This window comes from Paenibacillus sp. FSL R7-0333 (assembly GCF_038000365.1).
In the GTDB taxonomy this organism is placed as follows: Bacteria; Bacillota; Bacilli; order Paenibacillales; family Paenibacillaceae; genus Paenibacillus_AQ; species Paenibacillus_AQ silagei.
Map to the genome: position 1 here is coordinate 115,344 of NZ_JBBOBZ010000001.1, position 57,671 is coordinate 173,014.

51 protein-coding genes, 2 pseudogenes and 1 riboswitch (2 of these 54 cut by a window edge) are annotated in these 57,671 nt (G+C 55.6%); of the genes and pseudogenes, 35 read left to right on the forward strand and 18 right to left on the reverse strand.

Features of this window, described 5'->3' with window-relative positions; all coding sequences use genetic code 11:
• The 3 genes and pseudogenes from MKY86_RS00465 to MKY86_RS00475 all read left to right on the forward strand — a co-directional run.
• Positions 1 to 305 carry the final stretch of an ABC transporter permease gene (locus MKY86_RS00465; protein WP_076083510.1) on the forward strand. It extends 433 nt beyond the left edge of the window, so 305 of the gene's 738 nt are visible here — the last part of the coding sequence; its start codon lies off the left edge, out of view; its stop codon occupies positions 303 to 305.
• Between the two features lie 3 nt (positions 306 to 308).
• Positions 309 to 1,466, forward strand: a complete 1,158-nt coding sequence (locus tag MKY86_RS00470; protein WP_076083473.1) for a sensor histidine kinase — start codon at positions 309 to 311, stop codon at positions 1,464 to 1,466.
• A pseudogene (locus MKY86_RS00475) lies at positions 1,463 to 2,065 on the forward strand (response regulator transcription factor). Before MKY86_RS00470 ends, MKY86_RS00475 begins: the two are co-directional and overlap by 4 nt.
• Positions 2,066 to 2,802: 737 nt before the next feature.
• On the opposite strand, the gene MKY86_RS00480 reads toward MKY86_RS00475, so the two are convergent.
• The 6 genes from MKY86_RS00480 to MKY86_RS00505 form a co-directional block, all read right to left on the reverse strand.
• Entirely contained in the window at positions 2,803 to 3,627 is an 825-nt protein-coding gene (locus MKY86_RS00480) for an ATP-binding cassette domain-containing protein (RefSeq protein WP_143803852.1), read from the reverse strand.
• A gap of 80 nt (positions 3,628 to 3,707) precedes the next feature.
• Positions 3,708 to 4,469 (reverse strand): ABC transporter permease, encoded by a 762-nt coding sequence (locus MKY86_RS00485; protein WP_076083469.1) that lies wholly within the window; start codon positions 4,467 to 4,469, stop codon positions 3,708 to 3,710.
• Positions 4,466 to 4,759, reverse strand: coding sequence for a thiamine-binding protein (locus tag MKY86_RS00490; protein WP_076083465.1), 294 nt, complete (start codon positions 4,757 to 4,759; stop codon positions 4,466 to 4,468). Before MKY86_RS00490 ends, MKY86_RS00485 begins: the two co-directional genes overlap by 4 nt.
• 52 nt (positions 4,760 to 4,811) lie before the next feature.
• Complete coding sequence (locus tag MKY86_RS00495; protein ID WP_076083462.1) at positions 4,812 to 5,885, reverse strand: ABC transporter substrate-binding protein; 1,074 nt, start codon at positions 5,883 to 5,885, stop codon at positions 4,812 to 4,814.
• A gap of 148 nt (positions 5,886 to 6,033) precedes the next feature.
• Positions 6,034 to 6,144, reverse strand: a riboswitch (TPP riboswitch).
• Between the two features lie 72 nt (positions 6,145 to 6,216).
• Positions 6,217 to 7,668: a hypothetical protein gene (locus tag MKY86_RS00500; RefSeq protein ID WP_076083459.1), complete on the reverse strand. Its 1,452-nt coding sequence runs from the start codon at positions 7,666 to 7,668 to the stop codon at positions 6,217 to 6,219.
• 47 nt (positions 7,669 to 7,715) lie between these two features.
• Positions 7,716 to 8,900 carry an MFS transporter gene (locus MKY86_RS00505; protein ID WP_076083456.1) on the reverse strand — a complete coding sequence of 395 codons (1,185 nt, stop codon included), beginning with the start codon at positions 8,898 to 8,900 and terminating at the stop codon, positions 7,716 to 7,718.
• A gap of 159 nt (positions 8,901 to 9,059) precedes the next feature.
• On the opposite strand from MKY86_RS00505, the gene MKY86_RS00510 reads away from it, so the two are divergent.
• From MKY86_RS00510 to MKY86_RS00545, 8 genes are all read left to right on the forward strand, one after another.
• Positions 9,060 to 9,479 (forward strand): pyridoxamine 5'-phosphate oxidase family protein, encoded by a 420-nt coding sequence (locus MKY86_RS00510; protein WP_076083453.1) that lies wholly within the window; start codon positions 9,060 to 9,062, stop codon positions 9,477 to 9,479.
• Between the two features lie 208 nt (positions 9,480 to 9,687).
• On the forward strand, positions 9,688 to 10,722 hold the full coding sequence (locus MKY86_RS00515) for an EAL domain-containing protein (protein ID WP_076083450.1): 1,035 nt from the start codon (positions 9,688 to 9,690) through the stop codon (positions 10,720 to 10,722).
• Between the two features lie 99 nt (positions 10,723 to 10,821).
• Positions 10,822 to 11,496 (forward strand): response regulator transcription factor, encoded by a 675-nt coding sequence (locus MKY86_RS00520; protein ID WP_036732799.1) that lies wholly within the window; start codon positions 10,822 to 10,824, stop codon positions 11,494 to 11,496.
• A 20-nt stretch (positions 11,497 to 11,516) separates the two neighbouring features.
• Complete coding sequence (locus MKY86_RS00525; RefSeq protein WP_083685615.1) at positions 11,517 to 12,932, forward strand: histidine kinase dimerization/phospho-acceptor domain-containing protein; 1,416 nt, start codon at positions 11,517 to 11,519, stop codon at positions 12,930 to 12,932.
• 58 nt (positions 12,933 to 12,990) lie between these two features.
• On the forward strand, positions 12,991 to 13,902 hold the full coding sequence (locus MKY86_RS00530; RefSeq protein ID WP_076083443.1) for an ABC transporter ATP-binding protein: 912 nt from the start codon (positions 12,991 to 12,993) through the stop codon (positions 13,900 to 13,902).
• Entirely contained in the window at positions 13,899 to 14,615 is a 717-nt protein-coding gene (locus MKY86_RS00535) for an ABC transporter permease (RefSeq protein WP_076083440.1), read from the forward strand. The genes MKY86_RS00530 and MKY86_RS00535 overlap by 4 nt, the downstream gene beginning before the upstream one ends.
• A 2-nt stretch (positions 14,616 to 14,617) precedes the next feature.
• Complete coding sequence (locus MKY86_RS00540; protein WP_076083436.1) at positions 14,618 to 15,355, forward strand: ABC transporter permease; 738 nt, start codon at positions 14,618 to 14,620, stop codon at positions 15,353 to 15,355.
• A gap of 292 nt (positions 15,356 to 15,647) precedes the next feature.
• A complete protein-coding gene (locus MKY86_RS00545) occupies positions 15,648 to 16,013 on the forward strand; it encodes an ArsR/SmtB family transcription factor (RefSeq protein WP_076083433.1) in 366 nt (121 codons plus the stop codon).
• Between the two features lie 337 nt (positions 16,014 to 16,350).
• Here the strand turns inward: MKY86_RS00545 and MKY86_RS00550 are convergent, their stop codons facing one another.
• Positions 16,351 to 17,343, reverse strand: a complete 993-nt coding sequence (locus tag MKY86_RS00550; protein WP_076083430.1) for a cation diffusion facilitator family transporter — start codon at positions 17,341 to 17,343, stop codon at positions 16,351 to 16,353.
• Positions 17,344 to 17,613: 270 nt separating this feature from the next.
• Here MKY86_RS00550 and MKY86_RS00555 point away from each other — a divergent pair, with 270 nt between their 5' ends.
• A complete protein-coding gene (locus MKY86_RS00555) occupies positions 17,614 to 19,923 on the forward strand; it encodes a heavy metal translocating P-type ATPase (RefSeq protein ID WP_143803849.1) in 2,310 nt (769 codons plus the stop codon).
• Between the two features lie 184 nt (positions 19,924 to 20,107).
• A complete protein-coding gene (locus MKY86_RS00560) occupies positions 20,108 to 22,135 on the forward strand; it encodes a methyl-accepting chemotaxis protein (RefSeq protein WP_340825605.1) in 2,028 nt (675 codons plus the stop codon).
• Positions 22,136 to 22,226: 91 nt separating this feature from the next.
• Here the strand turns inward: MKY86_RS00560 and MKY86_RS00565 are convergent, their stop codons facing one another.
• The 3 genes from MKY86_RS00565 to MKY86_RS00575 all read right to left on the reverse strand — a co-directional run bounded on the left by MKY86_RS00565 (position 22,227) and on the right by MKY86_RS00575 (position 24,430).
• A complete protein-coding gene (locus MKY86_RS00565) occupies positions 22,227 to 23,189 on the reverse strand; it encodes an L-lactate dehydrogenase (protein ID WP_036732776.1) in 963 nt (320 codons plus the stop codon).
• 271 nt (positions 23,190 to 23,460) lie between these two features.
• Complete coding sequence (locus MKY86_RS00570) at positions 23,461 to 23,967, reverse strand: CcdC family protein (RefSeq protein WP_036732774.1); 507 nt, start codon at positions 23,965 to 23,967, stop codon at positions 23,461 to 23,463.
• 202 nt (positions 23,968 to 24,169) lie between these two features.
• Positions 24,170 to 24,430: a GlsB/YeaQ/YmgE family stress response membrane protein gene (locus tag MKY86_RS00575; RefSeq protein WP_036732764.1), complete on the reverse strand. Its 261-nt coding sequence runs from the start codon at positions 24,428 to 24,430 to the stop codon at positions 24,170 to 24,172.
• 256 nt (positions 24,431 to 24,686) lie between these two features.
• On the opposite strand from MKY86_RS00575, the gene MKY86_RS00580 reads away from it, so the two are divergent.
• Positions 24,687 to 25,739 carry a lactonase family protein gene (locus MKY86_RS00580; RefSeq protein ID WP_076083424.1) on the forward strand — a complete coding sequence of 351 codons (1,053 nt, stop codon included), beginning with the start codon at positions 24,687 to 24,689 and terminating at the stop codon, positions 25,737 to 25,739.
• Between the two features lie 116 nt (positions 25,740 to 25,855).
• On the opposite strand, the gene MKY86_RS00585 is transcribed toward MKY86_RS00580, so the two are convergent.
• Positions 25,856 to 28,183 carry a poly(ethylene terephthalate) hydrolase family protein gene (locus tag MKY86_RS00585; RefSeq protein ID WP_076083421.1) on the reverse strand — a complete coding sequence of 776 codons (2,328 nt, stop codon included), beginning with the start codon at positions 28,181 to 28,183 and terminating at the stop codon, positions 25,856 to 25,858.
• A 408-nt stretch (positions 28,184 to 28,591) separates the two neighbouring features.
• Between MKY86_RS00585 and MKY86_RS00590 the strand changes: the two genes are divergently transcribed.
• The 4 genes from MKY86_RS00590 (at position 28,592) to MKY86_RS00605 (ending at position 32,101) form a co-directional block, all read left to right on the forward strand.
• Positions 28,592 to 29,713, forward strand: coding sequence for a sulfate ABC transporter substrate-binding protein (locus tag MKY86_RS00590; RefSeq protein WP_076083417.1), 1,122 nt, complete (start codon positions 28,592 to 28,594; stop codon positions 29,711 to 29,713).
• A gap of 111 nt (positions 29,714 to 29,824) precedes the next feature.
• Positions 29,825 to 30,676: a sulfate ABC transporter permease subunit CysT gene (gene cysT / locus MKY86_RS00595; RefSeq protein ID WP_051478705.1), complete on the forward strand. Its 852-nt coding sequence runs from the start codon at positions 29,825 to 29,827 to the stop codon at positions 30,674 to 30,676.
• Positions 30,677 to 30,915: 239 nt separating this feature from the next.
• Positions 30,916 to 31,779: a sulfate ABC transporter permease subunit CysW gene (cysW, locus tag MKY86_RS00600; protein ID WP_076083413.1), complete on the forward strand. Its 864-nt coding sequence runs from the start codon at positions 30,916 to 30,918 to the stop codon at positions 31,777 to 31,779.
• Between the two features lie 100 nt (positions 31,780 to 31,879).
• Positions 31,880 to 32,101, forward strand: a complete 222-nt coding sequence (locus MKY86_RS00605; protein WP_036732753.1) for a YezD family protein — start codon at positions 31,880 to 31,882, stop codon at positions 32,099 to 32,101.
• Between the two features lie 155 nt (positions 32,102 to 32,256).
• Here the strand turns inward: MKY86_RS00605 and MKY86_RS00610 are convergent, their stop codons facing one another.
• Both MKY86_RS00610 and MKY86_RS00615 read right to left on the reverse strand, forming a co-directional pair.
• The gene (locus MKY86_RS00610; RefSeq protein WP_036732749.1) at positions 32,257 to 32,724 is read right to left on the reverse strand and encodes a VOC family protein; all 468 of its coding nucleotides are present in this window, start codon (positions 32,722 to 32,724) and stop codon (positions 32,257 to 32,259) included.
• A 43-nt stretch (positions 32,725 to 32,767) separates the two neighbouring features.
• Positions 32,768 to 33,076 carry a hypothetical protein gene (locus MKY86_RS00615; RefSeq protein WP_036732747.1) on the reverse strand — a complete coding sequence of 103 codons (309 nt, stop codon included), beginning with the start codon at positions 33,074 to 33,076 and terminating at the stop codon, positions 32,768 to 32,770.
• A gap of 228 nt (positions 33,077 to 33,304) precedes the next feature.
• Between MKY86_RS00615 and MKY86_RS00620 the strand changes: the two genes are divergently transcribed.
• The 3 genes from MKY86_RS00620 (at position 33,305) to MKY86_RS00630 (ending at position 36,895) form a co-directional block, all read left to right on the forward strand.
• Positions 33,305 to 33,718 carry a GNAT family N-acetyltransferase gene (locus MKY86_RS00620; RefSeq protein WP_076083408.1) on the forward strand — a complete coding sequence of 138 codons (414 nt, stop codon included), beginning with the start codon at positions 33,305 to 33,307 and terminating at the stop codon, positions 33,716 to 33,718.
• 60 nt (positions 33,719 to 33,778) lie between these two features.
• Positions 33,779 to 34,411, forward strand: a complete 633-nt coding sequence (locus MKY86_RS00625) for an NAD(P)-dependent oxidoreductase (RefSeq protein ID WP_036732742.1) — start codon at positions 33,779 to 33,781, stop codon at positions 34,409 to 34,411.
• A gap of 447 nt (positions 34,412 to 34,858) precedes the next feature.
• Entirely contained in the window at positions 34,859 to 36,895 is a 2,037-nt protein-coding gene (locus tag MKY86_RS00630) for an NAD(P)H-hydrate dehydratase (RefSeq protein ID WP_340825621.1), read from the forward strand.
• Between the two features lie 807 nt (positions 36,896 to 37,702).
• Here MKY86_RS00630 and MKY86_RS00635 read toward each other — a convergent pair.
• The 3 genes and pseudogenes from MKY86_RS00635 to MKY86_RS00645 all read right to left on the reverse strand — a co-directional run bounded on the left by MKY86_RS00635 (position 37,703) and on the right by MKY86_RS00645 (position 38,576).
• Positions 37,703 to 38,158: a hypothetical protein gene (locus MKY86_RS00635; RefSeq protein WP_076083399.1), complete on the reverse strand. Its 456-nt coding sequence runs from the start codon at positions 38,156 to 38,158 to the stop codon at positions 37,703 to 37,705.
• A 66-nt stretch (positions 38,159 to 38,224) separates the two neighbouring features.
• Positions 38,225 to 38,422: pseudogene (locus MKY86_RS00640) on the reverse strand (SDR family oxidoreductase); the annotation flags it as partial.
• The gene (locus tag MKY86_RS00645) at positions 38,349 to 38,576 is read right to left on the reverse strand and encodes a hypothetical protein (protein ID WP_076083396.1); all 228 of its coding nucleotides are present in this window, start codon (positions 38,574 to 38,576) and stop codon (positions 38,349 to 38,351) included. The gene MKY86_RS00645 and the pseudogene MKY86_RS00640, both read right to left, overlap by 74 nt.
• Positions 38,577 to 38,686: 110 nt before the next feature.
• Here MKY86_RS00645 and MKY86_RS00650 point away from each other — a divergent pair, with 110 nt between their 5' ends.
• The 3 genes from MKY86_RS00650 (at position 38,687) to sdaAA (ending at position 40,862) form a co-directional block, all read left to right on the forward strand.
• Positions 38,687 to 39,097, forward strand: a complete 411-nt coding sequence (locus MKY86_RS00650; protein WP_076083393.1) for a GNAT family N-acetyltransferase — start codon at positions 38,687 to 38,689, stop codon at positions 39,095 to 39,097.
• 173 nt (positions 39,098 to 39,270) lie between these two features.
• Entirely contained in the window at positions 39,271 to 39,987 is a 717-nt protein-coding gene (gene sdaAB, locus MKY86_RS00655) for an L-serine ammonia-lyase, iron-sulfur-dependent subunit beta (protein WP_076083389.1), read from the forward strand.
• Entirely contained in the window at positions 39,984 to 40,862 is an 879-nt protein-coding gene (sdaAA, locus tag MKY86_RS00660; RefSeq protein WP_036732726.1) for an L-serine ammonia-lyase, iron-sulfur-dependent, subunit alpha, read from the forward strand. Before sdaAB ends, sdaAA begins: the two co-directional genes overlap by 4 nt.
• Positions 40,863 to 40,898: 36 nt before the next feature.
• Here sdaAA and MKY86_RS00665 read toward each other — a convergent pair whose 3' ends face one another.
• The gene (locus MKY86_RS00665; protein WP_076083386.1) at positions 40,899 to 41,201 is read right to left on the reverse strand and encodes a hypothetical protein; all 303 of its coding nucleotides are present in this window, start codon (positions 41,199 to 41,201) and stop codon (positions 40,899 to 40,901) included.
• 72 nt (positions 41,202 to 41,273) lie between these two features.
• Between MKY86_RS00665 and MKY86_RS00670 the strand changes: the two genes are divergently transcribed.
• Positions 41,274 to 41,471 carry a YwbE family protein gene (locus MKY86_RS00670; protein ID WP_036732721.1) on the forward strand — a complete coding sequence of 66 codons (198 nt, stop codon included), beginning with the start codon at positions 41,274 to 41,276 and terminating at the stop codon, positions 41,469 to 41,471.
• On the opposite strand, the gene MKY86_RS00675 is transcribed toward MKY86_RS00670, so the two are convergent.
• Positions 41,458 to 42,273, reverse strand: coding sequence for an HNH endonuclease (locus tag MKY86_RS00675; RefSeq protein WP_076083383.1), 816 nt, complete (start codon positions 42,271 to 42,273; stop codon positions 41,458 to 41,460). The genes MKY86_RS00670 and MKY86_RS00675 overlap by 14 nt on opposite strands.
• A gap of 299 nt (positions 42,274 to 42,572) precedes the next feature.
• Between MKY86_RS00675 and MKY86_RS00680 the strand changes: the two genes are divergently transcribed.
• The 10 genes from MKY86_RS00680 to MKY86_RS00725 form a co-directional block, all read left to right on the forward strand.
• Positions 42,573 to 43,055, forward strand: a complete 483-nt coding sequence (locus MKY86_RS00680) for a hypothetical protein (RefSeq protein ID WP_076083380.1) — start codon at positions 42,573 to 42,575, stop codon at positions 43,053 to 43,055.
• A 52-nt stretch (positions 43,056 to 43,107) separates the two neighbouring features.
• The gene (locus tag MKY86_RS00685) at positions 43,108 to 44,121 is read left to right on the forward strand and encodes a LacI family DNA-binding transcriptional regulator (protein WP_076083377.1); all 1,014 of its coding nucleotides are present in this window, start codon (positions 43,108 to 43,110) and stop codon (positions 44,119 to 44,121) included.
• Positions 44,122 to 44,230: 109 nt separating this feature from the next.
• Positions 44,231 to 45,574: a glycoside hydrolase family 30 protein gene (locus tag MKY86_RS00690; RefSeq protein ID WP_076083374.1), complete on the forward strand. Its 1,344-nt coding sequence runs from the start codon at positions 44,231 to 44,233 to the stop codon at positions 45,572 to 45,574.
• Positions 45,575 to 46,127: 553 nt separating this feature from the next.
• Complete coding sequence (locus MKY86_RS00695) at positions 46,128 to 49,355, forward strand: cellobiose phosphorylase (RefSeq protein ID WP_076083370.1); 3,228 nt, start codon at positions 46,128 to 46,130, stop codon at positions 49,353 to 49,355.
• Between the two features lie 443 nt (positions 49,356 to 49,798).
• Positions 49,799 to 50,464 carry a hypothetical protein gene (locus tag MKY86_RS00700; protein ID WP_076086691.1) on the forward strand — a complete coding sequence of 222 codons (666 nt, stop codon included), beginning with the start codon at positions 49,799 to 49,801 and terminating at the stop codon, positions 50,462 to 50,464.
• A gap of 197 nt (positions 50,465 to 50,661) precedes the next feature.
• A complete protein-coding gene (locus tag MKY86_RS00705; RefSeq protein WP_076086694.1) occupies positions 50,662 to 51,615 on the forward strand; it encodes an ABC transporter permease in 954 nt (317 codons plus the stop codon).
• An 18-nt stretch (positions 51,616 to 51,633) separates the two neighbouring features.
• Complete coding sequence (locus MKY86_RS00710; protein ID WP_036732706.1) at positions 51,634 to 52,524, forward strand: carbohydrate ABC transporter permease; 891 nt, start codon at positions 51,634 to 51,636, stop codon at positions 52,522 to 52,524.
• Positions 52,525 to 52,622: 98 nt separating this feature from the next.
• The gene (locus MKY86_RS00715; RefSeq protein WP_076086688.1) at positions 52,623 to 54,323 is read left to right on the forward strand and encodes an extracellular solute-binding protein; all 1,701 of its coding nucleotides are present in this window, start codon (positions 52,623 to 52,625) and stop codon (positions 54,321 to 54,323) included.
• A gap of 66 nt (positions 54,324 to 54,389) precedes the next feature.
• Positions 54,390 to 56,288 (forward strand): sensor histidine kinase, encoded by a 1,899-nt coding sequence (locus MKY86_RS00720; protein WP_036732696.1) that lies wholly within the window; start codon positions 54,390 to 54,392, stop codon positions 56,286 to 56,288.
• Positions 56,281 to 57,671, forward strand: partial view of a response regulator gene (locus MKY86_RS00725; RefSeq protein WP_076086685.1) — the 5' portion only. Its footprint extends 193 nt past the window's final position; the window shows 1,391 of its 1,584 coding nt (coding positions 1-1,391); the start codon lies at positions 56,281 to 56,283; its stop codon lies off the right edge, out of view. Before MKY86_RS00720 ends, MKY86_RS00725 begins: the two co-directional genes overlap by 8 nt.

Consider the following 57,671-nt stretch of genomic DNA (forward strand, 5'->3'; position numbering starts at 1 on the left):
TGCCTTTTCTGGCGCTGGGTACGATTATCGGGTCCATGAAGCGGGTGGATACGGCCAGCGGGGTGAGCAATGTGCTCTATATGGGGCTGGCGGTGGCCGGGGGCATGTGGATGCCTCTGGAGATTATGCCTAAGCTGATGCAGAAGATCGGACACTGGCTGCCGTCCTACAATTATGGAGATGGAGCCTGGGCGATTGTAGCGGGAGATTCCCCGTCGTGGAAGGCCGTACTGCTGCTGCTCGGTTACCTGGCTGTATTTATGTTATTATCGGTCTATATAAGGCGAAAACAGGAAGCGGTGTAATCCATGGTGGCACGTAAGCAGTTCCGGATATTTCCGAAAAGATTCGGCTTCTTCCCCTATATCTGGCTGTTCTATCTGGTGTTCCCGGTGCTGAATCTCGATGGCTACAGCGGCTATAAGCTGATGTGGGGAGTGGCGCTGCTCCTGCTGTTCCTGGTGATTTACCGCCAGCTCTACTGGGCGGAAGAGAGAACGTATACGGCCTGGCTGGGGCTGCAGATGCTGATTATTGTCGTGCTAACCGTAGTCTATAGCCCCTACAACATGTATATGGGCTTCTTCACCAGCAACTTTATCGGCTGGTATACCGACTTGCGCCGGTTCAGACGGGCCTTGGCCATATTCACAGCTATGCTGATCGCGTTGGCTCTGCTGTCCCTGGATCAAATGTACAGCACGGGGGGATTGCTGTTCATGGTGCCCTTTGCGCTGATGATGCTGATTACTCCCTTCGGTATCCGCTCCATGAACCGGCGGAGGATGCTGGAGAAGGAGCTGGATCAGGCCAATGAGGTGATTAGAGAGATGATCAAGCGCGAGGAACGGATGCGCATCGCGCGTGATCTGCATGATACGATGGGGCACACGTTGTCCCTGATTACGCTGAAAAGCCAGCTTGTTGAAAAGCTGGTTGTCAAAAATCCCGAGCGGGCGCAGGCGGAAGCCCGTGAGATCCAGCGGACCTCGCGGGCCGCGTTGCGCCAGGTGCGGGAGCTGGTCTCGGAGATGCGAGCGGTCTCAGTCGCCGAAGAGCTGGTCGAGGCGGCGGAGATGCTGCGCAGCGCGGAGATCGCGCTTGAGGTAGAGGGAGATGCAGCACTGCCGGGCGTATCCGATCTGACGCAGAGTATTCTCAGCCTCTGTATCAAGGAGGGAATCACCAATATCGTCAAGCATAGCCGTGCGGACCAGTGCCGGATTAGCATCGTAATGACACCCGGGGAGGTACAGATTACGCTGGAGGATAACGGCATAGGGGTAGATGCCAGCGGTTCGGAGGGGACGGAGCGCCAGGAAGGCAACGGCATGAAGGGAATGGGCGAGCGGCTGGCCCTGATTGACGGCTCGCTGACGCTTGCTCCAAGGCCCGGCGGGGGAACCCTGCTGACGGTGGTCACACCACGAGTAGTGAAGGATGGAAAGGATGGGGAAACAGCATGATCAGCATCATAATTGCCGAGGATCAGCGGCTGCTGCGCGGCGCAATGGCGTCGCTGCTCGATCTGGAGGAGGACATTGAGGTGGCGGGCGAAGCCGGGGACGGGGCGGAGGCGCTGGCCCTGATCGAACGTGTCCAGCCGGATGTGTGTCTGATGGATATTGAGATGCCGCTGATGAGCGGCCTGGAGGTGGCGGAGATACTGAAATCGCGGGGCTGCCGCACCAAAATCATTATCCTGACCACCTTCGCCCGTCCCGGTTATTTCGAGCGCGGGGTGAAGGCCGGGATTCAGGGGTATCTGCTGAAGGATTAGCCGGTGGATAAGCTGGCGGATGCCATCCGCCGCGTGATGGCCGGAGGCCGCGAGGTCTCACCCGAGCTGGTGTTCGGCAGCCTGCGCGAAGAGAACCCGCTCTCGGACCGGGAGCGGGAGATTCTGAAGCTGGCCGCCGCGGGCCGCAGCGCCGGAGAGATCGCCGCGGCGCTCCACCTCTCCTATGGCACGGTCCGCAACTACATCTCGGAGATCCTCAGCAAGCTTGCGGTCAAGACCCGGATCGAAGCCGTGCGGCTGGCGGAGGACAAGGGCTGGATGTAGGGGCGGGCGGGTAAGTGAAGGTAAGTGAGGGTAGTGCCATGAGTGCAAGTAGTGTAGTGAGTGCAGTAAGTGAAGTAGTGCAACAAGTGCCGGTGAGTATACTGGGTGCGAGATGTATGTGTGGATGATGGATGGTCAGATGGGTGTGCGGATGTGCGGGTTTGAGTAGTGGCGGGGCCTAAGGGGTACCAGTACATGCGGTATACTTAATTGCACTCCATACAACTAAATCGTCTGATAGATCATTAATGATCCCTATAGCTGCATTTCGTACAACTAACCTGCTTTTTATAGCTTGATATCACTCATTCGGGCAGATTTAGTTGTACAGACTACAGTTATAGGAGACGAGCGATCCTTTTTACTGTTTTTAATTGCACAGACTACAACTACACGGGTGAAGTGGTTCGCAACTTACATTACACCACCTGAGTTTGTTCTAGCCCATTGTATTTTCTACAACAGATGCTCCCTAAATATGCCGCGAATTTGAATCTAATGCACTTCGTACAGCAGAAATCTGCGAAAGTGGTGTTTTGGGGCAAACAAACAAAAATCTGCTGTATAAAATACAGCAGAAGTGAATTTCGCCTGGAATATTGCAGATTCTATTGCAGTAAATACAATCAGGTAGAGTTGTGCCGCTACAGACAAGGCAGTGCCGAGTCACGAGGACTGTTGTTACCATAGCAAGGGGCGCAACCGTTACAGCTAAGTCACCAGCGCAGCACCCCCTCTTAGCTCTGGCTCTTCGCCTGCTCCTCGCGCATCCACTCTGAGAGCTGGCGCCGCATCCGGAGGAACTCCGGCGAATCGGCGATCTCTTCGCGGCGCGGGCGCGGGAACGGGACCTCCACGGTGTGGAGGACGGAGCCGGGACGCCCGGAGAAGACGTAGATGCGGGTGGAGAGCAGCAGCGCCTCTTCGATGTTGTGGGTGATGAACAGCACGGAACGGCGGTTCTCCTCCCACAGCTCCAGCAGCCAGCGCTGCATCTGCTCGCGGGTCAGCGCGTCGAGCGCGCTGAACGGCTCATCGAGCAGCATCAGCTCCTGCGGTGCGAGCATGGCCCGCAGGAAGGCGGCCCGCTGCTGCATGCCGCCGGACAGCATGTGCGGGTAGGCCCGCTCGAAGCCGCCGAGGCCGATCTTCGCCAGCCAGTGGCGCGCAGCTTCGCGGGCCTCCCGCTGCGGGGCGCCTTGCAGCTCGCCGCCAAGCAGGACGTTATCCAGTGTGCTGCGCCACGGGAACAGCGCGGGCTGCTGCGGCATATAGCTGATCTTGCCGCGCTGCCCGGTCACCGGGATGCCGTTCATGCGGACGGTTCCGGTATCCGGCAGCGTAAGGCCGCCGATAATATGGAACAGCGTGCTTTTGCCGCAGCCGGAAGGGCCGACAATGGAGACGAATTCCTGCGGCTCCACGGTCAGGGACACCTGATCCAGCACCTGCGTCTCCCGGCGGCGGTGCTTGAACGACTTGCTGATGCCGCTGACTTCGAGCGCAGGCGGCACAGTCCGTGTACCCAGGCGTCCGTCTCCGTCCGCCTTCTCCAGTTTAATCCTCGTAAGCTCAGACACTTCGCGTAACCTCCTTCAGTTGATTATAAGTACTTCCGTGTTGGGATATCCTCCCGTGGGCATTAAGCTTCCTTGCGCGGCTTCCAGCGCACCAGCCATCTCTCCAGCAGGGCAATGAGCGCGAATAATACGAGACTCAACAGCACGATAATAGCGATGGCCACGAACATCCGGTCCGCACGGTAAGAGGACTTCTGCAGCAGCATATAGTAGCCGATCCCTTTGTCGGCGCCGATCCATTCCGCCACCACTGCGCCCATCACCGCATAGGTGGCGGAGATCTTGAGGCCCGAGAACAGGGAGGGCAGGGAGCCGGGAAGCTCCAGCTTGCTGAAGATCTGCCACTTGCCCGCACCGGCCATCTTCATATAATTCATCATTACCCGGTCGCTTTGCGTCAGCCCGCCCATGGTCGCAACAGCTACGGGGAAGAAGCAGACGAGGGTGATCAGGATGATTTTGGGCAGCAGGCCGAACCCGAACCAGATAATCAGCAGCGGGGCAAGCGCAATGGAGGGCACATTCTGGCTGAGGATCAGCAGCGGATAGAGGGCTCGCTTGACCCAGGGCAGCAGATGCAGCAGCAAGGCGGTGAGCAGGCCGATGCCTGTGCCGACCGGGAAGCCGATCAGGGTCAGCCGCAGCGTGGCGGCGGTGTGCTCCCAGATCCCGGAGGCGTTGTTCTTCGTCTCACGCGCGATATCCGCGGGGCTGGGCAGCTGGTAAGCCGGGATGTCGAACAGCATGACCGATAGCTGCCATATCCCGACAAAAAAGAGGACCGCCACAAAGGGCGGCCACACTAGCTTCCAGGTGCTTCTCACGGCCGGTATTTCTCCGTCAGCTTCTCCATGCTGATGCCGCCCGGATTATGGGCGATCTTGATCTGTGAGATCATACTCGGACTGCCGGAAGCGATCAGCGCCTCATGCATGTCACGCACAATATCCAGCAGCTCGGACAGCTCGCCTTCCATCGTGGTCTCCAGCGGATTCACCTGATGCTTCACGCCTGACTTTTGAATGACCTCTATAGCCTTGTCCACGTAAGGGATGGAATCCTCGTTGTTCGGTGTCTTGGGAATTACCTGAATGCTGAGCAGTGTGTTAGCCATGATGAATCCTTCCTCTCCAAGTTAGGTATAAGATTCCCGCCATGCGGGCTCATTATGATTCCGGCAAAAATTCATTCGTAAACGTACTCTCCGCATCCAGCGGCTTATCCAGCAGCTTCAGGCCGTACATCCAGTCGGCGTAATTCTTCCAGATCTCAAGCTTCTGCTCACCCCAGCGCGGGGCGTCGTCCTTGTATTTCGGGCTAAGCCATTTCTGGCTGGCCAGCACCAGCTTGGGGTCCAGATCAGGTACAGCATCAGACAAGACCGTCGCGGCTTCTTCCGGGTTATCGATAGCATACTGATACCCCTTGGACGTAGCCTTAAGGAAGGCCTTCACCACTTCAGGATGCTCGGCGATCTCCTTCTCGCTGGTGGTCAGCACCGGTGTGTAGTAATCAAGCTGCGGCGCATAATCCTTAAGATACAGCATATCCAGCGGCTCGCCGCGCAGCTCGGCCTCTACCCCGGTCCACGCATAGAAGATCCAGGCGAAGTCAATATCCCGCTTCACAGCTGTGAAAAAGTCCGCTTCGCCGATATTCACCAGCTTCACCTTGGAGACATCCCCGCCTTCGGGGTCCATAATCGCTTTCATGGCGGCCTGCTCCGCAGGGGAGCCCCAGCCTCCGTACGTTTTGCCTTCAAAATCCTTCGGCGTCTTAATATTGCGGTCCTTCGGAGCCGCGAAGCCCGAGGTATTATGCTGAATGATTGCAGCAATCGATACCAGCGGCACATCCTGCAGACGGGCCAGGGTCAGCGCCTCCTGGGCACTGATGCCGAACTGGGCTTCGCCGGAAGTGACCATTGTATCCGACCCGGCAGCGCCAGGCTGTACAATCTGGACGTCAAGACCTTCCTCCGCGTAATAGCCCAGCTCTTTGGCTGCATACAGGCCGGTATGATTCGTGTTCGGCGTCCAGTCCAGGGCAATCTTGACCGGAGTCAGCGCCTTAGGTGCATCTGTGGGTGCGGCTGCGGTTGCATCAGGTGCAGCCGTGCTGTTACCGGCAGCAGGTGCGCTGGCCCCCGCATTGCCGCTGTTGTTCCCGCCGCCACATCCCGCGACCGTGAGAACCAGCATGGAGCTGAGCAGTAGTGTGACTGTTTTTTTGACTCCCATTTCTCTTTCTCTCTCCTTCCAGCAACCCCTGGTCTTCAGAGCTTACAGAAACCCTATTCCTGTACATACTTAGAATCAAAAAAGCGTCCCGAAGATCGGGACGCCAGTGACTTGCGTGAGGGGATTCAGCTTCAGTACCGCTCAAGGCACTGTGTTGAATGAAGATTCCTACGCTGGCATTATCCAGATCAGGTGTAAGGGTCAGTATCTTGTGGGATACAATCTCAGCCGGCCAATTCCAGCACCCCTGGTTCTATAAAGTTCACGGGTATTGCTATGTTCTTACGGTGTATTATAGACGGCAGCTTCGACATTGTCCACCCTCTGTGTCTTAATCCCTCGTATAATGCCGCTTCTTCCGGCGGCTGCGGATGCCGTTCCAGATCTCTCTCAGCGTTAAGCCGACACTGACGGTAATCCCAGAGAAGGTCAGGAACAGAGCCAGATACTCGAACGCGGAGTACTCCAGCATTTTGCTCCAGTCGATCTGGCCCTTCAGATCCTCGATGACCTGATTCATCCCGTATATCCCGCTGATGACCGTAAATACGGTGAGCACCATCAGGAGTGTATCCCGCCGTTTGGCCTGGAATTTGTCCTGGTACTGGAACAGGTCATTGAGGGTCATTTTCACCTCATCGAACAGAGCATCATTGCCATATACCTTACGCAGCTGAAAAAAAATCTCCCGCCCCTGCGACTGTGAAATCAGCTCCAGGAAGTAGAATTTGGCCGAGAATTTGTTGATCAGGAAGATCAGATTCTCGATCTCGTCGTTATCGTGGTTGATGCGCAGCCGGGAGTGGAGGTTGGCGAGCTTCAGCAGCACGATTTTATGAAAAATACTCAGCAGCATTCCGTAATAATATTCGCCGTACATCTGGCTGATCAGGCCTGCGGCAATCTCCGGCTTCGCCCGGCTCACGCAGCAGAAGGTCTGCTCATTGGTCATATAGTAGGTGTCCGGTCCCCAGCGGCTATAGCAATGCTCCCGGGTGTACTGCTTGATATAGTCTGGATCACTTGCACTCATGTAGGGGCTGCCGTCGATGGTCAGACCATCCACCTGAGAGGCACGGTAGAGCATTTCGACACTGATCTCTTCCTCATCCTCCGGGAGATTAACGCCGTAGAAGGCCTGCACCAGCATCCGTTCATCGACGAAGAAGGGCAGGGTCTCGAAATAATTGCCATTGGTCTCCGCAGGATCGAGATACGGCTCCAGCCCGGCTGCCAGATGCCTGAACACGAAGTCCTCCACCCGGGCAAAAGACTTCTTATGACAATGGATGAAGGTATGCTCATCCTGAACACTCACATCCTCCAGGTTGCGGAACCGGTCGGCGAATTCCAGCACCATGCTGAAGGGGAGATTCTCCTCCTCAATAGCCACTCTTACCGTCAGAAAGCCCAGCTCGAACGGGCAGAGGAACACATCGGTCGACAGCACGCGGAAGGGAACCGTCTGAAAGGGCATTTGCAGCCCGCACAGCAGATCATTGGCCCGGGAAAAGCGGCGGAAGGAATCCCTGTCCTTCTCACGCGGAAACAAGACATGGGCGGCAAACGGAAGATAGCTGCGCTCCATTTTCTCATGGGATACACAGTGGCTCTCTCCGTAATAGGCATGCTCCAGTTCCTTGTTCTCAAGAAAAAAACGCGTAAATCCATCCTTCTGTAAACTCTCAATCAGCTCTTCATCGACCTCGGCCTTGATGGAGAAGGGGAAAATGAATTGCAGCAAGGCGGTATGCAGAGTGGGCTCGGAATGCGGTATAGCCATGGGTGGGTTCCATCCTTATTCGCAGAATATGGACCTTGTAGCTTCAATTACCCGATTCTCCAGGCGGTTACGCTCAGCACGAATAACAGCGCGGCAAAAGCGGCCAAAAGTCCCGAGGTCTGGGCGATCTGCAGATGATCCATGGACCAGCCGGTCAGCAGCGGCAGCACTGCGCCGCCAATTCCGCCGGAGGCGATCATAATGCTGGGCGTGGATTCTTCCGCGCCGGGCAGCAGCTTGCTGGAGAAGACCAGCGCGATCGAGAAGATGCCGGACATGAACAGGCCAAGCAGCAGGATGATCGCAAAGGCGGCAAGCCGGTGACCGGCGAACGGGAAAATAACGAGCAGCAGCAAAGCGGCAAAGCAGCTGACGAGCACATAGATGCGGTAGGAAATCTTCTCGGCGATGACACCGGCGAACAGTCTGCCCGCCGACATGGCCAGCCAGAAGAAGGTCACCGTGAGTGCAGCCGCGGCCTCGCTCATGCCCAGCTTCGCAATGAAGATCGCCGGCATGAAATTCACCAGGCTCATCTCAGTGCCTACATAGAGAAAGAAGAACAGAATGAACAAGCCCAGCACGACCCATTGCTTGCCCTTGTAGGGCAAGGACAACCGTCTGGTGGTTCCCGCTTCCGCTGCCACAGCGCGGTCAGGGCGGGCAGGCCGCTCATTCAGCGCGCTGTCCAGCGGGCCGAATCTGCTCTTCGCCCAGAAGAGCAGCGAGAGGAGGGAGAAGGCGGCAACGATCAGGAAGGCCAGCCTCCACTGCCCTGCGGCAATCAGCGGACTGGCCGCCAGCGGCATGAGCAGCGCCCCGACACCGAACAGCACCTCCAGCCGGCTCATGGCAACCGCCGTTCCTTCGGTGACTGCGGCTATAATAATCGTGCCGATGACGGCTTCGATCATCCCGAAGCCGAACCCTGCGGCTACGGCAATTACGTACATCCAGCCCCAGGGCGGGAGGAAGGCGTAGGTAATCTCGGCGCTGAACAGCAGGCCGGTGGCAATCAGAATGCCGCCGCGCTTGCCGAACCGCCGGTTCAGCAGCGGCGAGACCAGTACGCCGGCCAGGAAGCCCGCGAACTGGCTGAAGATCAGCTCGCCCCCTGCACTGTAGCTGCGGTCATAATGCTGGAGCAGCACTGGAAGAATGGAGCCCAGGACGACATGGGCGAGGCCGATTACGAAATAGGAGAGACAGCCGATCCAGATTAGTTTTTTCAAGAATAAGACTCCTTATGAATCAATTTATGAACAGATGGCGGGATTCAGAATGAACGGGAAGGGTACACTATATTAGGCACAGGTTAATCATAAATCCAAACCGTGGACGTGAATATATAAACTTATATTCACATGAATTTGAAGGGAGCTGTGACGTCAATGGATAACAAAGAGCTGGAGAAAACAATCATACAGGTACTGGACGATAACAGGTTCGGTTCCTTCGGCACGATTGAGGCCGGTAACAAGCCTAAGGTGCGTTACATGGCGATATTTCATGACGGACTGTCCATCTATCTGGCAACTAACCGCAAGACTCATAAGGTAGAAGAGCTTCAGGATAATCCGAATGCTAGTCTCTTGCTTGGCTATGAACAGGGCGGCGGTAAGAATGTACTGGAGATTGAAGCTACAGTTGCTGTGACGAAGGATGATAGCTTGCGCTCTAAGGTATGGAATGAATCCCTGGAGAAATGGTTCAAGGGACCGGATGATCCCGATTATGTCATTCTTGAGCTGTCCCCTTCGCGGATTGAATATATGGGCAAGAACGGTGAGCACGGGGTATGGCAGTCTTAAGCGGTTGTCTCCGGTAAAAGGATGGCAGTGGCCGGTAACGGATAAGTTCCGCCTAAGCCTAAGTACTATATAGTCCGGCAATCCGGGCCTCTTAGGAACCTTCATGGTTCAAAGGGGGCCCTTTCTGCTGCTGCTTTTCGGATTGTGCCGGAGGAATCATGATATAATGGCCTCAGGTTATCGACATCATGAGGCGGAGGGGATTGCCATGAACTGTGTTGATTGTGCTGACATCGACCCGATTGAGGATCAAGGGGAGCTGAAGCTCCGCCCCTGCTCTGATCCGCTGGCTGCTGCCATCCGGAATGCCGGTTATGAAGTATTTCAGACAAGCAAGACCTGTATCATTCCATATCATAGTAAGGAAGAGCTGTTGAAGCTTATAGAAATGCTTGTGGCGGCTAAGGACATAGCGGACTCCTTATCCGTATGCGTTAAGAGCAAAGGTGCTCCTGCGGCTCCGGACCGGTGGCTGACCTTCGATCAGCTGAAGGTCCGCTTCGCTAACGAGAATCTGGTGTCCATCATTATGAGCCATGATTTTTGCAGCCACATGCAGCCGATTGTGAATTTCAGCGAGGAGATTGTCGGCTTTGAATTTCTGCTGCGCCCGCTGCCCCAGGGCAGTTATTTTCAGCCCTATGAGCTGTTTGAGATTGCCCGGCGGACAGGATTTCATTCCTTCCTTGACCGGGCCGCCCGGATCTCGGCGATCGAGACCGGCAGTAAGCTGCTGCCTAAGGGCATCAAGCGGTTCATTAACTTCCTGCCCTCTTCTATTTATAATCCCAAGTATTGTCTTACGCATACCTTCGAGGCGATCCGGAGGCTGGACCAGGACCCGGAGGATTATGTATTTGAAGTTGTGGAGACCGAGCAGATCAGCGATATTCCGCATTTGCATGCCATCTTCGCTGAATACCGCCAGCAGGGGATGCGGGTTGCGCTGGATGATGTCGGCGCGGGCTACTCCACGCTAGAGCTGATGTCCCTCCTTCAGCCGGATTATGTCAAGGTTGACCGTAGTCTGATCAGCTTCTGTGACCGGGATGAGGGGAAGCAGCGGATGCTTAGGGAGATTATCTCCAGGGCCGGAGAATTCGGTGCAAGCCTGCTGGCCGAAGGCATTGAACGCCGTGAGGAATTCCTGATCTGCCGTGATCTCGGTATGGACTTGGGACAAGGCTATCTGTTCGGGCTGCCGGAGGATAAGCCGCCGGGAAGGTTCGGAATTACGGCCTGAACAGCAAGTATGATTCTCCCCGGATACCGGCAGACCTCAAGACTGCCGGTATCCGGGGATTTGTTTTGCCAGTTGAAGAAAGAAAGGACGGAGAACAACGTGAGTGTAACCCTATTGTACGTAGAAGATGACCGGGAGATCGGCAGTGTCGTAGCTGCAGATCTGCGGGAACGGGAATATGCTGTGCGCTGGCTGGAGAGCGGAGACGGGGCGCTTGAAGCTGCAGAGGGCTGCCAGCTTGCGATTCTGGATGTGATGCTGCCGGGGCTGGACGGCTTCACCGTCGGCCAGCGGCTGAAGCGGGCTTATCCGGAGCTGCCAGTTCTGATGCTCTCGGCGCGCACCTCCATTGACGATAAGCTTCAGGGGCTGGACTTCGCGGATGATTATCTGACCAAGCCGTTTCATCCCGATGAGCTGGCGGCGAGAATCGAGGTTCTGCTGAGAAGAAGCGGCGCTGCCGCGCCCGCTCAGTTGACCCTTAAGCATCTGGTTGTCATACCGGGGAGCAGTGTGGTCACTGAAGCTGCGACCGGACGGGAAATTATGCTTACCGGTAAGCAGTTTCAGATCTTCTCTTATCTGCTGCGGCATCTGGGCCAGATTCTGACCAAGGAGCAGATCTATGAGGCGGTCTGGGGGGAGAGCTATATCGAAGGCGACAAGACGCTGATGGTACATATCCGTTATCTGCGCGAGAAGCTGGAGCTTGATCCGGCCGCGCCGGAGATTATTGAGACGGTCCGGGGGATCGGCTACCGGGTGAGAGGGTGAAAGGGGCAGGGAGTTTCCAGTTGCTGCACCGTTCGCTGCTTTTTCGTTATCTGCTGATTATTGTAGCTGCACTGCTGTTCGTGCCGGTTGTTATTCCGCTGACGATTGCCGTATACAGCATCTTCGCGGGGGCTACTCATACAAGTCCACCCAAGGAGTATGAACAGTATTCCAGTATAGATAAGCTGGAGATTCTGTGGCATGAGGAAGCGCGCAAGCTTCTTGGTGAACCCCCGGCGGATATTACCAAGCGGCTGTCGGCCTTAGGCGAAGCCTATCCGCTGTCGAGAATATTCTGGGTCGATCCTGCGGGCACAACACAGCTGGTGACAGAGCCTTCAGGACCGCCGCTGCTCTTGACGGGAGAGGCTCCGGCTGTTCCCGCCCAGTGGAGCGCCGCTGAAGCGGTATCCTTCATGAAGGACAGTGCGGCGCTGAAGCCGCTGGCGATTGTCGCTTTTATAGGAGACCGGGCAGAGGCCGCAGAGGGCTTCATGGTCATGCAGATTCCTGAGGATATTACGGAGAGCAAATATGCGGCAGGACTGGATAAATGGTATACGATTGCCATGCTGGTGTTCTTCCTGCTGTTCATCACCAGCTCCTGGTTCTTCTTCATCATGATCCGCAGAAGACTGCTGCGGCTGCAGACCGCTATGGTGTTCACCGGGCAGGAGGGCTTGCCGCAGATTGTTCCGCCGGGGAAGCCGGATGAGATCGGGCGTCTGGAGGAAGCATTCAATACCATGGTGACGGAGCTTAAGGCAGGCCGTGCCAGAGAGGCGGAAGAAGAGGCGCTGCGCAAGCGGCTGGTGGCCGATCTGTCGCATGATCTGCGGACTCCGCTGACCGTCATTCGCAGCCACCTCCATGTACTGGGCAAGGAGCCGTTGTCACCGCACGGCCAGTCCTCCCTTGAGCTGATGGATCAGCGGATTGAGAGCCTTGGCATCCTAATTGAGAACCTGCTGTCCTACAATCTGCTGAACAGCGGACGCATTGCGCTGCACCCGGAACGCCGGGATGTGCTGAGACTGGTGCGGGAGAGCGCCGCCGCCTGGTATCCGGTGTGGGAGAAGGAGGGGTACCAGATCGATATTGATCTGGAGGGAGCGCCGCTGTACTGGGAGATCGATGACAGCTGGTTCCGCAGAGTGCTGGATAATCTGTTCCAGAACATTCTGCGTCATGCGCGCAGCGGATTATATGTTGGAATACTTACGGAGATCCGTGAGGGCAACCGGGTGATTATCATCTCCGATCACGGCGGCGGCCTTGCGCAAAGCACGGACTCCGCAGGAGCCGGCCTGGGCCTGTCGATTGTCGATCTGCTGCTGAAACGGATGGACCTGGAATGGAGCATGGAGAACACGGCGAAGGGGACCGAGGTTGTGATCTGGAAGCGGGACGCCCCGAACAATTTAAACAAAATTTAAACTTGCTGCTTCCGTGCTTTTAACCTTGGGGCGTTATGCTGTTACCGAGGTGAAGAGAATGAAGGATACAGTGATAGAGACAAGAAATCTGCTTAAGGAATACCGCGGCCGTGCGGCAGTGAAGAACCTGAATCTCAATATTACAAAAGGGGAAATCTACGGCTTCCTCGGACCGAACGGTGCCGGCAAGACAACAACCATCCGCATGCTGCTCGGCCTGATCAAGCCGACCTCCGGCAGCATTGAAATCTTCGGCAAGGAGCTGCGCGCGAACCGGATGCAGATTCTGCGCAAGGTGGGCTCACTGGTGGAATCGCCGTCCTACTACGGGCATCTGAGTGCATGGGACAACCTGGAGGCGATCCGCCGGATTCTGGGTGTGCCCAAGGTGCGCATTGCCGAGGTGCTGGAGATCGTATCACTAACCGGGGAGGAAAAGCGGCCGGTCAAGGGCTTCTCACTGGGCATGAAGCAGCGGCTCGGGATAGCGGCAGCCCTGCTGGGCAGCCCGGAGCTGCTGATTCTCGATGAGCCGACCAACGGGCTGGACCCGTCAGGCATACAGGAGATCCGCTCCCTGATTAAGCGGCTGCCCGGAGAGCAGGGTATTACGGTTCTGGTATCCAGCCATCTGCTGAGCGAGATTGAGCAAATGGCCGGTACGGTCGGCATTATCCGCGAGGGGCAGATGGTCTATCAGGATACTATTGCCCATCTCCAGCAGCAGGCGGCCGGCCATCTGCGTCTGGCTTTATCCGAGCCGGAGACTGCGCTGATGACGGCGGTGCGGCGCGGCTGCGGCGGCGAGCTGCAGGAGGGCCGGCTGGTCCTGCCCCGGATGAGTGATGCGAGAGTATCGCTGCTGGTCAAAGAGCTGGTCGAAGAGGGCCATGCGATCTACAGGGTAGAGGAGCACAGGCAATCTCTGGAGGAATTCTTCCTGCAGGTGGTCGGGGGAGGGGAGCTATGATGTGGCGTGCGCTGTCAGCGGACTGGCTTAAGATCCGCGGCAAAGGCATTTGGTTCCTCGCCTTCCTCGGCCCGCTGGGTCTTATCGCCATGCAGGGGCTGAATTTCGGCCTCCGCTATGACTATCTTCGCGGGCAGTACCGGGAGGACCTGTGGGGTGGCCTGCTCAGTGAGGTCGTACCCTTCGTACCGATTGCCCTGTATCTTGGAGGCACACTGATCTGCTCTCTGATTGCGAATGTCGAGCATCAGACCAGCGCCTGGAAGCAGCTTCTGGCGCTGCCTGTCTCCCGTACGGCTGTGTTCATGGCGAAGCTGCTGCTCTGCCTGCTGTTGCTTATCGTGTCCTGCCTGCTGTTGTCGGCAGGAACTGTCGTCCTCGGGCTGCTGCTCGGATTCGGCGCTCAGCCGATACCGCTTGCAGATGTCCTGCGGATAGGCTTCGCCGCTTATGCTGCGGCCATGCCTGTCATTGCACTCCAGCTGTGGCTCTCTCTATCCAGCCGGAACCAGACCCTTCCGGTATCGGTGGGATTGACCTTGTCGCTGGTCAGCCCGTTCGGTGTGTACTTCACGGAATGGTTCCCGCTCTCCTGGCCGGTCTTAGCCTGGAGTGATCCGCGTCCTTGGCTGTTCAGCGGAGCCGGCCTGTTGCTTGGACTCCTGGTAATCCTGCCTGGAGCCATACATTTCGCGCGAAAGGATGTGGACTGAATATGCGGACTTTTCTGCGAATAATGTCTGCGGAGTGCATGAAGATAGCCGGATTCCGCACCTGGCTGTTAATACTGCTCAGTCCGCTGATCTCCCTGCCGATAGGCGCGCTTTCGGACATGCAAGAGGATAGGGTGATAACCTGGCAGGTTCTGCTGAGCACAATGTCAGCGGTACATGCGCTGCTGTTTCTTCCGGTACTCTCTGGACTCTTCGCTGCTTTAATCTGCCGCAATGAGCATAGTGACGGCGGCTGGAAGCAGCTCCTGGCGCTTCCGGTTACACGAACCTCCGTCTATTTTGCCAAATATGCATTAATTGTAGCGCTGCTGGGTGCGGTTCAGCTGCTGTTTCTTGCAGGGGTTCTGGGAGTGGGGTGGTATCGGGGTGCAGAGGGGGGAATTCCCTGGGGGCTGCTGCTGAACAGCCTGTTCGGAGGCTGGTTTGCCTGCCTGCCGCTGGCTGCACTGCAACTGGCGATATCTCAAGGCTGGAGCAGCTTCGGCGCCCCGCTTGCGCTGAATGTCTGCTTCACCATTCCCAATATACTGATTGCCAACTCCTCCACCTACGGTCCTTATTATCCATGGGTACAGCCGGTGCTGGCCATGTCCCCCTTCGGCGAAGAACGGTTCGGCGCCTTCAACCTGCCGCTGGAGAGCCTGATGATTGTCGTGGCGGGGAGCCTGCTTCTGTTCCTGGGTGCTGGCTTGATAGCCTTTTGGCGTAAGGCGGTATAAGGTTAGCAGGTATCGGAATGCGGCTGGCGGGAAATGTTAAAACTAATCCTATGTTAGGGTATACGAATTATTTACGTAGGTGATTATGGTAGGTTCGAAGCGAACCCGAACGAAACTGATCATACTAGCTGATCTCGCTGATGGATAGGTATACATCGCCGCATGTTTAAGTGAATTCCCTCCCGTATTTTCTTCTCCATGGACATTGGACGCCATTTTTTCTATAATTAATCGTAGAAGATACTATTAAGCGCCGGTGACACCGGATGAGCATATGGAGGAGGGCGGGAGCATGGAACCAGCGGCACTTGAAGAATGCGACAACACCTGTAATGGTTCCGAACTGGAACCGGAATCGATGGCCTTGATTCTGCCGGACCGTGAGATCACAGATAAGATGGCAGAAATGTTCAAGGCACTGGGTGATCCGACAAGAGTTCGGCTGATCTTCGCATTATCCCAGCAGGAGCTGTGTGTGCATGACTTGTCCTCTATACTGGATATGGGACAATCGGCAGTCTCCCATCAGCTCCGCTATCTGCGCAATCTGCGGATTGTGAAGCGCCGCAAGGAAGGCAAGACCGTATATTATTCGCTGAATGATGCACATGTGGAGCAGATTTTCCTGCAGACCCATGAGCATATCCGGCATGAATAGATTGTCCTGACAGCAAAAGAGGCTGTCCCAAAGCCAGGTAATGGCTTGGGGCAGCCTCTTTTATATTATGATGTGCGATAAACCAAATATATATGGAAAACAGCATACAATCGGTCGTTGTGAGGGCAAGTGGTTCGAATATATATGGAAAACAGCATGCAATTGGTCGTTGTGAGGGCAAGTGGTTCGAATATATGTGGAAAACAGCATACAATTGGTCGTTGTGAGGGCAAGTGGCCGAATGTATGTGGAAAACAGCATACATTCGGCAGGCATACAGAATCGTTAGATTTTCCTCGGACTCTCTCATTCTCCCTTACCCGCTTCCACCTCTTCCTCAGACCGGAAGGTGACCGTGCTTCACAGCAGAATTCTCAATTTGCAGTGTGGAGTGCTGGATGCCGAAATTCTCTTCCACTAATTTAAGTGCCTGCTGCAGCACCTGCTCTGTATTCACCCCGTCTTTGATCAGCAGATGACCGCTGAGAGCATCCAGGCCGGAGGTGATGGTCCAGATATGCAGGTCATGCACATCCTGAACCCCTTCAATTTGAAGTAGCGCCTTTTCGACCTCTTCGGCATTCACGCTAAGCGGAGTTCCTTCCATAAGGATATGGAAGGCCTGCTTGATGACGCCCCAGGCGCTGCGCAGGATGAGCAGGGCGACCAGCACACTGATGATAGGGTCTGCAACATACCAGGAGAACAGGTTCATAATCAGTCCAGCCGCCAGCGCGCCGACGGAGCCGAGAGCATCGCTGATTACATGCAGGTAAGCGCTGCGGATATTGATATTGTCTTTAGCCCCGCTTTTGCGCATCAGTGACCAGGCGCTGACGAGATTGGCCAGCAGTCCGACACTGGCAATCAGCATCATCGTTCCGCTGGCTACCGCCGGAGGGGCGGAGAAGCGCTGGAAAGCTTCATACATAATGAATCCGGAGATTACAAACAGGGTCACCCCGTTGAACAAAGCCGCCATAATCTCAAACCGGTGGAAGCCGTAGGAGTTCTTGGAGGATGCCGGTTTCACCGCGATAATCATGGCCACAAGGCTAAGGGCAAGGGAGGCGGTATCGCTGAGCATATGCCCCGAGTCGGACAAGAGAGCCAGGCTCCCGGTGAACAGGCCGCCGAAGAATTCAAGGAACATAATACCGCCGGTGATAATTAAGGCGATCAGCAGGCCTTTCTTATTATCCGGTGCGTGGGAATGCGCATGTGAATGGGAGTGGGAATGCGAATGCCCGCCAGAGTGCGAATGAGTATGTGATCCAGCGTGTGCTCCAGAGTGCGAATGAGCATGTGAATCGGTTTTGGAATTGTTCATTAGGTAGGACTCCTTTTCAATTAACATATGAACGATTGCTCATATGTTAATATTATGGCCAGCTCAGACAAATTACAAGCTTTTTTATATAGATGAAGAATAGTTTGTCCAAAATAACTCCATCGGCATCCAGATTCTTCACAGTACATAATTAGCCACAATCTGTGGGCTGAATGCATTGACACTGCATGATTCAGGGGAATATAATAGGTGTAAGTTAACATATGAACAAATACTCATATATAGGGACGATCAAGGGAGATGAGTCATTTGAGTACGGTAGAAGACAATGTGAAGCGCAAGTGGGTCCTGGATGGGCTGGACTGCGCGAACTGCGCTATGAAGATCGAGAATAAGGTCAAGAAGATTGAAGGCGTGTCCTCCTGCTCCGTCAACTTCGCGACGAAGACCATGACACTGGAGACAACAGCTGCTGCTGCGGATGAGATCGCGAAGCAGGCTGAGCATACGGTAACCAAGCTGGAGCCGCATGTGAAGCCGCGGGCAGTTCCAGCTTCACGGGCGGTCAAGAAGCCGTTGTCTGCGGAGGGGGCAGCTCAGGTACGCGGCGTAGCGGTTCAAGGACAGGGTCATGTTCATACCCACGGCGAACCGCACGGTCATGAGCATGCCCATGGAGAAGGGCACCAGCATTCACATGCTGCTAAGCATAACCACAGCCAGGAGGAATCACATGGCCACGGACACAGCCATGAGCATGGGGAGGGCGATACGCGCCGCATCCTGATGCGTCTGGGCGGCGGTGCCATTCTGGCTGCGGCCGGGATGTTCCTGCCGGTCAGCGGGATCACCGAGCTGCTGATCTTCCTCGCAGCCTATCTGATTGTCGGCGGAGAGGTCGTCCTCGCCGCTGCCCGGAATATTGTAAGGGGCCAGGTGTTCGATGAGAACTTCCTGATGGCGCTTGCGACCATCGGCGCCTTCGCCATCGGCGAATATCCCGAAGGCGTTGCGGTTATGCTCTTCTATCAAGTAGGGGAGCTGTTCCAGGGGATGGCGGTGAACCGTTCACGCCGTTCGATTACAGCGCTGATGGATATCCGGCCGGAGTTCGCCTATCTGAAGGAAGGCAGTAATCTGCGCAAGGTGTCCCCCGAAGAGGTTAGAGTAGGAGACAGCATCGTAGTTAAGCCCGGCGAGAAGGTTCCGCTGGACGGGATCATTCTGGAGGGCAGTGCGATGATGGATACCTCGGCGCTGACCGGAGAATCGGTACCCCGCTCGACACAGCCGGGCAGCCAGGTACTCAGCGGATTCATTAACCGCAATGGCGTGATTACCATTGAAGTGACCAAGGACTTCGGTGAATCCGCAGTCTCGCAGATTCTGGAGCTGGTCCAGAATGCTACGAACAACAAAGCAAAGACAGAGAATTTCATCACCAAATTCGCCCGTGCCTATACGCCGGTCGTAGTCATAACAGCGCTGCTGCTGGCAGTGGTTCCGCCGCTGGTTCTGAGCGGAGCTACCTTCTCCGACTGGATCTACCGTGCACTGGTCTTTCTCGTTATCTCTTGCCCTTGTGCGCTTGTAGTGTCGATTCCCCTCGGGTTCTTCGGCGGGATCGGTGCCGCGTCGAAGAACGGGATTCTGGTGAAGGGCAGCAACTATCTGGAAGCCTTGAATGATGTGAAGATCGTTGTGTTCGATAAGACAGGAACCTTGACCAAAGGCCAGTTCACGGTAACCGGCAATGTACCGGCGGAAGGCTTCACCGAGCAGGAGCTGCTGCGGGTAGCGGCTTATGCGGAGAGCCACTCCAGCCATCCGATTGCGGAATCCATCCGTGCAGCCTATGGAGAAGCTATTCCGGGTGAAGCCATTACCGGCTATAACGAAATTTCCGGCCACGGCATCGCCGTTACCGTGGAGGGGAAGGCAGTGCTGGCCGGGAATGCGCGGCTGATGGAGCGTGAAGGGATCGCCAGCGTAACCCCGCAGGAGTACGGGACGATCGTTCATATTGCTGTAGATAAGCGCTACGCAGGCTATCTCGTCATTGCAGATGAAGTGAAGGACGATTCGCTTAAGGCCATTCAGGCTCTGAATGCACTGGGAATCCACAAGACGGTTATGCTGACTGGTGACGCCGCGCCGGTGGCCGAGTCTGTCGGCAGACAGCTGGGCATTCAGGAGATTCATGCAGAGCTGCTGCCGGGAGATAAGGTCGCGGCGATTGAACAGCTGGAGCGGGAAAAGGGACCGAAGGAGAAGATCATTTTTGTCGGGGACGGGATTAATGATACTCCGGTGCTGGCCAGAGCGGATGTCGGGATTGCCATGGGCGGACTTGGCTCGGATGCGGCCATTGAGGCAGCGGATATTGTAATCATGACGGATGAGCCTTCCAAAATCGCTTCCGCCATCGGGATCGCCAAACGGACGCGGACCATTGTCTGGCAGAACATTGCTTTTGCGCTGGGAGTCAAAGCGGTCTTCCTGCTGCTGGGAGCGTTCGGAATTGCCACGATGTGGGAGGCCGTATTCTCAGATGTCGGAGTTACTGTACTCGCTGTACTGAACAGCATGCGCGCCTTACAGCCGCCGAAATCGGTATAATCGTGTAAGATGAATCCATAATGAAATAATTATGAAAAGTATAAGCCTTAATGATCCTAATTTTTGGGTCTTAAGGCTTATTTTTATTGTATGTATTATGTTTTTTGTCTATTTATGCCGATATATCAATATATATATTTACAGCATATGGAAGACCAGAATGGGTTTCTAGGGGGATTTTGCGGTGAATGAGGGAAGTGTACGGTCAAAAATGAAAATGAATGCAAAGAATGGAAAATCATTATCGCTGCAAAGCAAGTATTCGCTTGTTATTTTGGCAATTGCTATTGTACCTTTGCTCGGCGTCACGATTTTTTTCATGCAGTACTTCGGGGGTGTAACCAGAGACGACAGTGAGGAGCTGGCCCAGAATATTCTGGAGATGAACACCACACGGATCGTAGAGTGGCTGAATACGCGGACATCTGCGGTTCAGGAGCTGATTGCGCAGCATCCTGAATTCGATACCGCAAGACCAGATACTATTTTTCCCGTGGTCAAGGTACTGGAAGAGAGCGATACGCAGTCCGAAGGCTACAGTGTCATTAACAAGCAAGGTATTCTGGCTAATTCCCTTAAGCTTACGGCGGATGTAGGCCAATCGGCATATTTCATGCAGGCCAAGAAGAGTCTTGCCCCGGCGGTAGCGGAGATGTCTTATCTGGAGCAGCTCAGTAAATATATTATCCCGGTATTCGTTCCCGTAGTGGACAAGGACAAGCAGTTTGGCGGCGGCATCGCCTTCTCGGTGACACCGGACATTCTGATGGAGATGGGCAAAAACATCCACGTGGGCGATACCGGCTACGGATACGTGATCTCGGGCAAGGGTGATTATTACGCCTACTCCGAGACCGAGCGGATCGGCAAGAATATCGCGGATTACGCGAAGACCACAGAGATGAAGCAGGCCGTAGAGCATATTCTCGGCAAGGAAGCAGGCTCGGAAGTTTATAAGGGAGAGGACGGCAAGCAGGTGATTACCTATTTCCGTACCGTCCCGGGCACAGACTGGAAGCTGCTGATTACGGTTCCCAAAAGCGAGATTACCGCCAAAGTCACCTCAGCCCAGCGGATAACCACACTGTTCATTGTAATCATCATTCTGGCGGTCATTGCCTTGGCCTTGTATCTGACCCGTCTGATTGTGAAGCCGATTGTGGCAATCTCCGGGGTGATGAAGAAAGTAGCGGACGGCTATCTCAGCGAACGGGTAACCGTGCGCTCGGGTGATGAGATCGGCCAGATGAGCCAGAGCATTAATGATATGATCGGATCATTGTCCGGCATTGTCGGCAAAATCGATGCTACCGTGGCGCAGGTTGCTGTCTCGGCAGAAAGTGTGCTGAAGTATGCCAATCAGACCTCGAATACGTCGGCTGAGATCGAGACGGTCGTCCAGGAAGTCGCCCAGGGAATGGGCGAGCAGTTCAAAGGCTCGGAGCAGGCGGCCAGAGCTACGGAGGAGATGGCGATCGGGCTGCAGCGGATTGCGGAATCCTCTGTTAATGTGTCCGACCAAGCGGAGACGGTCAGCACGGAGGTCGAGAACGGATATGTGGAGATTCAATCCACACTTAAGCAAATGACTGTAATTAGCGGCGCAGCGGAGGAGACCTCGGCTCTGATCAGCAATCTGAGCATTCAATCCGAACAGATTGGCGAGATTGTTGACGTAATCTCCGAAATCTCCAATCAGACGGGGCTGTTATCTCTCAATGCGTCGATTGAAGCGGCCAGAGCAGGCGAGCACGGGCGCGGGTTCGGCGTGGTGGCGAATGAAGTGAAGAAGCTGGCGGAGCGCACGAACAGTGCCATTGTGAACATTGTGGAGCTGATCCGTCAGATTCAGGAATCCACCAGAGCGGCCGAGGTCTCTATGGAGAAGAGCATTGCTGAGATCGGCGACGGGATGGGTAAAATGCAAAACGTAGGCACCTCCTTCGACCATATCCGCTCGTCCATCCGTGAGGTATCGGTTCAAATTCAGGACGTCTCTGCCGTCAATGAGCAGATGTCCGCCGGGACAGAGGAGATTACAGCCTCCATCTCCGATATGCTGATTATTGCCAGAGATTCTGCCGAGAGCGCCGAGATGGTGGCTGAGGCCTCCACCGAGCAGCGGAATCTGATGGGCCAGGTTGTCACCTCAGCCGAATCCCTCAACCAGCTGATGAGCGAATTGCGCAGCGAGATCGAGAAGTTTCAATAATATCAGGTAAAATCATCGCAAACACCCCTCTGCCCCACAGGTTACTGTGTGAAGCAGAGGGGTGTTTGCGGTATAGGCTGTGCTGTTAAGCTTAGTGCTGCTCCTCCAGCGTGAGGCTATCAATTCCCGCGCGGATGATATTGCAGGAGTCGGTGAATTTAGCCATCTCTGTATCGCTGAGGTTCAGCTCCAGCAATTCCTGAATACCGCTGCTGCCGATAATGGCCGGAACTCCGGCGCATACGCCGCTTTGTCCGTATTCCCCGTCCAGGATGGCGGAGACGGCGATGATTTTGTGCTCGTCATTCAGAATGGAGCGGGTGATATAAGCGAGGGCACTGCCGATCCCGAAGTGAGTCGAGCCCTTGCGCGTAAAAATCTCCCAGCCGGCATCCTTCGTCTTGCGGGCGATATCCATAAGGTCCAGGCTGCTGAAGCGCTCGCGGTGTTGCTCCATAATCTGCAGAATCGGCTTGCCGCCGATGGTCACATGGGACCAGGCTACGAACTGCGACTCCCCGTGCTCGCCAAGGGCGTAGCCGTTGACGCTGCGCGGATCAATCGTGAACACCTCCGACAGCAGTGTTTTCAGCCGGGAAGAGTCGATGGAGGTGCCAGTGCCGATTACCCGGTGCCGCGGCAGGCCGGAGATCTGCCAGACCATATAAGTGACAATATCTACAGGGTTCGCAGCGACGACGAAGATCCCATCGAAGCCGCCTGCCATAATCTCGGTGATAATCTCCCGGGTAATTACAGCAGCGGCATCCAGTACATCCAGCCGGGTCTGCCCCGGCTTGGGATTGGCGCCTGCCGTCAGAATGACGACATCCATCCCCGCACAGTCACTGGCGGTGCCGGCATAGACCTTGGTGCGTGTTCCGGTGAAGTCCATGCAGTGCGAGAGATCAAGCGCTTGTGCCATGGCGCGGTCGTAGGTGCGGTCGATCATCATGATCTCATCGCATATGGCTTGATTCACCATGGAATAGGCAACGCTTGAGCCGACCATGCCGGAGCCGACGATTGCCACTTTTCTCGATTTACTTTTCAATTGCCCAGTCCCCACTCTCTACAAGTATGGTACTATTCTAACTGATCTCATCGCAAGTTACCTGACATCGCACCGAAAATGCCCGCCGCACCCGTCCGTTATTTGGCCATAATTCACATGAAAGGTTAGAGTATCAGGGTTCTTATGAATTATAATATGCAGCTGATGGGCATTTGGGAAGACAGAAGGAAAGGGTGTTCCCGGCAGTCATCCCAACGGCTGCCGGGGACACCCCCTTGTACATAATTATATAATCCATCCCGGCCTCACCCTAGACCCGGGGTTGCGGAATCTGCGGCTCGGCAGGCAGCATTCCGGTATAGTGCTTATACATGAACAGTCTCCAGTGGAGGATCATGCCGAAGGCCAGAATGAAGAATAATCCGCCGGATTGCGGAACAGAGACATACCGGTTGATGAATTCATGGAGCAGGGTGCGGACCAGCAGCAGTCCAAGCAGAATGAAGGCGAAGCTCTTGGAGCGCTGGGCATAGATCAGCCCTTCACGTTCTTCGAACCGCGTACTGCGGATTAGCGGGTAGGCAAAAATAAACCAGCCGACCAGGAAAGCCGCTACCGCCCACCACCAGGGGAAGCGCACTTCCGGTACGACGAACATGGCGAAGCCGGTGGACATGCCAAGCGGCGGAATCCATATTTTGCGGATGGTTACCGGGCGGGCGCTGGCCTTCATGCGGATAAAAATCACCATCAGCGCCATGAATACAGCTCCCAGCGTGGAGCCCACATGCAGAAGTGAGGGGTTGATGTTACCCATAATTCACGTTCCTCCTCTGTGATATCGGTCACTATTTACTTCATTATAGCAGATAATGAACGGATTTCATTAATGATGCGCAGCCTGCTCTCATGCGGGTGATCTGTCTGAAGCACACAGCAAACCCGCCAGAGTCTAACCCCGGCGGGTCTGCTTGCTAAGTATAGTACAGCAGCTTCGTTAAAGCATGCTGCCATAGAGCTTAAGAACGGCTACGTCCGCCAACCGAACGCAGAATCAGGCTTACGATAAAGATCAGAACCACAGCACCGATCAGTGAAGGGAAGACATAGTAGTCGCTGATCTTAGGTCCCCAGCTTCCCAGCAGCATGCCGCCGAGCCATGAACCGAGAATACCAGCGATAATGTTGCCGATAATTCCGCCTGGAATGTCTCTACCCATAATCAACCCGGCCAGCCAACCAATTACGCCACCAACAATCAACATCCATAGTAAACTCATTAACTCTCAGCTCCTTTTGTGTTTGTTGTCTTCGATGGTTACTATTAACCTTATGCACAGCGTTTAAACCAGTGTTAAATTTTGCCGGCACACATTTATTTAGTATTCCAGTCTGTCCAAAATTATGCTGTTTAACCCTGATAACGCAGTGGGTACATAAAGATGTTATAGTGAATTTATGGTTCACCCGCTGAGTGAGTATAGGGGTGTACAGGGTATATAAGCTTATATACTATACAATAAAGGAGCCGCTGCCATGCACCAGCCTAATGAAGTATTATTCTATATTGGAACGTACAACAGTGAGGAGAGAGAGGCCATACTGCTCGGTGCGCTGGATAAGGAGAGCGGAGAAATGAGGGTTATGGGCGGTACCCGGGGGATCCAGAACCCTTCCTATCTGGCGGTTAATGCGGCGCAGACGGTATTATATGCTGTGAGTGAGCAGGATGAGGGTGAGGTTCATGCCTACGCCATTGATCCCGGCAGCAAAGCGCTGCATCCGCTGGGCAGCAGAGCGACCGGGGGCGGCGCGCCCTGCTATGTCTCGGTGGCTCCGAAGGGAGACTACATAGCCGTGTCTAACTATACGGGAGGGAATGTCAATGTGTTCCCGCTGAAAGAGGACGGGTCATTACAGGAGATGTCCTCCCAGGTGAAGCATGAGGGCTCGGGAATCCGCAGCGACCGTCAGGATGCCCCCCATCCCCATTCCGTGATTCCGGACAAGACGGGGGATCATGTGCTGGTCTGTGATCTCGGTCTCGACCAGATCGTGTTCTATCGTGTGGAGGACGGGAAGCTGGTCACTCACCGGGAGGTAGAGCTTCCTCCAGGCTCAGGACCGCGCCATCTGGCGGTTCATCCTTCGCGGCAATGGATCTATCTGGTTAATGAACTGAACAATACGGTTACCCTGTTCGCCAATGATGAGCCTCAGGGCAATCTGAAGCTCCTGCAGAGTATCAGCAGTCTCCCGGAGCATTATACCGCCGGAAGTGATGATACGGCTGCAGATATCCATGTATCACCATGCGGACGCTACCTCTACGTATCCAACCGTGGGCATGACAGCATCGCACTGTTCCATATTGATAAGGCTACGGGTCTGCTGGAAGCGGAGGACTGGGTGACTTCCGGAGGACGGACACCGCGTAACTTCGCTCTGATCGGCGGCATGCTGCTCGCTGCTAACCAGAACAGCGGCAATATTGCCTCATTCCGCATAGACAGTGAGACCGGACGGCTGATCCCTACCGGCAATGAGCTGGAAGTGCCGGCACCTGTCTGCCTTGTAGCCTTGGACTAACCTGGACAAGCATCTCTGTGCAGGAACAGCAAAGCCCCCTGTTAGCCGGAATAAGGCGACAGGGGGCAATTTGGGCTGTTGTTATTTTTTCTACAGATAAATAGAATGATGTCCGGTTAATTCACTCCTGTCAGCGGGTCCTCCCGCTCATAGAAGCCGATGTCGTCCAGCATAATCTTGTCTTCTGTCCCTTGCAGATAAAAGGTGATGTCTGTCAGGCTATCCGGATCAAGCTCGGGCTCTTCCTCAAGGAACAGCTCGAAGGGCAGCTTGTACGTCTGGTAGACGGCTTCCGAGCGGTTGCCGAATTTGCCGTCACTGATCCGCTCCTCCAGCCATGGACTAAGCGTAAACTCAGTCTGCGGCAGCGGCAGAATATCCATCACCTCGTCCAGGGGGATTCTTGCGGCGGTGTCCTTACTGTCGGTCAGCTCCACCTCTACCTCCGGGGAGAGCTCAGTTTCCGGCAGCGGTTCAGCATCGCCGTCCTGGTTAGGATCGGAGTTATGGTTCGCCAGGGAGAAGGTCAGTCCCTCTACGGCAGGAGATTCCGCAAGCGTCTGAGTCAGCGTGTCGCTAAGCCTAATGCTGTAAGCGGCCTCGGCATCCGTATGCTCCTGATCAGGGCTGCTACTGCGCTCCAGCAGAATACCGTAAGAGGGCTTGTTGTTCCGTTCGCGGTCCTTCGCGGCCTCTTCGCTCCAGTGAAGCCCCGTAGTAGCAGAGACGGTCCCGCCTTGGACGGCGCCCCGGTTGCGGTCTTCATCATAGTCCGCCACCGTGATATAGGCCCCGCTCTGGAAGCGGTTATAGTAGGCGGTATCCGGCAGCCACCGGGCACCGCTGCGGTAATCGCGGAACAATTGCCGGTACTCGCTCCTCCCGTGCAGGGTGGTCTCCAGGAAGGCAGAGACATAGACCTTGGCGATTCTCCGCTGCTCTTCCCCGTCCATGATCCGGGAGCGCTTCAGGAACAGGCCGGTAGGCAGCGTCTGGTCATATAGCCCCCAGTCCGTATTGAACTGGCTGTGATTAGCGTCGGCAATATAGAGCGAGCTTTTGAAGCCAGGGGTATTGCCGGTGTAGGAAGAGCGCATATATTGACGGTCCCCGTAGAAATCATGTACATCGCCGTCACGGGCGCCCTGGAGTGTCAGATAGCTCACATCGGTTAGACGGGCCTGCTTGCTGTCGATCATTTTATCCGTAGGAGCCAGGGCAATGACTGAAGTAATATGGAACTGCTGAATAGCGTCCAGAACAGGATCGCTGCTGAACCAGAGCGATGCATCCGCAGCCATGGCTGCGGCCTGGCCGCCGCGGCTGTGGCCAAGCAGTGCAACAGAGTCATAATCAACCTTCTGGTAAAAGGGGGTGCCAGGCTGCTCCGCGAAGCTGCCGATCTGCTGCAGATGCTTCAGAATCATCCAGGTCCGTGCCTTGAAGTCGTTGTCCGGAATACCCGACCAGGCCGAATAATTCAGGAAATTCTCATCCAGGGTGACCGCGATGAAGCCCCGGCTGGCCAGTAATTCACCAAGATAGGCATAGCCGTCCTCGGAGAAGTCCTCCATCATATGGTTGCCATGGACCATGAGCACCAGCGGATAAGGCCCGTCCCCATCCGGCATCCACACTCTGGCATTCAGCGGGAGGGAAGCGGGATCGAACCCCCAGAACAGGGTCCGCAGCACGGGCCAGGAAGAGATATATTCAGTAGCATCCACGGAAGCAGAGGCTAGCAGGACATCCTTGCCATACGCCTTGCGCTGCAGATCCTTGCCGCTGCCATAGGTGAAGGTGTGGAACTCATAGACGCCCGGCTGGGCGGGATCGTCCGCCGTTACGGGAAGCACCTGTCCATCCGCCGCCAGACTCTGAAGCGAGGGTACAGGTACCGGGCTGCTTCCCGTCCCATAGCCATAGGCCAGTGCGAAGGGGGAGAGGAAGAGTGCCGCTGCCAGCAGACCACCGGTGAACATTCTCCGGGTCCGCAGCAGACCGGCCGCTAGTCCCCCTATCCCGCAGGCCAAGGCTGCGATACAGGCGATAACGGCTGCAGCTCCAAGCTCCAGATCGGAAAAATACAGAATCAGCAGTACAGCCCCATAGGTGCTGAGTAAAGAGCCTGCGAACAGATGCGGAAGCCGCAGTCCGGTTAAGGAGAGCAGCACAGCCAGCAGATTGCAGGACAGTGCCATAACAAGTGTTCCCGCACCGGCTGCCAGCATGATATCTGCTGCGCTCCCGAGGCCGGTAGGGATACCCATGACAGCTATAGTAAAAGCCAGAATACATAGAATCCAAGGACCGCTCAGCGCAGTCCTCCATAAAGTAGTATCATACCTGTACGTTTCCAGGATACGTCTGCCCAGTTCTCTGAGTACACGCCTGTGCAGCCGCGGTCCCTGCGGCGCGGGGCCATACTCCAAATCCATTCCCATGATTATTTCCCCCGGTGTAAGCGGCAATAATAGAAACTGCGCTGCCGTTTCTATTTATATGAATTCGCTCTATTTTCGCTCAATAAGATGTAGCAATGATATTACTTTGGGGCAACAATAACAAGTGGGTCTTACAGGAACGGAAGCCACTTCCTGTCCTGGGTCCATCGGTAACTGTCTTTCATTCAAAGTGAAAAAAAGGTTTGACAGCGCGGGAAGCGTTCAGTATTATATCTGTATAACCTACTAAATGGGTAGGAATAATTGAATAAGTTCTTACCGTACAGACGGAGGAACGCCTGCTTCAGGCTCGCAGATACGTGTCTACAAGACCGGTTTGACTTGCCGCAAGCGGGCTTTCCTGCGTCTATTGCTTGTTACAAGACTATTATGGGGGAGTGGACTAAGATGACAAAAGGGATCAAGAAGGGGCTTCTCGCCGGGGTTGCATTGATATTGACGGCAGGGCTTACGGCTTGCGGGAACAGCAATACAGGGAACAGTGCGGGTGCCGGAACAGCGGCCCCGGCCCCCACAGAAGCGGCTGCAAATTCTCCGGCCGCAACGGAAGCTGCCCAGACACAGTCAAAGGAACCGGTCGAGCTGCTGAATGTATCCTACGATCCAACGCGTGAGCTGTATGAGAACTATAACAAAGCCTTCGCCGCCTACTGGGAGCAGGAGACCGGCCAGAAGGTAACAGTCAAGCAATCACATGGCGGATCGGGCAAGCAGAGCCGGGCGGTGCTGGATGGCCTGGAGGCGGATGTCGTTACGCTGGCGCTCGGGTATGACATTGATGCGCTTCAGGAAGCTGGCTTGATTGGCGCGGACTGGCAGAGTAAATATGAGCATAACAGCTCCCCGTATACCTCCACCATCGTCTTCCTGGTCCGCAAAGGCAACCCGAAAGGCATCAAGGATTGGCCGGATCTGCTGAAGGAAGGCGTAGAGGTCATCACTCCTAACCCCAAGACCTCCGGCGGTGCCCGCTGGAACTACCTGGCTGCCTGGGGCTATGCGCTGGACCACAATAATAATGATGAAGCCAAGGCGCAGGAATTCGTGCAAAAGCTGTTCAAGAATGTACCTGTCCTGGACACCGGCGCCCGCGGCTCGACCACTACCTTCGTGGAACGCGGCATCGGAGATGTATTGATCGCCTGGGAGAATGAGGCGTATCTGTCCATCAAGGAGCTGGGTCCGGACAAATTCGAGATTGTGAATCCGTCAGAGAGTATTCTGGCTGAGCCGCCGGTTGCTGTGGTGGATAAGGTCGTCGATAAAAGAGGAACGCGCGAGGTAGCAGATGCCTATCTGAAATATCTCTACACCGAGGAAGGCCAGAAGATTGCTGCCGAGAACTATTACCGTCCGACACTGGATAGCGTAAAGGCCGAGTTCAAGGATCAATTCCCGGAGATCAAGCTGTTCACCCTGGCGGATAAATTCGGAACCTGGAAGGAGACGCAGGCGAAGCATTTCAATGACGGTGGGATTTTCGACAAAATCTACGTACCGGGCAGCTGACAGCGGAGTTCGTGAACGATGATGCAGAAGCGGCAAGACCATACTGACAGGCGGAATTCCGCCAGAGGCTGATCGGCCATATGCCGAAGGCAGGAAAGGATGAATGGGCAGATGAATGTCACGACCAAAGCTGCTGCAAGGACGGTGTCACGGCGCAGGCTGCTGCCGGGGTTCGGGATTACGATGGGATTCAGCGTGCTGTATCTGAGTCTTGTGGTCCTGCTGCCGCTGTCCGCGCTGCTCTTTAATTCAACGGGGCTGAGCTGGGCGAAATTCTGGGATGTGGCTACGGATGCCCGCGTCCTGGCCTCCTACCGTGTCAGTCTGAGTACGGCGGGCGCTGCGGCCCTGATCAATGTTGGTCTGGGACTGCTGCTGGCCTGGGTGCTGGTGCGGTATGAATTCCCCGGCAAAAGAATCTTCGACGCCCTGATCGACCTGCCGTTCGCGCTCCCTACAGCCGTGGCGGGCGTATCGCTGACCGCCCTCTATTCCCAGAACGGCTGGATCGGCTCCCTGCTGACGCCGCTGGGCTTCAAGGTTGCCTTCACACCGCTGGGCATCACGCTGGCGCTGATGTTCATCGGCATTCCCTTTGTCGTCCGCACGGTGCAGCCGGTGCTGGAGGATCTGGACAGGGACATGGAGGAAGCCGCTGCTACGCTCGGGGCAGGCCGCGGGCGCACCTTCCTGCGGATTGTCCTGCCCGAGCTGCTCCCGCCGCTGCTTACGGGCTTCGCCCTGGCGTTCGCCCGGGGCATCGGCGAGTACGGCTCTGTCGTGTTCATCTCCGGCAATATGCCGATGCGCACAGAGATCGCCCCGCTGCTGATCATGTCCAAGCTGGAGCAGTTCGATTACGCCGGAGCCACCGCTGTGGCCCTGATTCTGCTGCTGCTCTCCTTCCTGATGCTGCTGGTCATCAACAGCCTTCAGCACTGGGCGCGGAGGAGCTCGCGATAAGAGAGAACGGGTATGCTTCATAAAACTTAAGCGTATGCTTCCGAAGCGAGTTTTGTCTGGAGCGAATTCAGGATGCATATACTAACAAAACTTAAGCTTAAGCTTCCGAAGCGAGTTTTATTGCGAAGTTAATCGATGAAGTAGGGCTTCATAAAACTTAAGCGTATGCTTCCGAAGCGAGTTTTGTTAGGAGCGGAATCAGGATGCATATACCAACAAAACCTTTAGGAGGAATAAATATGGCCGGTACGGTTCCCCTGCATGTCCCCGGGCCGCGTACAGGCGCGTCATCGCCCTCTACCACAGAGTCCCAAGCGGTGAAATGGGTGCTCATCTCCCTGGCCGGACTGGTCCTGCTCTGGCTGATTGCGCTGCCGCTGATTATTGTGCTGGTGGAGTCGCTGAAGCGGGGGCTGGATGTCTACTGGGCCGCATTGACCGACCCGGATGCCGCCTCGGCGCTGAAGCTGACGCTGCTGGTCGCCGCCATTACGGTTCCGCTGAATACGGTCTTTGGGGTAACGGCGGCGTGGGCGGTAACCAAGTTCCGTTTTCGCGGCAAGGGCTTTCTGGTGACGCTGATCGATCTGCCTTTTGCCGTATCACCGGTGATTGGCGGGCTGATCTTCATTCTGGTGTTCGGCTCGCACGGCTGGTTCGGCCCCTGGTTAAGCGACCATGATATCAAAATCGTCTTCGCCCTGCCGGGCATCGTGCTGGCTACGCTGTTTATCACGTTCCCGTTCGTCGCCCGCGAGCTGATTCCGCTGATGGAGGAGCAGGGCACACAGGAGGAGGAGGCTGCGATTACGCTCGGTGCGCACGGGTGGCAGATCTTCTGGCGCGTAACGCTGCCGAATATCAAGTGGGGCCTGCTCTATGGCATTATTCTCTGTAATGCACGGGCCATGGGTGAGTTCGGGGCCGTCTCGGTGGTGTCCGGGCATATTCGCGGGGAGACGAATACGTTGCCGCTGCATGTCGAAATTTTGTACAACGAATATCAGTTCTCGGCATCCTTCGCGGTGGCTTCTCTGCTGCTCCTGCTGGCACTGGTGACGATGGTTGTAAAAAGCCTGCTTGTACGCAAAAATGCTCATTGACAGCTATTGGGTGCCGTGCTAAGTTAATTCATAGTATACAAGGTGGTAATAACGGGATTTAGGCAGAGTTATTCCCTAACCGGGAAAGGGAGGCTTGCGAATGGCGAAACCACTGAAGGTGGATGAGGTATGGCTTGCGCGGATAACGGAACTGCTCGACGATATGGAATTCGGCTCCTTGCACATCGTAGTGCATGAAGGCCAAATCGTACAGATGGAGCGCACGGAGCGCAAACGTTTCGAGAACAGCACAGCAAATTCACGTGGTAGTGGAGAGACCGGAAGCCGGCGGACCGATACCCGTGCAGGGGGACGAGGATAATACAGAAAGACCTTCGACGGGTTACCCCATTGAAGGTCTCTTTTGGTGAAGCAGGGTATTCTAAAAATTACTGATATTAGATGCTGTTGTCACAACTGCATGTTGCTGAGGCAGCCGGTTTCCCTGGCACGTTCCTCTCAGCATGGCTGCTGGAACTAATCGCTGGACTTCCTGCACAGCTCCTCCCACTCCTCAAAAGACAGCTTGCTTGTGATCGTCTTCAACCCCTGAGGGACTTCGATATGACACATCAGCTCCAGAGAGTTGCCGTCCGGATCATTGAAGTAAACCGAGGCATTGCCTTGATGGGGGCGGATAAAAGGCTCAACCGTGCTTCTGCTGCCGAAAGGAACCGGGTCAATCTGTAGGGAACGCAGCCAGGCGAGCGATTGCTTCAGGTCCTCATAAGTGACTTCGAAGGCAATATGCCTCAGGGAAGGGTGATAAGGGGTCTGAACCTCCGGCCCTTCCCATAATCCGATCCAGCTCCGCCCCTCTGTAATCCAGAAGAACGCGGTGTCCTCATCGCGCCAGGCGAATTTCAGTCCCAGCCTTTTATAGAATTCAATAGATGCTTCCAGATTAGAAACGGGTAAATGGGCTTCGTATAATCCTTTAATCATAGTTGGTAGTGTACTCCTTGTTCACTGATTAGTGTGTTGAATTTCAGTATCGTGGATTGCGCCGTGATCCGCTCAGCCCTTCTACGAGCAGAATAATTGCGGTAATGGCATGCATCACCCAGCCGACAAAAGGAATCAGGGCAACCACCGAGGTGACCACGCCCACTGCATTCCCGATAATCGGACCGCGCTCTCTCAGCAGAATGATTATGGCTACAGCATGCAGCAGAAAAGCGATTCCTAGCGGCGCCCAGGCATTTGCCACCACAAAGCTTCCCCCGATAATCGGCAGCGCCAGAAAAGCCTCATAAGCGAAAGTTCCCCATTTAAACAGTTTCCCTGTAGGAGACATAATTACTTCACCAACCTTCCAAAATAGTAGTGTTGCTTGTCTATCCACAGTTTACCCAAGGACACGGGGTAAGAATAACCTGCCCGTCTGCAGAGAGCAAGTTCTGTGTTTTGAGTTATTGTACGCCGGAGGAGGCGGGGCGTTTCAATTTTGAACAAATACATATATATTGGTATCAGTATAGCAGGCGGGTTATGCTTGCAGATTGCAGTAAATAGGAGGAGTAGCATGACAAATTCAGCACAGCCGGAGATCCGGCAGGAGTTGCCCTCAGTAGAGGATTATATCGCACTGCGGCAGGAAGCCGGGCTTAGTCCGATGAGCATAGAGGGGGCGGCAGCCGGACTGCCTAATTCTGCTTTTGCAGTTACTGTGTATGCGGGCGAGCTGCTGGTGGGAATGGGCAGGGTTATTGGGGACGGGGGATGTTTTTTTCAAGTGACGGATATCGCAGTGAAGCCTTCCTTCCAGGGACGGGGTCTCGGAAAAATCATCATGGGGGAAATCCGCGCATTCCTGGACAGTGTGCCGGAGAAGGCATATATCAGTCTCATTGCTGACGGGGAAGCGGCCAAGCTGTATGCCAAATACGGATTCGAGCCGGTAATGCCTGCTTCACAGGGAATGTTCCTGCGGCGATAAATCGTGTGAATTCGTGTAATGCTAAAGGATAGCAGATTAGGAAAGTGAGGCAGCGGGAGAATGGATATTGTAGTGTTTGGAGCATCGGGCAGGGTTGGAAGTGCCATCGTACAGGAAGCGTTAAAAAGAAAACATGAGGTCACGGCTGCGGTACGCAGACCTGAAGCCTTCAGCCTTCAGCATGAGCGGCTGCAGGTGACGGCTGCTGATCTGCTGGACCCGGCCTCGGTAACGGCAGCCGTGCGCGGACATGAGGAGGTAATCAGTGCTTTCGGTCCGGCGGCAGGGCATGAGAATGATCTGCTGCGGGTGGCGGATTCACTGCTGGAGGGGCTGCGGGCGGCTGGGCTTGAGCGTCTGATCATTGTCGGCGGAGCAGGCAGCCTCAAGACGGAATCGGGAGAATGGCTGATGGACACCGCCGGATTCCCGGAGGACTACCGCGCGCTGGCTTCGGCTCATGCTAATGCCTATGAGATCTATAGAGGGTCGGAGCTGGACTATACATATCTTAGTCCGCCTGCCGCTCTGGTAGACGGGCGCCGTACCGGCCAATTCCGCATCGGCCTTGACCGGCTGATTGTAGACGAAGACGGCCGGAGCAGCATCAGCATCCAGGATTTTGCCGTGGCGGTCATCGATGAGCTGGAGGAAGGCAATTTCAGCAGAGCCAGGTTTACTGTAGGGTATTGATGGGGGGATACGCGGAGGCGGAAGGTGAAAAGGCAGAGGTAGAGTCGGCGGCAGGTTTAATCGCACTCTGTACAACTAAAACGCCTGATTTTCCGCTGATTATCCGTGTAGTTGCAGTCTGTACATTTAAAAATGCCGCTGTGCCGGGATTCTCCCCAATCGGGCAGATTTAGTTGTACAAACTACAGTTAGAAGAGGAGGGCTTTGTTTTTAAGTGTTTTTAGGTGTATGGAATGCAACTATCGATGCAAGTATGCTTATCTGATCCTCAGGACTAAATAGTTGGGATCATTACCTATCTAACATAGAAGTCCTCTTCGTAGCGGGGAGGGCTTTTTGTTGTTCTGGGGGCTTGTTGCTCGTTGGCTGCCATGAGCTACCTGAGTTATTTGCTTGCTGAAACGGGACTTAGTACAATCGAAGCAACTATGAAGGAGGTCTGGACCAATGGATGTGGTGACAGCGGAGGAGATGCGGGCATTCGACCGCGACACGATCGAGCGGCTGGGCATCCCGGCCATCGCCCTGATGGAAAATGCGGGACGGGCCATTGCCGAGGAGGTCATCGCCCTATGCCGCCGCCGGGCAAGTGAAGCTGGTGTGCCTGGTGGTGGGATGTGGGGGGCTGGAGCGGGAGCGGCTGGAGGTGGAGCGAAGTGGGATGGAACGGGTACGGCTGGAGGTGGAGTGCGGAGTGATGAAGCGGGAGTGCTGGGTGACGAAGCACGGTGGAACGGGGCAGGTGTAGTTGGTGGTGAAGCCCGGCATGTTGGGGCAGGCACGGCTCGAGGTGGAGTGCAGGGTAGTGAAGCGGGAGTGCCAGTTAGCAAAGTACCTGGAGCGGGAGCGAGTGTTGATGGTGCACGGAGTGATGGGTTCGGCACGGCTGGAGGTGGAGCGTGGAGAAACGGAGCGGGAATATCAGGTGGTGGAGTGCAGTGGGAAGGAGCGGGAACGACAGGTGGCGGAATGATGCGGAACGGAGCGGCGGCAACTGGTGACGTGGTGGATGCGTCAAGCGGGCGCGGGGCGCCTGGATTCGGCGCTGACGCTGGGGGCTTCTCCGTCGGCGGAGATGCAGCGCTGACGTTTGCCACTGCCGGCGGAGAGCATTGGCTCGTCCTCGCCGGCAAGGGCAATAACGGCGGCGATGGCCTCGCCGCCGCCAGGCACCTGCGTGAGGCCGGCATCGCCGTCACGCTGGTGTACGCGGCCGCGCCGGAGTCGCTGGCCGGCGAAGCCGCACTGCAGCGTGATGCCGCTGCAGCTATGGGCATTCCTGCCGTAGTCTACGGCAGGGACGCCCTGGACCTTGCCGCATGCAGCGGCATCGTGGATGCGCTGCTCGGCACAGGCAGCGCGGGAGCCCCGCGCGGTGCCTATGCGGAGCTGATTGCCGCTGCGAACGCCAGCGGCAGAGCCATAGTGTCCGCAGACATCCCCAGCGGGCTGGATGCGGACACGGGGGAGACGCATGAGCCCTGCATTCATGCGTCAGTGACCGTCTGCCTCGCGTTCCTGAAGCGGGGGCTGCTGCAATATCCCGGCGCGCAGGCCGCCGGGCGGGTCGTGGTCCGCTCCATCGGCATACCCGCTGCCCTTGCCCGGGAGGGCGGCGTCCAGGTCAGCCTCCTGACGCCGGAAGTACTGACGGCGCGCCTGAAGGTTGACCTGGCGCGCCGCCGTTCGCCCGAGGGCCACAAGGGCACCTACGGGCATGTCCTGCTTGCAGCAGGAAGCCTGCGCATGAGCGGTGCAGGCCTGTTGTCTGCCCGCGCTGCACTGCGCGCAGGCTGCGGGCTGGTAACCTGGGCGCTGCCGGAGAAGCTGCTGCCCTGTGTGATCGGTTCCGTACCGGAGCTGATGCTGGCCCCGGTCACCGGAGGTGACGGGGAGTGGAATGCGGGTACGGCCGCTGAAGTGCTGCGGCTGAGCACCAGCCGCGATTGTATAGCTATCGGCCCCGGCCTGGGCCGGTTCGAAGGAGACACGGAGTGGCTCCGCAGACTATGGGAGGAGATGGACGGTCCTATGGTTATCGATGCGGATGCGCTGAATATACTGGCCGATACCGGTTACCGGAGCTGGAGCCGCCGCCATCCGGTTATTCTGACCCCGCATCCGGGGGAGATGGCCCGTCTGGCGGGGATATCTACAGCGGAGGTGCAGCGGGACCGGATCGGAATAGCATTGTCCTACGCCGTTCAGCATGGGGTAATCCTTGTGCTCAAAGGAGCACATACCGTAATAGCAACGCCCGAAGGGCAGGCCTATATCAATATCACCGGGCATCCCGGTATGGGTACCGGCGGTGCGGGCGATGTGCTGACAGGCATCATCTCCGGTCTGCTGGCCCAGGGCCTGGAGGCGGATCAGGCCGCCGCGTTCGGAGTCTATCTACACGGGCTGGCTGGAGAACGTGCTGCCCGGAAGCGGGACCATCCTGCTGCCCTGATCGCCGGGGATATTATCGAGGCGCTGTAAATGTAAGCACCGGGTTTGATGTCTCCAACCAACAGCGCCAGCCCTCCGGCGATATTTTATTAACAGTTTCAAGCTCTTGCTCGCTCTGACACACGGGCTGCTTGGAGTTCAAAGTCTATGTTAGTCTGCTGTCTGCTTTAGCGGATAACAGGTGGATTTTGTCCACCTGCTGATGAGCGGATGAGTTCTGGCGGGACGTTAGTTGGATAGACGGCACTTAATTTAGCACATTTCACCCCAGGCGACAAAACTAACTTTATTAGTTGGAGCTTTTCCACTTGCCTGCCTGTAAACGGCAGAAACGGATGAAATAAGACACATTTCTCCAATTGTTTGCTTCGGGCATCCTATTGAGCGCGATGCACCGGACGATAAGAGTTAACGCAATGTGCCAGCGCGAGGGCATCGGGCCCAATGTAGTCGAAAAACCGATCATATTGGGCCTGATGGAGACGTGTGGTCCCAATGTAATCGAAAAACCGACCACATTGGCCGTGACGGAGACGTATGGTCCAAATATAGTCGAAAAACCGACCACATTGGGCCTGACGGAGGCGTGTGGTCCCAATGTAATCGAAAAACCGACCACATTGGGCGTGACGGAGACGTATGGTCCAAATATAGTCGAAAAACCGACCACATTGGGCCTGACGGAGGCGTGTGGTCCCAATGTATGCGGAAAACCGAACACAATGTGCCGTGAGAAGGGTTTGCGGTTTCCGAATACCGATCCCATCCAGCCCTGTATCCAGCCTTACCCGCCATCCCGGCCCTGCCCCATTCTCCGCCCCGTCTGACCCCGCCAGGTCAGAACAAGATCAGACAGACCAGCGGAATGAACAGAGCGAAGAAGGGAAGCAGGATCGGGAAGCGTTCGCCCGCGATCTGGGCGATGCGGAACAGCAGCAGGATGGCGAGTCCGGTAAGGCCGGAGACAAGGGAGTCGCCGCCCTGCTCCGCAGCGAGCCACAGGCCGGCGCCATAGCCGGCAATGGCGTACAGGGCCAGCGCCGGGCTGAGCGAGGTGGAGCGCAACAGGCGCAGCAGCGCATCGGCCAGGATGGCAGCCGGTAGGCCGTAGGCGTAGATGGCATAAGGCACCGACACCGGCCAGCCGGACGGAATTCCGTTCTCATAGCCATGGATCAGCATGAACAGGGAGATCAGGATGAAGGTCAATCCGGCGGCCGACAGCTTGGTTAGAGCATACATGCCCGCATTCAGGCGGACAGAAGGCAGGTTGAAATCCTTGTGTTGATTCATCGCTATACATCCTTTCGGGTTGGGAATGAACAAGGCCGGAGTGACCGGCTGAAGCCTGGACATGGATCAGCTGGTAACCATGTCTCCGCCGTTAACATGAATGCAGGTGTCTGTTACATAAGAAGCATCATCGCTGGCCAGGTAGACATAGGCTCCTGCCAGTTCGTAAGGCTGTGTCTTGAACGGAGTCTCAGTACCGAAGACACTGACCTCCTCCGCAGAGAAGCTGACGGGAATCAGCGGCGTCCATACCGGACCGGGAGACGATAGCGCCCTTGGTGGATGGTTGCTCCTCCGAGGGAGCCAGCTGCATTACGCTCTCAAGTCCCGGCTGGCGGTCCTGGTGCTGAGGGGGAAAAGCGACAGGCTGCACATGGGAGACCGTTTTGTCATCATAATAAGGATACATGGGGTTCATCGGCGGTTACTCCTCCTTGCCTGCTCAGCTCTTCCGTATATGGGTATGCATGCGCCCAGAAAAGCGTGCGGCGTGAAGTGGAGTCATAAACATAGAAATGGGGAGAATGCATGATATATAGAGCAATGATAGGGGACGATTACGAGGCGGCTTACCGGTTGTGGGAGAATACGGACGGAATGGGCCTCAGTGAAGCCGACTCACGTGAGCATATTATCCGTTATCTGGAGCGGAATCCGGGGATCAGCCAGGTATGCGTGAAGGAGGACGGTACCCTTATGGGCACAGCGATGTGCGGGCATGACGGACGCAGAGGCTATATGTATCATGTGGCTGTTGACAGCAGCAGCCGGGGAAGCGGTGCAGGCCGTGAGCTGGTGAGGCGTTGCCTCGCGGAACTGCGGGAAGCAGGCATCACTAAATGCCATCTCATGGTGATCGAAGATAATGCCCTTGGCCGCAGCTTCTGGACCGGTATCGGCTGGCAAGAGCGGGACGGGCTGTTGCTTTTCTCAAAATAAGAATGTATAGGTTTCACGTTATAAATCATCCTTCTACTTCCCTCACAATTCATGTAATAGTGTAGCTTTGGTGCGGACGCAGTATAATATATAGGTGCTGTACAATGAACAGATGTACATCATTACATCATTCGCTGTACATGGCCGAATTCAGATAGCGGGAGACCAGAACTATGAGATTTAAAGATGTATTCTCAATTATAGGTCCGGCCATGGTCGGGCCTTCCAGTTCTCATACAGCGGGAGCCGCGCGGATCGGGCGGGCCGCAAGGCAGGTGCTTGGTGAGCTGCCGCGAGAGGCCGAGGTTACGTTCTTCGGTTCTTTTGCCGCGACTTATCAGGGACACGGGACAGACCGGGCGATCGCCGGAGGTCTGCTTGACTTCGCCACGGACGACCACCGGCTGCCGGATTCCATTGAGCTTGCGGCCAAAGCCGGGATGAGAATCTCCTTCGGTCAGGGAACGGGGCTGTTTCCCCATCCCAATACGGTCCGTCTGCGCCTTACAGGCAGGGAGAGCGGGACGGAGATGACCCTTACCGGCACATCCATCGGCGGCGGCAATATTGAGATTGTAGATATTGACGGCTTCAGCGTGAAGCTGACCGGCATGTACCCGACGGTGCTGATTCAGCATATGGATTATCTGGGTGTGCTGGCCAGTGTTACGGATGTCATGCGGGAGGGCCAGTTCAATATCGGACATATGTCACTCGACCGGAAGAACCGCAGCGGGGCGGCCTTGACGGTGCTGGAGCTGGATGAGCCAGCCACGGCGGAGCTGCTGGAGAAGCTGCGGGCGCTTCCGGCAGTGAACAGCGTCAAGGTAGTCGATTTGAACGGCAATACACAAGAACAGACACAGAAGGGGAAGGACATCACAACATGAATTTTCAAACACTCAGCCAGCTGGCTGTACTATGCGGGGAGCGGGAGCTTGGAATCGGTGCTCTGATGCTTGAGGAGCAGAGTGCCGAATCCGGCCGTTCCCAGGAGCAGGAATTCGCCACCATGCGTGAGTATTACGGGGTAATGAAGGAAGCGGTGCAGCGCGGCATGACCGAAGATACCACCTCACGCAGCGGCTTGACAGGCCTGGATGCCCAGCGGGTGGCCGCCTATAATGCAGCGGATGAGCCTTGTCTCGGGGGACCGGCAGGCCAGGCGATGGCGTATGCCCTTGCCGTCTCTGAAGTGAACGCTTCTATGGGCCGGATTATTGCCACACCGACTGCCGGCTCCTGCGGAATTATCCCCGGTGTGTTCCTGAGCTGTCAGGAGCGCTTCGGCTGGGACGATGATTATATGGTCTCCGGTTTGTTCGCGGCTGGAGCGATAGGGTATGTTATTGCTAATAATTCTTTTGTATCGGGTGCGGAAGGCGGCTGTCAGGCCGAGGTGGGCTCAGCGATCGGTATGGCGGCCGGAGCCTTGACCGAGATGCGCGGCGGGACTCCGGCACAGGCTGTACATGCGGTAGGGCTCGCGCTCAAAAATACACTGGGGCTGATCTGTGATCCGGTAGGCGGACTTGTGGAGATTCCATGCATTGTCCGCAACGGCTTCGGTGCCGTTACGGCGCTTGCGGCGGCGGATATGGCCCTGGCCGGCGTCCGCAGCGTGATTCCGTCCGATGAAGTGATTAAGGTCATGCTGGAGGTTGGCTCTGCGATGCCCGAGAAGCACCGGGAGACGGCCGGGGGCGGGCTGGCCCAGACCCCGACCGGCCGCCGGATTATGAAGGATCTGCGGAACCCGAAATAACCGCCCGGTCGCAGGCGCTCCGCAGTCTGCCGTTCATCAGAGCATACGGAAGCGTTCCAGGTGCTCCCATAAGCCCTCCTGCCTGAGAATCTCCACCTGCTTCGGGCCCATGAGGTCGAAGTGGGGGAACGGCTGGCGGTTATGAATATACCGCGCCGGGAGACCGTGCTTCCTGCACCACTCTCGCAGGCGGGGCAGATCGCTGCAGCCCACCTTGGTGACTGTTGTGATCTCAGGGTAGCGTTTATCGATCCAGTAATGGGTCAGGAACGCAATCTCCCCTGCGGAGACGGCCTGTTTCCAGCGGGTTAATTCCGCCCGGTTGATTCCAAAAGCCATGGCTGTTCATCCTTATCTGTAAGAGTAAGTAGACTATATATTACGCGAATATTAGCGGAAGGAGAGTGTATTATGAACGGACAAGTAAGAGCAGATATCCGCCCCGGCATTCAGGTAGACATCGTGCTGAAGCAGGATCAGGCAACCGGCAAGCTCACGCACGGCACAGTGAAAGACATCCTGACCAACTCGCCCCGCCATCCGCACGGGATCAAGGTGCGGCTCTCGGACGGCCAGGTTGGACGGGTCAAGAACATTACCGGCTCATGAATTGCTCCACCAACTGGTCGGCCTTCGTCTGATTGCATAGATTGCAGGCACAGACGCAGTTATCCGGCGTAGTATGCCCGCCCTTGGCGCGGGGGAGTAGATGATCGATGGTATCCCCGTATTGACCGCAGAAATAACAGGTATAGTTGTCTCTCGTCAAAATATAGGCGCGGAAGTCCTTGTTGCTGTATAAGCGGCGGATCGTCCGCCGGTTCACGACGATGGCCGCATGCTCCTTGACCAGCGTCACGGCAAGCTCAAGGTCGATCTCCTGATGCCAGCGGCGGCCCTTATCGCTGTGCCCGCGCATGAGAATCATGCCCTTGGCCGAAGGAATCAGGGCAGAGGCATCCTGCGGATCGGGCTTCGGCCCGCGCTGCTGCGGAAGGCTGCGCCCGGTCTCGGCGGCATGCCGGGGACGCGCCTTGCCCTTAAGGCCTGGCGCTCCCGCGCTGCCTCTGGCGTCCCGGGCACGTTCCGGCCGGGAGGCTGGACGGGGCTGGGCCATGGGCGGCTTTGCCTTCTCGGGTGCAGCTGCCCCGGAGATAGAGACCTGCCCCTTGTCCCGCTTGAGGGGGCCGGCCGGTCCGGCCTGGCGCTCCGGCAGGGCAGGCGCTATGCTTGAATGCACTGGCGGCAAGGAAGCTTCGGCCTCGCGGAGCTTGCGGCATTCCCGGCACGCTCCGCGCCGGGACATGCCTTTGGCGCGCTTGCCTGTGCGCCTGCGGAATTCAGCGAGCGGCTTAAGCTGATGGCAGTACGCGCATTTTTTGGATGGTGGTAGAGTTGTGGTCTCAGTCATAAGTGTACTTGGCAGAAGCAGCCCTTAAGCCGCAACCGTCCAATCCCTTCTGTATTGTGAATGATAAGTACATATACTTGCATGCATCCATTGATGTCAGTAGTTGTCCTAATTGATACTAGTATAGCGTAAACCGCAGACATTCACACAGCAGGCACATCATGCAAATTTTCCGGAGTGTGATTTCTTTCCCGGCAATCTTGAGGAGAAATCTGTAAAATCTCAATAAAGCATAGGCGCTAACCAGAAATAGCCCTAATCCGTAGCCGGAAAATAGGTGCCTGAAATGAGGAATGAGGATGAACGCTGCTAAAAAAATGCCAGGTGCTGTTAGGGTGCTGTTGGTACTTCAAGGTTTTTTGAGCTTGGGGGCCATCGCAGGCGGGCTGGCGCTGCTAACTGATCCCAGCGGGGAAATGCTCGGTATGCCGGTCTCGGCAATGGTACGAATGCCCTTTCACAGCTTTGCGGTCCCTGGGCTGCTCCTGCTGTCCGTATTCGGCCTGCTCCCGCTGCTCGTGCTGTACGGCCTCTGGAAGCGGCCGCAGTGGGCCTGGAGCTACGTCTTGACCCCGTTCAAGGAGCGGCATGCGGCCTGGAGCTTTTCGCTCTATATCGGCTTCGGCCAGATTATCTGGATTATGGCGCAGACCTACATGTGGAACATGGTCAGCTTAATTCATGTGTTCTATATGTCGCTGGGAATGCTGATTCAGATCGTGACGCTGCTGCCTGGGGTCCAAAGATATTTTATGCTGGACGGCCGTGCCGAAAGAAGTTAGAATGTCAGTGAACATAAAAGGGCTTTCATTGAGCTGCGGGAGTGAACCGGAAATGACCACGATATACGATATTGCCAAAAGGACCGGCTACTCACCAACCACAGTGTCCAAGGCGTTCAATAACTATTCCGATGTGCGGGAGAAGACGCGTGAGGAGATTCTGCGTACCGCCCGGGAGATGGGGTATCTTCCCAATGCGCATGCACGTACACTGACGACCAAGAAATCCTGGACCATCGGTGTGCTGTTTGTGGAGAATACGGGGGCGGGAATCCGCCATCCTTTTTTCAGCGCAGTGATTGAGAGCTTCAAGCAGGTTGCCGTAGCCAAGGGCTATGCCCTCATGTTCATCTCGAAGGATGTAGGCGGCAAGCAGAGCGGATATCTGGAGAACTGCCGGATTCGCGGCGTCGACGGGGTGGTAGTGTTCCTCTCTGATTATGATGACCCGTATTTCCGGGAGCTGCTGGAGAGTGATATTCCGACCGTGGTGCTCGATTTCGAGACGGAGCTGTCGCATACAGTCTGCTCGGATAACATGACGGGTGCGCTGCAGGCCGTGGAGTATCTGGTCAGTCTTGGACACCGCCGGATTGCCCATATCTCGGGAGGCGGGAACACCTATCCGGGACAGCAGCGGGAGCTGGGGTACAGAACGGCTATGAAGCAGCAGGATCTTGAGGTGCCGGATGAATATGTGGCCGAGGGAGCCTTCTACGCGCTGGAGAATGGTTATGGTGCAATGAAGCGTCTGCTGGCGTTGCCGCAGCGGCCGACGGCTGTTTTTGCTTCGGGTGACTTGCTGGCCCTGGGTGCGGTAATGGCGGCCAAGGATCAGGGGCTTGCGGTGCCGGAGGATGTCTCTGTGATGGGCTATGACGACATTGAGCTTGCCGGATACGTTACGCCTGCGCTGACCACTGTACGACAGAATACCGAAATGCTGGGGACCCGGGCGGCGGAGCTGCTGCTGGCATCTATGAACGGTCCAGGTACGGCTCAGGAAGCACTTGTGCTGCCTGTGGAGATTATTGTGAGGGATTCCTGCGCACCGCCGCGCATGTGATGAAGGTGCGTACATTCAGGAATACCTTTTTTTTCGGCAAAATCGAAACCGGTTTCGATTTCTTTCGTCCCTGGTTTCGCCTGGCAAAAATAATAAAGGAGTGATAGACATGACAACCGTTCAAACCGTAGTCACCGCCAAAGATACAGGAGATCGCCTGAGTCGCAAGGATGGCATTCAGTTCAGCGCAGAGGGCACAGCGGCAAAAGCAGATATCGTGCTGCACCCGGAGCAGGCGTTCCAGACCATTATTGGTTTTGGCGGCGCATTCACAGAAGCAGCGGCGTATACCTTGTCCCGGATGAGTCCGGCGAAGCGTACGGAGGTCATCCGGCGGTATTTTGACCCGGTAGACGGGCTGAATTACAGTATGGGCCGTGTGCATATCCATAGCTGCGACTTCGCACTCGGTAATTATACGTATGTGGAGGATGGGGATACGGAGCTTAAGACCTTCGATATCGCGCGTGACCATAAGTGGGTGCTGCCGCTGATTAAGGATGCTATGGAGGTCCGGGGCGGACCGTTCACCATGCTGGCCTCCCCATGGAGCCCGCCCGCCTGGATGAAGACGAACGGGGAGATGAACAACGGCGGCTCGCTGAAGCCGGAGTATGCGCCGGTCTGGGCGCGGTATTATACCAAATTCATCGAGGCCTACCGCAAGGAAGGCGTTCCGGTCTGGGCTGTCTCTGTGCAGAATGAGCCGGCAGCGGTGCAGACCTGGGATTCCTGTGTGTATAGTGCTGAGGAAGAGCGTGATTTTGTCAAAAACCATCTCGGCCCCGTGATGCACGAAGCCGGAATGGGCGATGTGAACATCGTGATCTGGGATCATAACCGCGACATTATGGTCGAGCGCGTGACCCCGATTCTGTCGGACCCGGAAGCTGCACAGTATGTCTGGGGGACCGGTATCCACTGGTATGGCGGCGAGGAGTTCGGCAATGTGGAGCAGGTGCATGAGCTTTTCCCGGATAAGCATGTGCTGTTCACCGAAGGCTGCCAGGAGGGCGGCGTGCGTCTGGGAGAATGGTTCACGGGCGAGCGCTACGGCCGCAATATGATCGGCGATCTGAATGCCTGGACCGAAGGCTATCTGGACTGGAATCTGGTGCTGGATGAGACGGGCGGGCCGAACCATGTGGGCAATCTCTGCGATGCTCCGGTGATCGCGGATACGGCTACAGACGAGGTTCACTACAACAGCTCGTATTACTACATCGGGCATTTCAGTAAATTCATCGCTCCGGGTGCGGTGCGGATCGGCCTGGATTCGGCAGCGGCAGATGTGCTGTCGGCAGCGTTCCGCAATCCAGACGGCAGTCTCGCTGTGGTGCTGATGAACGAAGGCGGGGAAGCACGTACGCTGACACTGGGACTGGGCGCTGAGACCGCCGAATGTACGCTGCCTGCGCACTCTATCGCGACACATCTGATTAAGCAGGGGTAGGCCTGCATAGTGGAGCAAGGTTAGAGGGCGGGCGGCGGGCTCTGTGGAGTAGCTGGAAGAAGGATCGAGCGGTGGGGCTGTACAGTAGCTTGAAAGAGAAATGTGATCCGGCGGGAGCGTACTGGTGTAAGGGCATGGACGATTGATTCCGGGCGGCATCTGGGCGTCGACGATTGCATTTTGTACACTAGATTCCTGTTATTCACGCCTAAATTATCGATCTATTGCACTATGTGCAGTAGAATCCTGCAGAAGCGGCCTTTTCGGGCAGCAAGCTGGGAATCTACTGTATGAAATACAACAGAAGGCTGGTCGGGAGCGTAATGAGACAAATTTTATTGTACAAAGTGCAATCACCCAGGCGGGTGGCTAATCTTCAAAGGGCTGTAGAGCGGTCATAAAGCGAAGGCACCCAGACTGGCAGCAGCCATTCAGGGGGCGCAATTACCCAAAAGTTATATCGCAAGGGAAAGTTCAGCCGACAACGTAGCTACTGCGGCCCGGTAGCTGAAGCGGGCTGTAAGCATTCATTGATATTTTAGGAGGAGTAAATATGAGCCGTTATACTTTTGACTCAGGAAAATTTGTGATCGAGCAGTTCCATGAAGGCAAGCCGTTCGCCAGCTTCCTGCCGGGCCTTGCCGGACTGAAGGGGATACCGATGTGGACATTCTATGTGAACCGCGGCCAAGGGATCAGCAGCTTCGGCGTACGGGACAAAAACTCACCGATTATGGAGTTCTCCCCAGCTAATATTTCCTATAAGAATGTAACCTCGACCGGCTTCCGTACCTTCATCAAGCTGAAGGGAGCAGCGGAGATCTATGAACCGTTCCAGTCAGCCCGCCCGGACCCGGCAGCCAAGCGGATCATGACCATTCTGCCGAACGGACTGACCATCGAGGAGTCGCATGCCGGACATGGACTGAAGACTACGGTCCACTATTTCAACCTTCCGGGGGATGATTATGCCGCGCTGGTCCGCCAGGTGGAGATTCAGAATATCGGCGGAGTTGAACTTGCGCTGGAACTGCTGGACGGTCTGCCGGAGGTGCTTCCGTTCGGAGTGGCGAACGGAGGCTATAAGGAGATGGGGAACCTTCTCCGCAGCTGGATGGATGTGTTCAACCTGGAGCACGGGATTCCGTTCTACAAGCTGCGCTCCGGCACGAATGACGATGCCGAAATCGGCAAGATCGAGAGCGGGCATTTCTATCTCTCCTCCACGGCGGAAGGAGAGCTGCTCCGCCCGCTGGTAGATTATGAAGTGATCTTTGGCGGGAATACGTCATTGACCTATCCCGACCGTTTCGCGGCGCTTCCGTTGGCCGAACTGCTGGCACAGGCGCAGTATCCGGTCAACAAGGTGCCGTGTGGCTTCAGCGGCACAGCCCGGACACTGGCCCCGGGTGCTTCGCTGAAGCTGAACACCATCATCGGGCATGTGAATGATATTGCCCGGATTAATGAACGGACGGCGGAGCTGTGCCGTGAGGAGTATTTTGCCGTCAAGTCCCTTGAAGCTGCCGCGCTGACCGAGGAGTTAACTGCGGATATCGCCACCCGGACGTCCTCGCCGATCTTTGACGCGTATTGCCGCCAGTCCTATCTCGACAATTTCCTGCGCGGGGGATATCCGTTTATCTTTGACAATGGGGAAGAGGGCTTCGTGGTCCATCTCTACTCCCGCAAGCATGGCGATATGGAACGGGATTATAACTTCTTCTCGCTGGCCCCCGAATATTATTCGCAGGGGAACGGGAATTTCCGCGATATGAACCAGAACCGGCGTAACGATGTCTTTTTCCATCCCAAGGTGGGCAGCTTCAATATCAAAATGTTCTATAGCCTGATTCAGGCAGACGGCTACAACCCGCTCAGTGTGCAGGGCACCAGCTTCGAGATTCTGCCGGGTGCGGAAGAGCAGCTTAAGGCATGGCTGGCCGGGGCGCTTGCAGAGCAGCATGCGGGACTTACACAGCTCCTGGCCGGACGCTTCACCGCAGGCAGTCTGATTAACTATATTGCCGATCAGCAGATCGTGTTAACCCTAAGTGAGCAGGAATTCCTCAGCGGGGTGCTTGCGTTGTCGCAGCAGAACATTGAAGCCGCCTTCGGCGAGGGGTTCTGGTCTGATCACTGGACGTATAACCTGGACCTGGTGGAAGGCTATCTGGATATTTATCCTGAGCGCCTTGGAGAGCTGCTGTTCGGGGACGAGACGTATGCGTTCTACGACTCTCCGGCCTATGTCCTGCCGCGCAGCGAGAAATACGTGATCAGCGGCGGCAAGGTGCGGCAGTTCGGAGCTCTGCTGGAGGATGAGGAGAAGCTGCATAAGCTGAAGCGCAAGGCATCCGGTACCGAGTGGCTGCGCACACAAGGCGGGCACGGGGAGATCTACCGGACCAGTCTATTTGTGAAAATGCTGTCGCTCGCCCTGAACAAATTCGCCACGCTTGATCCATATGGTATGGGTGTGGAGATGGAGGCGAACAAGCCGGGCTGGAACGATGCGATGAACGGACTGCCGGGCCTGATGGGCTCGGGCATGAGCGAGACGCTGGAACTGAAGCGGATGCTGGTCTTCATGTCGGAAGCGCTGGAGAACAGTGCCGGGCTTCCTTCCACAGTGGCTCTTCCATCGGAGATTGCGGCGCTGCTCACACAGGTAGGCCAGGCTGTAACGGAAGTGCTGGACGGTTCGCTGGACCCGTTCCTGTACTGGGACCGCGTAGCCTCGGCGCGTGAGGCTTACCGGGCGGATATTCGCTTCGGGATTACAGGCGAAATTACGGACTACTCTGTTGCCGAGATCCGCGATATGCTGGCCCGGTGGATCATCAAGGTGGATCAGGGGATTGCGCGTGCGGTAGACATGGGCGGCGGACTGGTCCCAACCTATTTCCGTTTCGAGGCTACGCGCTTCCGGCCGGTCACGGATGCTGCCGGCGAGCCGGTCATCAGCGGCTATGGACTGCCGAAGGCAGTCGTAGAAGAATTCGAGGCTTCGGCGCTGCCGTATTTCCTGGAAGGCCCAACCCGCTGGCTTAAGACACTGGAGGATCAGCAGACCGCCAAGGCCATCTACAGCAAGGTGAAGCAGAGCGGGCTGTTCGATCCGGTTACCTCAATGTACCGCACTTCGGTATCGCTGGAGGAAGAGGGGCATGAGATCGGACGCATCCGGGCGTTCACCGCAGGCTGGCAGGAGCGGGAATCGAACTTCCTGCACATGTCCTATAAGTATCTGCTTGAGCTGCTGAAGGCCGGACTGTATGAAGAATTCTACAGCGAGCTGAGAACATCGCTGATTCCGTTCCTTGACCCGGAGGTCTATGGACGCAGTACGCTGGAGAATTCGTCGTTCATCTCCACGGGCGGTAACCCTGACCCGCATACACACGGACGGGGATTCGTGGCCCGCCTGAGCGGCTCCACGGCCGAGTTCCTGAGCATGTGGAGAACGATGATGGCTGGCAGCAGCCTGTTTGCTATTGAGAATGGCGAGTTGACTCTGGCGCTGCATCCGGCCCTTCCCGGCTGGCTGTTCGACGAGCAGGGAGAAGTCTCCTTCAAGCTGCTGGGCAGCACGGAAGTAACGTATGTGAATCCGCGTCATGCGGATACCTTCGGTGACAGCAAGGCGGTTATTCAGCAGATGAAGCTGGAATTCCGCAGCGGTGAGGAACGCAGTGTATCCGGCGGCTTGCTGCGCGGCGCAGATGCCGAGGCCTTGCGGCGCGGGGAGATTACCGCGATCCGTGCGGAGATGGAATAACGTAACGTAACGTGCGTAGATAATGGCGGAGAGGAGGTCCTTGGGGGCCTCCTTTCTGATTGTCTGGGGAGTATGATTACTTTTGATGTGAATAAGACAGTGCGGACCCAATGTAATCGAAAAACCGATCACCGACAATGGGCGGGCGGAGGGTGTGCGGATCAAATGTAATCGAAAAACCGATTACAATGGGCGGGCGGAGGGTGTGCGGACCCAATGTAATCGAAAAACCGATTACAATCGCAATAGGCTGGCGCAGACTCCAACTTAGACGCAAATTCACCAGTCCGAAAGTTAGTTTATAATACTAAGGTATACATCTGCTAACAGGGTACAGCCTGAGGTGATATATCAGATTGGGTTAATCTAGCTTGGGTTGGAGTAGCTCGGTTTGAATTACCTTAGAGCAGAGCAGCCAAACAGGAGAGGAGCAGGATGAAGGAATGAGCGAGCTTAAGATCGGACTGATTGAGAAATACTCCATGATTATTCCCGCCGCGCAGCGGGAGACGTGGGAGGCTAAAGGCTGGACGGAAGAAAGCTCTTTCAGGGACTTCCACTATGAGGCGGAAGAAGGCGAGGCGATGATGACCGCCAGACCGATGACTATGAAAGAGGTGGACACGGACTCGCTGATGGGCAGCCGGGTTGCCGGATTTCACCGCCATCTGGGGACCTATGGCATGGGAGGTCCCGGGTTCTTCGGACTGCTGCTGGAGAAGGAGAGCGTTCGGCAGTATCTTGTGTATGCCGTCTGGGCATCGGGCCAATATATTCTGCTGGACGGCAGAGTGATTGAATGCCACCTGAATTATAACAAGAGCCACCGGCCGTGGATATCCAGCTGGGCAGGGGAGCCTGAGGAAGAGCAATGGGATGAGCTGACGGCAAAAATAACGGGGAGCGTGGTGTCCGCTGTCTGTCTGACCGATGAGGAGCTGCGGCTTGAGCTGACGCAGGAGGGTGCGCGATCCCAGCTTGTTTTCTACAAATATCATCAGGATCTGCCCCCGCTGGGAAACGGCCAGCCCCGCAAGCCTGCGTTTGAGGACGGCGTGATCGGTGACTATCTTGTTTTGTCGGAGGAGCATGCGGTTCTGCATGTGTAAGAGGCTCGGCTTGGGGAGCCCAGAAGAATACTCCAAGCCGAAATATGAGCCCCTAAATACGAAATATGAGGCCTTTTACCGTATACCTAAAACGCATACAATACTTACATAGAGATGAAAACGCTTCACATAAACAGATAGGTATCCTGGAGGTCCACACGATGGAGAACAAACGAAATACCAAGCAGGACCCGGTCATGGGTCCGCTCATTACGGCGTCAATCGAAACCGGTTCAGGTCGGAAACATTCACTCTGGAGGAAATTTGTAGCCCAGCGGCATTTGCAGACGATGGCCCTGCTCGGCGTAGCCTGGATGATTGTATTCAACTACATTCCAATCTATGGCCTGATTATTTCCTTCAAGGAGTACAACATCGTCAAATCGATTGCCGAAGCCCCCTGGGTGGGCCTGCAGCATTTCAGGGAATTATTCGACGACGACGAGCTGCCCAATGTTATACGCAATACGCTGGGAATCAGTCTGATCAAGCTGATTATCGGATTCCCGCTGCCGATTATCTTCGCTTTATTTCTTAATGAGGTCCGTTCCCTCCGGTATAAGAAGGCGATTCAGACGATCTCTTATCTGCCGCATTTCCTCTCCTGGGTCGTGCTTGGCGGGATTCTGGCCACCTGGCTGGCCGATGTGGGGATTATCAATAGTATCCTGATGGCGCTGCACCTCATTGACCAGCCGATTACGTATCTGGCCGAGCCAAGCTACTTCTGGACCATTATCATTAGCTCCGACATCTGGAAAGAGCTGGGATGGTCAGCCATTATCTATCTGGCGGCGATCGCCGGTGTCTCTCCGGAGATGTATGAGGCGGCGACGATTGACGGAGCCGGGCGGTTCCAGAAAATGTGGTTCGTTACACTGCCGTCCGTCCGGGGCACGATCAGCATTCTGTTCATTCTCGCGGTCAGCGGAGTGCTGAGCTCCAACTTCGACCAGATTCTGGTGCTGCGCAACTCGCTGAATGACAGTGCTTCTAACGTCATTGACTATTATATTTATCAGACAGGTATTGTCTCTAACCGCTTCTCCTACTCTGCGGCGGTCACTCTGGTTAAGGCGGTCATTGCACTGATTCTGCTGCTGATTGCTAACCAGGTATCCAAAAAAATCAACGACACGTCGCTGTTCTAGAACAAGGAGGATCTATCTATGTTTGCACTCAAACGCAGAACCAAAGGCGAAGTCATCTTCGACATCATCAATAATCTGGTCATGCTCTGCGTCTGCTTCCTGACGCTCTATCCGATCTGGTATGTGCTGGTCAACGCCTTCAATGACGGCAATGACGCCATGCTGGGCGGAATCTACTGGTGGCCGCGCATCATCACACTGAAGAACTTCGAGGCGGTCTTCGCAAGTCCGGGCATTATGCTGGCGATGGCCATTACCGTAGCCAAGACAGTAGTCGGTGTTGCCGTGCATGTATTCTTCACAGCAATGGTCGCGTATGCTCTATCCCGCAGGGATCTGGTGGGCGGCAAAATCTACATTCTGATCGGTACGGTCACCCTGTTCTTCAACGGCGGGCTAATCCCGACCTTCCTGCTGAACCGCGACCTGCATCTGCTGGATAACTTCCTGGTCTATATCATCCCGGTGATGTTCAGCTTCTTCGACCTCATTATCTTCATGACCTTCTTCCGGGAAATTCCGGATGGTCTGGATGAAGCGGCGCGGATTGACGGGGCTAACGACTGGTCGATTCTGCTGCGGATTGTGCTGCCGGTCTCCATGCCGGTCATTGCCACCATCGCGCTGTTCCACGGGGTTTATCAGTGGAATGATTATTTTACCGGCATTATCTACATCAACAACGTGGATCTGCAGCCGATTCAGACCTATCTGTTCCGGGTCGTGGCCCAGTCCAGCTCCAATACGATGATGACTGCTGTCCAGGGCAGCGCGGCCACAAGAACGGTCACCTCACAGTCGATTAAGCTGGCTACCATGGTCGTGACCACACTGCCGATCGTGTTCGTCTATCCGTTCCTGCAGCGTTATTTTGTCAAAGGCATGATGATTGGTTCGATCAAGGGCTAAGCATCTGCAAGCCACAGGTAACTCCTCCAACGCCCGGGTGTCTGAAGGGCTACGGGGTTGAGCTTATAAATATTATGATCTAGAAAAGGGGTAAACAAATGGGCATGAAACATAAGCCGAAGAAAACGGTCCTGCTGCTCTTGGGACTCATGATGGCCTTCTCTGTTACGGGCTGTGGCAGCAAGGATAACGCCGCGGGCGGAAACACGGGGAATAATAAGCCGGCGAACACGGAGGCTACAACGGCACCTGCAACAGATGCTGCAACACCGGCACCTGCGGCTTCGGCCGATGAACCGGGCTGGAAGAGCGATACTTCACCGATTACTTTTGACTGGTATCTGAACTTTGCCTGGTTCCCGAATAAATGGGGCGTAGATCCAACCTCTCAATATGTGACCAAGAAGACCGGCGTTAACCTTAACTTCATCGTGCCTGCAGGTAATGAGAACGAGAAGCTGAACACACTGATGGCTTCCGGCAAGCTGCCGGACTTCATTACGCTCGGCTACTGGGAAGATGCGATCAAAAAAATGGTAGAAGGAGATCTTGTGCTTCCGCTGAACAAGCTGGCGGATGAATATGACCCTTACTTCTACAAGGTATCGGATAAGGATAAGCTGGGCTGGTATACTCAGCCGGACGGCAATGTCTACGGCTATCCGAACTCCTCGTCCTCCCCGGCCGATTATAAGCAATACGGCGATACCTACGTATCCAACCAGACCTTTGCGGTCCGCAAGGATATCTATGAAGCCATCGGCAGCCCGGATATGCGTACGCCTGAAGGCTTCCTCGCCGCGCTGAAGGCAGCGCAGGAGAAATTCCCTCAGGTGAACGGCCAGCCGCTGATTCCGCTCGGTCTGCATGAGTTCACCGAGAACGGCAACGACTCGCTGGAAGGCTACATTCAGAACTTCCTGAACATTCCTTGGGAAAAAGACGGCAAGGTCTATGACCGTGAGACAGATCCTGAGTATGTCCGCTGGATGAAGACTCTCCGCCAGGCGAACCAGGACGGACTCTTGGCGAAGGATATCTTCATTGACAAGCGTGCGCAAATGGAAGAAAAAATCGTACAGGGACGCTACTTCGCAATGCTCTATCAGCGTACAGACTTTGCTTCGCAGCTCGGTACAATTTTCCAGAAAAACCCTGATCAGGTGTACATTGCAGTAGACGGACCGGCCAACACCAAGATGGACCCGCCTGCACTGAACGGCCCTGGGATCTCCGGCTGGACGGTGACCCTGATCTCCAAGAATGTGAAGGATAAAGCGCGTGCGATTAAATTCCTCAGCTACCTGAACAGTGAAGAAGGTCAAAAGGATCTTTTCCTGGGCGAAAAAGGGGTCAGCTATGATACAATTGACGGCAAGGACCAATTCCTGCCTGAGGCGCTGAAGCTGATGAACACCGACCGCGGAGCCTTCGATAAGCAGTACGGTTCATCCTTCACCTTCTGGATGATGCAGAACACCAATATTACCGATCAATGGAAGCCGGAATCGGTAGAGCCTTACAAACAACTGGAAGACTGGACGAAGGGCAAATCGGTCAACACCTCCGAATTCCAATTGATTGACCCTACCGGCAACTCGCCGGAAGGCATTATCGCGACCAAGCTGAAACAGCTTCGCGGCAAAACCATGCCGAAGCTGCTGATGGCGGATTCCGATGCAGACTTCGATAAGATCTGGAGCGATTATCTCGCCAAGAAAGAAAAGGACGGCCAGGCGACCTTCGATGCCTACCGCCAGACGAAATATGAAGAGAACAAAAAGAAACTCGGAATGTAAGTTTTTAAATATAAGACCCATTGGCCCGCAGACTGCGGGCTTTTGGGCTATTTTCAAGAGGTGAGCATGCGCGAACGAACAGGGGCATTATGGAATTCCTTCCGCTATTGGTGGGGGCGGAGGTCACTGCAGAGCCGGCTGATTGCTGCATATATCTTCATTATTCTGGGACCCAGCCTGCTGGTGTCCCTCTATTCGTACAGAGCGATCAATAATACTTATAAGCGTGATTCTATTGAGAAGAACAGCTATCTCCTCCAGATGGAGAAGCTGTATGTGCTCAACCAGATTGAAGCGATGGAACGGGTCGCCCAGATGGCTTCCTCTGATAAAGGGGTGGAGAGCTATCTGGTCAGCGAGGATGAGCCTTCGCTTGGAGAACTGATCGATTTCAATACAACTACCTTTGTGAGCTTGAGCCAGATGCAATTCAATAATCCGAATATTGAGCATCTGCGGCTGTTCTCCAGCAATAAGAATGTGCATGAGCTGTGGCCGGTTATTTTCAGTGAGGACCGGGTATCGATGGAACCGTGGTTTCAAAAAGCGCTGCAGATGGAGGGACAGCATTACTGGTCCTTTCAGAAGCGGGATCCCGACCTCATGAAGCGCTACGCAGGGGAGGTGGAGGCTGGTCCGGCCAAGGTGTCGCTGCTTAAAGAGAAAAGCATTCCTGCCGGGCATCATGTCGGGATGGTGCAGGTCGATATGCAGCTGAGCAAGTTCGCACCTAAGGCATTCACCTCTGTGCAGGACAATGAATCGCAGATGATGATCGCAGATGAGGAGCTGAACCTGTTCACCCGGACGGACCACTCCTTCTTGGAGGAGAATCCGGGACTCTCTGCGGCCGTTAAAGAACGGCTGGATGTCTACCGTAAGATGGGCGGATGGGAGATGGATTACGAGGAGAACGGGAATTCATTCCTGCTGATTCAAGCGCCGCTGGAGCAGATTAATGCTTCCCTGGTCACGGTGGTCTCCATGAAGGGATTAATGAAGGATATTTCGCGTACCCGCAACCTGATTATTGGGGCGAATATCGTTTTTATTTTCCTGGTAACGGTCATTGCCTATATCATGAACGCATTTATTCTGAAGAATCTCCGCCGCCTGACCGAGACGATGAAGAAGGTCCGCAGAGGTGAGCCTTACGGCAGCATCCGGGTCAACGGCGGCGGTGAGGTCGGGGAGCTGGCCCATCATTTCTCGAAGCTGCTGAATACGATCAATACGCTGGTGGCCCAGGCGGTCCATAAGCAGGCGCTCTCCAAGGAAGCGGAGCTGCGCACCCTGCATAATCAGATCGATGCCCACTTCCTCTATAATACGCTGGAGAATATCAAGATGCTGGCCGAAATCGAGAACCAGCGGACCATCTCGGATGCATTGACCCGGCTGGGCGGCATGATGCGTTATAATTTCAAGTGGAGCGGAGAATACGTCAAGCTGAGGGACGAGATCCGCCATATTGAGAATTATGTGGAGGTTATGAACATCAGGTTCGAGCATACCATCCGGTTAGAGCTGGATATTGACAGCGCTTATCTGGAAGTGGAGGTGCTTAAAATGTCGCTGCAGCCGATTGTCGAGAACAGTGTGAAGCATGCCTGGAACGCGGACGGAGTCGAGCTTAAGGACCGCGTGGTGCGGATTGATCTGACGGAGGTCGGGACGGAGATTCTAATTGTCGTGCGCGACAATGGTCTGGGACTGACGCCGGAGCGGCTGCTGGCGCTGCATGAGGCGATCTATGCGAAAGAGGAGCCTGGAGCGGACGCTTCCGGGATCAGCAGCGGAGGATATAAGGCGGGCGGCGTCGGACTGCGCAATGTGCACCAGCGGCTGCAGCTATTCTACGGTGAAGCCTACGGGCTGGAGGTACAGAGCGAAGCGGGAAAATGGACGGCCGTGTACATGTCACTGCCCAAAGTTCTATTGACGGGGGATAACAGCTATGACTAATCTGCTGATTGTGGATGATGAAAAAATGATCCGTTTAGGCCTGAAGGCGATGATTGAACGGGAATATCCGGCTGTCTACAGCATATCGATGGCGGGCAACGGCGCGGAAGCACTGGAGCTGTACAAACAGGAGCGGCAGGATGTGATTATCACCGATATCCGGATGCCGATCATGGACGGAATTACACTGCTGGCGCGGCTGTCTGCGGAAGCAGCGGCGGATGGGGCTCCGGCTGTCATTATACTCAGCGGCCATGATGATTTCGAATATGCCAAAAGCGCGATCCGCTACCGCGTCAAGGATTATCTGCTGAAGCCGATCCGCCGTGAGGAGCTGTTCGAGATTCTGGAGCGGATAGCCAAGGAAGGGGAAGAGCGGGAATTCAGCAGCCACAAGCAGCTGCAGGAAGCAGAGGGCTACCGCCGCGAGCTGCGGGCGGCCCGTCTACGCAGCCTCCTGATGCAGCAGGAGGGCGAGGTATCGTCTGCGCAGCAGGAGGAGCTTGCGGGGCTTGAAGTGCCTTTTACAGTAGGGGTGCTGAACTATTATCACAGTGACGGTACACGGATGAAGCCTGCAGAAGTGCAGGGGCTGCTGGAGCAGCTGGGCGGACCGCTGGAGCACAAATTCACGGAGATTCTGACGGACGGGGACGGGAAGCTGGTGCTGGTTGGTGACGGGGAGAGCTTCCTGGAGCTGGCCAAGAGGGCCGAGTCCAAGGAGCTTACGCGGCTGCTGCTCGGAATCAGCAGGGAGAGCCGCAGCGCCGAGCAGTTCCGCGCCTGTTATCTGGAGGCTTGCCGGGCGCTGCAATATATCTTCCTGTCGCCGCAGGCCAGCTTCGTGGACTATACCGATATTCAGGCTGGACGGCTGAGCTTCCCGCTCCCGGAGGAGGAGCTGCGGAAGCTGCTCAATATGCTGGGAACCGGGCGGGAGAAGGAGATCAAGGCGCTGCTTGGCGTTATTTTTCAGACGGAGCATCTGCTGAGGCTAGATCTGGGCTACCTGGAAAATGTAGGGCGGAGTATGAATGAACGCGTACTGGATGAGGTGTTCCGTACACATGGCGAAGCTTCGGTGGAGGTGCTGAAGCTCTACCGCCAAGTGGGCAACCTGCATAATTTCCGCCATTTCCACGACTATTACCGTGCGCTGGAGCATCTGCTCCTGAGCGTTAACGATTATATTATAGGCATCAAATCCGCTCATACCGAGCATGCCGATATGGAGGAAGCGCTGGCGTATATCGAAGCGAATTATGCGCGTCCGCTGAACATGGCGATGGTCAGTAATTATGTGTCCCTGAACTATTCTTATTTCAGTGAGGCATTCAAGGCCTATACCGGGGAGAGCTTCGTGCTGTATCTCAAAAAAGTCCG

Excerpts from the sequence above, each read along its gene's own strand:
- MKY86_RS00580 (WP_076083424.1), top strand. The coding sequence starts at position 24,687 with ATGCACCAGCCTAATGAAGTATTATTCTATATTGGAACGTACAACAGT.
- MKY86_RS00585 (WP_076083421.1), bottom strand. The coding sequence starts at position 28,183 with ATGGGAATGGATTTGGAGTATGGCCCCGCGCCGCAGGGACCGCGGCTG.
- MKY86_RS00550 (WP_076083430.1), bottom strand. The coding sequence starts at position 17,343 with ATGAACAATTCCAAAACCGATTCACATGCTCATTCGCACTCTGGAGCA.
- MKY86_RS00470 (WP_076083473.1), top strand. The coding sequence starts at position 309 with ATGGTGGCACGTAAGCAGTTCCGGATATTTCCGAAAAGATTCGGCTTC.
- sdaAB (WP_076083389.1), top strand. The coding sequence starts at position 39,271 with ATGAGATTTAAAGATGTATTCTCAATTATAGGTCCGGCCATGGTCGGG.
- MKY86_RS00710 (WP_036732706.1), top strand. The coding sequence starts at position 51,634 with ATGTTTGCACTCAAACGCAGAACCAAAGGCGAAGTCATCTTCGACATC.
- MKY86_RS00685 (WP_076083377.1), top strand. The coding sequence starts at position 43,108 with ATGACCACGATATACGATATTGCCAAAAGGACCGGCTACTCACCAACC.
- MKY86_RS00500 (WP_076083459.1), bottom strand. The coding sequence starts at position 7,668 with ATGGCTATACCGCATTCCGAGCCCACTCTGCATACCGCCTTGCTGCAA.
- MKY86_RS00675 (WP_076083383.1), bottom strand. The coding sequence starts at position 42,273 with ATGACTGAGACCACAACTCTACCACCATCCAAAAAATGCGCGTACTGC.
- MKY86_RS00690 (WP_076083374.1), top strand. The coding sequence starts at position 44,231 with ATGACAACCGTTCAAACCGTAGTCACCGCCAAAGATACAGGAGATCGC.
- cysW (WP_076083413.1), top strand. The coding sequence starts at position 30,916 with ATGGCCGGTACGGTTCCCCTGCATGTCCCCGGGCCGCGTACAGGCGCG.
- MKY86_RS00670 (WP_036732721.1), top strand. The coding sequence starts at position 41,274 with ATGAACGGACAAGTAAGAGCAGATATCCGCCCCGGCATTCAGGTAGAC.
- MKY86_RS00495 (WP_076083462.1), bottom strand. The coding sequence starts at position 5,885 with ATGGGAGTCAAAAAAACAGTCACACTACTGCTCAGCTCCATGCTGGTT.
- MKY86_RS00515 (WP_076083450.1), top strand. The coding sequence starts at position 9,688 with ATGAACTGTGTTGATTGTGCTGACATCGACCCGATTGAGGATCAAGGG.
- MKY86_RS00630 (WP_340825621.1), top strand. The coding sequence starts at position 34,859 with ATGGATGTGGTGACAGCGGAGGAGATGCGGGCATTCGACCGCGACACG.
- MKY86_RS00530 (WP_076083443.1), top strand. The coding sequence starts at position 12,991 with ATGAAGGATACAGTGATAGAGACAAGAAATCTGCTTAAGGAATACCGC.
- MKY86_RS00535 (WP_076083440.1), top strand. The coding sequence starts at position 13,899 with ATGATGTGGCGTGCGCTGTCAGCGGACTGGCTTAAGATCCGCGGCAAA.
- MKY86_RS00545 (WP_076083433.1), top strand. The coding sequence starts at position 15,648 with ATGGAACCAGCGGCACTTGAAGAATGCGACAACACCTGTAATGGTTCC.
- MKY86_RS00540 (WP_076083436.1), top strand. The coding sequence starts at position 14,618 with ATGCGGACTTTTCTGCGAATAATGTCTGCGGAGTGCATGAAGATAGCC.
- MKY86_RS00645 (WP_076083396.1), bottom strand. The coding sequence starts at position 38,576 with ATGAACCCCATGTATCCTTATTATGATGACAAAACGGTCTCCCATGTG.
- MKY86_RS00715 (WP_076086688.1), top strand. The coding sequence starts at position 52,623 with ATGGGCATGAAACATAAGCCGAAGAAAACGGTCCTGCTGCTCTTGGGA.
- MKY86_RS00620 (WP_076083408.1), top strand. The coding sequence starts at position 33,305 with ATGACAAATTCAGCACAGCCGGAGATCCGGCAGGAGTTGCCCTCAGTA.
- MKY86_RS00575 (WP_036732764.1), bottom strand. The coding sequence starts at position 24,430 with ATGAGTTTACTATGGATGTTGATTGTTGGTGGCGTAATTGGTTGGCTG.
- MKY86_RS00610 (WP_036732749.1), bottom strand. The coding sequence starts at position 32,724 with ATGATTAAAGGATTATACGAAGCCCATTTACCCGTTTCTAATCTGGAA.
- cysT (WP_051478705.1), top strand. The coding sequence starts at position 29,825 with ATGAATGTCACGACCAAAGCTGCTGCAAGGACGGTGTCACGGCGCAGG.
- MKY86_RS00705 (WP_076086694.1), top strand. The coding sequence starts at position 50,662 with ATGGGTCCGCTCATTACGGCGTCAATCGAAACCGGTTCAGGTCGGAAA.
- MKY86_RS00590 (WP_076083417.1), top strand. The coding sequence starts at position 28,592 with ATGACAAAAGGGATCAAGAAGGGGCTTCTCGCCGGGGTTGCATTGATA.
- MKY86_RS00695 (WP_076083370.1), top strand. The coding sequence starts at position 46,128 with ATGAGCCGTTATACTTTTGACTCAGGAAAATTTGTGATCGAGCAGTTC.
- MKY86_RS00650 (WP_076083393.1), top strand. The coding sequence starts at position 38,687 with ATGATATATAGAGCAATGATAGGGGACGATTACGAGGCGGCTTACCGG.
- sdaAA (WP_036732726.1), top strand. The coding sequence starts at position 39,984 with ATGAATTTTCAAACACTCAGCCAGCTGGCTGTACTATGCGGGGAGCGG.
- MKY86_RS00720 (WP_036732696.1), top strand. The coding sequence starts at position 54,390 with ATGCGCGAACGAACAGGGGCATTATGGAATTCCTTCCGCTATTGGTGG.
- MKY86_RS00680 (WP_076083380.1), top strand. The coding sequence starts at position 42,573 with ATGAACGCTGCTAAAAAAATGCCAGGTGCTGTTAGGGTGCTGTTGGTA.
- MKY86_RS00490 (WP_076083465.1), bottom strand. The coding sequence starts at position 4,759 with ATGGCTAACACACTGCTCAGCATTCAGGTAATTCCCAAGACACCGAAC.
- MKY86_RS00625 (WP_036732742.1), top strand. The coding sequence starts at position 33,779 with ATGGATATTGTAGTGTTTGGAGCATCGGGCAGGGTTGGAAGTGCCATC.
- MKY86_RS00510 (WP_076083453.1), top strand. The coding sequence starts at position 9,060 with ATGGATAACAAAGAGCTGGAGAAAACAATCATACAGGTACTGGACGAT.
- MKY86_RS00570 (WP_036732774.1), bottom strand. The coding sequence starts at position 23,967 with ATGGGTAACATCAACCCCTCACTTCTGCATGTGGGCTCCACGCTGGGA.
- MKY86_RS00665 (WP_076083386.1), bottom strand. The coding sequence starts at position 41,201 with ATGGCTTTTGGAATCAACCGGGCGGAATTAACCCGCTGGAAACAGGCC.
- MKY86_RS00615 (WP_036732747.1), bottom strand. The coding sequence starts at position 33,076 with ATGTCTCCTACAGGGAAACTGTTTAAATGGGGAACTTTCGCTTATGAG.
- MKY86_RS00700 (WP_076086691.1), top strand. The coding sequence starts at position 49,799 with ATGAGCGAGCTTAAGATCGGACTGATTGAGAAATACTCCATGATTATT.
- MKY86_RS00605 (WP_036732753.1), top strand. The coding sequence starts at position 31,880 with ATGGCGAAACCACTGAAGGTGGATGAGGTATGGCTTGCGCGGATAACG.
- MKY86_RS00635 (WP_076083399.1), bottom strand. The coding sequence starts at position 38,158 with ATGAATCAACACAAGGATTTCAACCTGCCTTCTGTCCGCCTGAATGCG.